The sequence below is a fragment of the Streptomyces sp. NPDC048718 genome, assembly GCF_043198875.1.
Taxonomy (GTDB): Bacteria; Actinomycetota; Actinomycetes; order Streptomycetales; family Streptomycetaceae; genus Streptomyces.
Map to the genome: position 1 here is coordinate 41,628 of NZ_JBICVG010000003.1, position 57,671 is coordinate 99,298.

A 57,671-nucleotide genomic window follows, 5' to 3' on the forward strand; every position below is an offset into this window, starting at 1 on the left:
TACCTCTCCTTCCCCCACCACCACCCCCCTCTCGCCGGGGGGGGCCCCCGCGCGCCCGGGGGGGGGGGGGCGCCGCGGCCCCTCGTACGTACGCGTGGGTGCGCGTACGTACGAGGGGGGTCGGCCGTACGGGGGAGCGCACCGCAGATCCCGGTGAGCGTGGTCACACCCGCCTCGCCCTTGAGCCCCGCAGCCCGCAGCCCGCAGCCGGCCGGCCCACCCCGGCCCCACCCCGGCCCCGCCCCAGCCCTCGCCCCGGCCTAAGGACCCCCGCCCCCAGCCCCGGTCCCACCCCCCTCTCCCGCCTCACGACTCCCGGTGTGCGGGCCCGGTGCGCGACAATGGGCGGATGACCGTGTTCTCCCCCCTCGCCATCGGCCCGCACATCGTGCAGCCGCCGGTGGTGCTCGCGCCGATGGCCGGCATCACCAACGCCCCCTTCCGCACCCTCTGCCGCGAGTTCAGCGGCGGCAAGGGGTTGTACGTCAGCGAGATGATCACGACGCGGGCGCTGGTCGAGCGCAACGAGAAGACGATGCAGCTGATCCACTTCGACGCGAGCGAGAAGCCGCGGTCGATCCAGCTGTACGGCGTGGACCCGGTGACCGTCGGCAAGGCGGTCCGGATGATCGTCGACGAGGACCTGGCCGATCACATCGATTTGAACTTCGGCTGCCCGGTGCCGAAGGTGACCCGCAAGGGCGGCGGCTCCGCGCTGCCGTACAAGCGGCCGCTGCTGCGGGCGATCCTGCGCGAGGCCGTGGGCAACGCGGGCGCGCTGCCCGTCACCATCAAGATGCGCAAGGGCATCGACGACGACCACCTCACGTATCTGGACGCGGGCCGGATCGCCGTCGAGGAGGGCGTCACCGCGGTTGCTCTGCACGGCCGCACCACCGCCCAGCACTACGGCGGCACGGCCGACTGGGACGCCATCGCGCGCCTGAAGGAGCACGTGCCGGAGATCCCGGTGCTCGGCAACGGCGACATCTGGTCGGCGGACGACGCGCTGCGGATGATGCGCGAGACCGGCTGTGACGGCGTGGTCGTGGGCCGGGGCTGCCTGGGCCGGCCGTGGCTCTTCGGGGACCTGGTGGCGGCCTTCGAGGGCACCGACGACTACACGCGGCCGGGGTTGCGCGTGGTCGCGGACACGATGGTGCGGCACGCACGGCTGCTCGGTGAGTGGATCGGCGACGAAGCGCGGGGTGTCATCGACTTCCGCAAGCACGTGGCCTGGTACCTCAAGGGCTTCTCGGTCGGTTCGGAGATGCGCAAGAAGCTGGCTGTCACCTCGTCCCTGGACGAGCTGGCCGCTCAGTTGAGCGAGCTGGACCTGGACCAGCCGTGGCCGGAGGGCGCGGACGGCCCCCGGGGCCGTACGTCCGGAAATAACCGAGTTGTCCTGCCGGATGGCTGGCTGAAGGACCCCTACGACTGCGCCGGCGTGAGCGAAGAGGCCGAGCTGGACACGTCCGGAGGGTGAGACCAAGGGTCCTTCGGGGCCTCTCTCGGGCGTTTTTGGCGAGTGATTCTCGCCACCCTTGATAGGGGTAGCGCTCAGATGAGCGGTCTGATCGACCCTCTCCGGCTTGAAGGGTGGCACTGCGTGCCACCCTTCTTGCATTCAAGGCTTGAACTCAAGTGCCGGAATGTGCGCTCATGTGAGCGCTGGAGTGCTGGTTTGGGTCAAGGCGGCTTCGGGCGCCGAACGCGCAAGCTACTGGCCAGTTACTTTCGATGTGCTGGCGGACGGGTGGTTAAGACCGGGTGACCGGTAGGCGTACCTCCCCAGAAGCCTTCGATCTGGGTATGTTCCTCGCCGTCAGGGCAGCCAACCGAGTCGTCGAGGAGTCGTGGCCCGTGTCGGAATTCAATGATCAGAAGTTCGTGTACGACTTCACCGAGGGCAACAAGGACCTCAAGGACCTTCTCGGTGGCAAGGGGGCCAACCTCGCCGAGATGACCAATCTCGGCCTCCCGGTTCCCCCCGGCTTCACGATCACGACCGAGGCCTGCAAGGTCTACCTGGACAGCGGCTCCGAGCCGGCCGCGCTCCGCGACGAGGTCAGCGCGCACCTCGACGCCCTGGAGCGCACCATGGGCAAGAAGCTCGGCCAGGCCGACGACCCGCTGCTGGTGTCGGTCCGCTCCGGCGCCAAGTTCTCGATGCCCGGCATGATGGACACCGTCCTCAACATCGGCCTCTCCGACGCCTCCGTCGAGGGCCTCGCCGCCCAGGCCGACAACGCGCGCTTCGCCTGGGACTCGTACCGCCGCCTCATCCAGATGTTCGGCAAGACCGTCCTCGGTGTCGACGGCGAGCTCTTCGAGGACGCCCTCGACGAGGCCAAGGCCGCCAAGAACGCCGCCAGCGACACCGACCTGGACGCCGCCGACCTGAAGGCGCTCGTCGAGCACTTCAAGGGCATCGTCAAGACCGCGACCGGCCGCGACTTCCCGCAGGACCCCCGCGAGCAGATGGACCTGGCCATCGAGGCGGTCTTCAACTCCTGGAACACCGACCGGGCCAAGCTGTACCGCCGCCAGGAGCGCATCCCGCACGACCTCGGCACCGCCGTCAACGTCTGCTCGATGGTCTTCGGCAACCTCGGCCCCGACTCCGGCACCGGCGTCGCCTTCACCCGCGACCCCGCCTCCGGCCACCAGGGCGTCTACGGCGACTACCTCACCAACGCCCAGGGTGAGGACGTCGTCGCCGGCATCCGCAACACCGTGCCGCTCGCCGAGCTGGAGTCGATCGACAAGAAGTCGTACGACCAGCTCATGCAGATCATGGACACGCTCGAAACGCACTACAAGGACCTGTGCGACATCGAGTTCACCATCGAGCGCGGTCAGCTGTGGATGCTCCAGACCCGCGTCGGCAAGCGCACCGCCGGTGCCGCCTTCCGGATCGCCACCCAGCTCGTGGACCAGGGCCTGATCGACGAGGCCGAGGCGCTCCAGCGCGTCAACGGCGCCCAGCTGGCGCAGCTGATGTTCCCGAAGTTCGATGATGATTACGCTCGCGGCGGGGAAGGGGTGGAGCAGATCGGGCGCGGCATCGCCGCCTCCCCGGGTGCCGCCGTCGGCAAGGCCGTCTTCGACTCGTACACCGCGGTCAAGTGGTCCCGCTCCGGCGAGAAGGTCATCCTGATCCGCCGCGAGACCAACCCCGACGACCTGGACGGCATGATCGCCGCCGAGGGCATCCTCACCTCCCGCGGCGGCAAGACCTCGCACGCCGCCGTCGTCGCCCGCGGCATGGGCAAGACCTGTGTCTGCGGCGCCGAGGAGCTGGAGGTCGACACCAAGCGCCGCCGGATGACCACCGCCGCCGGCGTGGTGATCGAGGAGGGCGACGTCGTCTCCATCGACGGCTCCACCGGCAAGGTCTACCTCGGCGAGGTACCCGTCGTACCGTCGCCGGTCGTCGAGTACTTCGAGGGCCGGATGCACGCCGGCGCCGACGACGCCGACGAGCTCGTCCAGGCCGTGCACCGGATCATGGCCTACGCCGACCGCGTCCGCCGGCTGCGCGTGCGCGCCAACGCCGACAACGCCGAGGACGCCGCCCGCGCCCGCCGCTTCGGCGCCCAGGGCATCGGCCTGTGCCGTACCGAGCACATGTTCCTCGGCGAGCGCCGCCAGTACGTCGAGCGGCTGATCCTCGCCGACACGGACGAGGAGCGCGAGGAGTCCCTGAAGGCGCTGCTGCCGCTGCAGAAGGGCGACTTCGTCGAGCTGTTCGAGGCGATGGACGGCCTGCCCGTCACCGTCCGGCTGCTCGACCCGCCGCTGCACGAGTTCCTGCCCGACATCACCGAGCTGTCGGTGCGCGTCGCCCTCGCCGAGGCCCGCAAGGAGCCGCACGAGAACGAGCTGCGCCTGCTCCAGGCCGTCCACCGGCTGCACGAGCAGAACCCGATGCTCGGTCTGCGCGGCGTCCGGCTCGGCCTGGTCATCCCCGGCCTGTTCACCATGCAGGTCCGCGCCATCGCCGAGGCCGCGGCCGAGCGCATCGAGGCCAAGGGCGACCCGCGCGCCGAGATCATGATCCCGCTCGTCGGCACCGTGCAGGAGCTGGAGCTGGTCCGCGAGGAGGCCGAGACGGTCATCGCCGAGGTCGTGGCGCGCACCGGCGTCGACCTGAAGCTGGCTCTCGGCACCATGATCGAGCTGCCGCGCGCCGCCGTGACCGCCGGCCAGATCGCCGAGGCCGCCGAGTTCTTCTCCTTCGGCACGAACGACCTCACCCAGACGGTCTGGGGCTTCTCCCGCGACGACGTGGAGGCCAGCTTCTTCACCGCGTACCTGGAGAAGGGCATCTTCGGCGTCAGCCCCTTCGAGACCATCGACAAGGACGGCGTCGGCGCCCTGATCCGCCAGGCGGTCGAGTCCGGCCGGGCCACCCGCCCCGACATCAAGCTCGGCGTCTGCGGCGAGCACGGCGGCGACCCGGAGTCGGTGCACTTCTTCCACGAGGTCGGTCTCGACTACGTCTCCTGCTCGCCGTTCCGGATCCCGGTGGCGCGCCTGGAGGCCGGCCGCGCGGCGGCCGAGGCGAAGGGCAGCGACAGCCGCTGATCTCACGGGCCCCGCCGGACACGCGCGGAAGGGGCCGTGAACCGCCGGAGCCGCCGCTCGTCCCCGACCCTCGAAAACCGATGGGCGGCGGTTTCCGGTTTCCGCAAGGAGACGGGGCGGACACCTTTGTGCGGAGGTGTCCGCCCCGTCGCGTTTCACCGGCCTTTCCCGCACTTCTGCCGATTTCGCATTTCACCCCCGAGAGTGTTTCCGTAAAACCATTCGGTTTTGCTGGAGCGGGTGGGGGTGGCGATGTGCCGGAAGTGCCCGATGAGGGCCGGGGGAGTGTAGGGATTTCTGGGATTCCGAGGGGTCCGGGGTGGGGAAAGGTGGCTTCCTGTGCGCGGGCCGGCCCCGTCGGAAATTCGGATTTGAACTTTCGCAAACAAAAGGATGGGCGCGGCCCCCGGATCCCCACCCGGAGGCCGCGCCCATTCCCGTAGCCGGGCGGATGAGCCGCAACCCCGCCGACCGCCGCCGGACGCGCCGAAGCCCCCCACGGTCTTCGTCGCGTCACCTCGGTCCTCGAAGGTTCGCCGTCCGGCCGATCACAGCTTTTCGGTTTCCGGCCGTTCATCGCGAGGCTTTTCAAGTCTGGCTGAAACACCCTGGTAACGTGCAGTGATGCTGTGCATACTCGTCGTCGGGGGTGGTTGCGAGTGCACAGGTGGGGGTTCCATGCTGCGGATTCATTTCACCGGGGCCGATCTGGCCGGGGTGCGGATGGCCGCCCAGCCGGACGTGTTGTGGGAAACGATTCTGAGCTTTCACCGGATACGGGACCGGCGCGGCCCGGTCGTGTTCCGGGAATGGCGGTCGGAAGCACGCGCACGGCTGGGTAGCGAGACGCGGCAGCTCGCCGCACTGGTCCCGGCACACGGCTATTTCCCCGACTTCCTCAACCCGCCGGAGGGCATCCTCGGACTCGACGAGGGACTTGAGGCGATCCGCGCCACCCCGGCCTTCCGGCTGCGCGCCGAACTCGCCAGGATCGGCGCCGCGCATTCCGGCCGTCCCGCCGTCCCGGCCGCGCTGCGCGCGCTCGCCGAGGGCGGCGCCGAGCCGCTCGGCCGGCTGGCCGGGGCGCTGCGCGACTACCACCGGGCCGCCGTCGAGCCGTACTGGACCCACATCCAGGCCCGTGTCGAGGCGGACCGGGCCCGGCGCGGCCGGGCCCTGCTCGACGGGGGAGCGGACGAGCTGCTCGCCTCGCTGCCGCCGATGATCCGCTGGCACCGCCCCGTCCTGGAGGCGGACTACCCCGTCGACCGGGACCTGCGGCTCGACGGGCGCGGGCTGCTGCTCCAGCCCTCGTACTTCTGCCGGGGAACCCCGGTCGTCCTGCGCGATCCCGCGCTGCCGCCGGTCCTGGTCTACCCGATCACCCACGGCGAGTCCCCGACCGTCCGGCCGCCCGGTCTGCCCTCGCTCGCCAAACTGGTGGGCCACACCCGCTCGGCGGTCCTGCACGCCATCGGCGACGGCGGTACGACGAGCGAGCTGGCCCGCCGGGCCGGGGTGTCCCTCGCCTCCGCGAGCCAGCACGCCGGGGTGCTGCGCGAGGCCGGACTGATCGCCACGCTCCGCAACGGCAACGCGGTTCTGCACACCCTGACCCCGCTGGGCGCGGCCCTCCTCGGCGGCGGCCGGGGCACCCACGACGGGACCGTCCGCCGGACGGGCGGGGCGCGGCGGGAGGAGGGACCGGCAGGCGGTACGGGAAGCGGGGGCGGTGGTACGGGGACGGTCGCCGGTACGGGGAACGGCGGCGGTGGTGCGGGGACGGTCGGCGGTACGGGGAACGGCGGCGCGCGGGGCGGTCCGGGCGTGGGCCCCGGCGGCGCGGCGGGCGTCGGTCCCGGCGGCGCTCCGGGGGCCGTCACGGGGGCCGGTACGGGCGTGAGGCCCGGCGGCGGGGCCGGCGGGCGGGCCCCGGTGCAGGCCGGGGCCCGGTTGTTCGTACGGGGCGGGAGCGCCGCGCCGTGACCGGGACGGGCCGCCTGGCCCCCGTGGCGTAGCCAGGGCGGGCCCCTTGGTCCCGCTCTCGCGCCCGGACTGGGACCTTCGGCTCTGGCCGGGCCGGCGCCGGGCGCGGGACCCTGGATCCATGCGTGTCACCCGAGACGTCCACGACATCCGCGGCCGCGCCGACCTCGACGTCCTGCTGCGCCGCTTCTACACCGCGGCCTTCGCCGACCCGCTCATCGGCCGCTTCTTCACCGAGATCGCGGGCACGGACCTGGAGGTCCATCTGCCGAGGATCGGCGACTTCTGGGAGCGCGCGCTGTTTCGGACCGCCGCGTACCGGCACGACGCCTTCGCCCCGCACGCCGCCGTCCACTCCGTCGAGCCGCTGACCGCCGCCCACTTCGGCCGGTGGGTGCAGCTGTGGCACGCCACCGTCGACGGACTGCACGAGGGCCCGCTGGCCGACCGGGCCAAGGCGCAGGGCGAACGGATCGCGCTCGCCCTGCTCCGGCGGCTGGGCGGCCGTGACGTGTCCACCGACGCGCCCCGGGGCGAGACGGGCGGGTTCATCCCGCTCGCGGCACTCACCCTGCGGTCGGCCGGCTGAGGTCCGGCTGATGGGCGGAAAATCTCTTCGAAGAAAAGTGCGAAACAGCGATGAGTTCCGGTGAGCCCGGACGTCTTCCCTCTCGACAGCACCGCGATGGAAGAGAGAGTGACCTCATGGCCCCGCAGATGATCTTCGTGAACCTGCCGGTGAAGGACCTGGACGCGAGCAAGGCGTTCTTCGAGAAGCTCGGCTTCTTCGCCAACCCGCGGTTCACGGACGAGACCGCCGCGTGCGTCGTCATCAGCGACACGATCTTCGCGATGCTGCTGACCGAGGAGAAGTTCCGGGCCTTCGCCGCGCCCGGCAAGGAGATCGCCGACGCCACGAAGGTGACCGAGACGCTCGTGACGCTGAGCGCCGAGAGCCGGGAGAAGGCCGACGAGCTGGCCGACGCGGCGCTGGCGGCGGGTGGCGGACCGGCGAAGGAGCCGATGGACATGGGCTTCATGTACAGCCGTTCGTTCACCGACCTCGACGGCCACCACTGGGAGGTCTTCTGGATGGACCCGGCCATGGCGCAGGGCGGCGGCGAGGGCGCCGGCCAGGGCTGATCGGCAGCCCCCTGCCCCTTTTTTCCACTGGTCCGCCGCCCTTTGGGCCCGACCAGACCGGACCGTCAGGCCGAGGCTCCGCCGTCGATCACCAGATCCGTGCCGACGACGGAGCCGGCCTCGTCGGAGGCCAGATAGAGCACCGCCGCCGCCACCTCCCGGGCGGAGGAGATCCGCCCGAGCGGCGACTGCTCCTTCATGCGCACCTCCCGCTCGGCCTCCGTCTCGCCCGGGAGCAGCGACATCGTGGACTCGGCGGCGCCGGGGCTGACCGCGTTGATCCGGATCCCCTCGCCGATGTGGTCGAGGGCGGCGGACCGGGTGAGCGCGGAGACGGCCGCCTTGGACACCTGGTAGCCGGAGAGCCCGGGCCTGCGGACGTGGGCGCCCAGGTTGGCCGCGATGTTGACGATGGCGCCGCCGCCCTGGGCGCGCATCTGCGCTATCTCGGCCTGGAGCGAGTGCAGGACGCCGGTGACGTTGATGTCGAGCAGCGTCCGCCAGTCGTCCAGGGGGAAGTCGCCCGCGCTTTGGCCGCCCCGGAACACCCCGGCGTTGTTCACCGCCACGTCGAGCCCGCCGAAGGCGGCGACGGTCTCCCGTACGGCGCGGTGCATGTCCTCGGCGACGGCGACATCGGCCGTGACCGCGCGGGCGGTGCCGCCCTCGGCCTCGATCAGGGCCACCGTCTCGTCGAGGGCGGCGGTCCGGCGGCCGGACACGGCCACCTTCGCGCCCTCGGCGGCGAAGGCGAGCGCGATGGCCCGGCCCAGACCGCCTCCGGCGCCGGTGACGAGGACGGTGCGGCCGGTGAAGCGGGACGACGACATGTTCACTCCTGTGCGGGTTCCGCGAGCGGATGAATTTTGACCGTACGTTCTTGAATGAGGGGAACAGAAAGGGCGCCCGCGGGCGCCCGCGACCGGCACCGGGGCTGACGGGCGGGGTCGGGGCCGGGGCCGTGGCGCCGGCGGGAGCGGGTCAGTCGAGCAGGGTCAGCGCCTGCTCCGCGGCGTCGCGCACCCGGGCGGGATCGTCCGAGGCCTTGCCGACCACCCGCAGGCCCTGGAGCAGCACGAGCAGCATCCGGGCCAGCGCGCGCGGGTCGCGGTCCGGCGGCAGTTCGCCCTGGGCCCGGGCCCGGCTGAGCGCGCTGTGCAGCAGCGTCTCCAAGTGTTCCCAGCTCCGGGCGACCCGCCGCTCAACGGCCGGATCGCGCGAGGCCAGTTCCGCCGCCGAGTTGGTGACGAAACAGCCGGTCAGACGCCGCTCGTCGGCCGTCGCCTCGGCGGCGAACCGGAGGACGAGCGCGCGGACCCCCGGCAGCGCGGGCCCCGGCGCGGACAGTTCGTCCAGGATCTTCGGATCCATGGTCTCCGCGTAGCGCTCCAGGGCCTTCAGAAACAGCTCGTGCTTGCTGCCGAAGGTCGCGTAGACACTGGCCCGGCCGATGCCGAGCCGCGCCACGAGGTCCGCCATGGTGGTCGCCTCGTACCCGCGCTCCCAGAACAGCTCAAGGGCTGCCTGAAGAGCGGCGTCCGGATCGAATTCCTTGGTCCTGGCCATGAGATGACGGTACGTTTACCTGGAACGATCGGTCAAGATTGTTAAAGGGCGGAGTGCGGTCGCCGTACCGGCGCCCCGGGCGGCAAGCTCTGGCGTTGCTCAAGACTGGTCAAGATCGATGGACGCCACACCTATCCGTTCCTAGGCTCGCGCCATGCCTGACATATCCATGACCACCCTTGCCCTGCTCTGCGTCGCCGCCTTCGCGGCCGGCTGGATCGACGCCGTGGTCGGGGGTGGCGGGCTGCTGATGCTGCCCACGCTGCTGCTCGGGCTGCCGCACCTGCCGGCCGCCCAGATCCTCGGTACGAACAAGGCCATGTCCATCGTCGGTACGTCCGGCGCGGCCGTCACCTATCTGCGCAAGGCCCCGATGAAACTGGGCACCGCGCTGCGCGTCGGCCTCGCCGCGCTCGCCGGGTCGATGGCCGGCGCCTTCTTCGCGGCCGGGATCAGCAGCGAGGTGCTGCGCCCGGTGATCATGGTGGTGCTGCTCGCCGTGGCCGTGTTCGTCCTGCTCCGGCCGAAGTTCGGCGTACAGGCCGACGGCGCCGAGCGGCCGGAGCTCACCCGCGCCCGGATCGTCACCGCGATCGTCGTGGTCGGCGGCGGCATCGGCTTCTACGACGGTCTGTTCGGGCCCGGCACCGGCACCTTCCTCGTCCTCGCCCTGACGGCCGTGCTCCACCTCGACCTGGTGACGGCCTCCGCCACCGCGAAGATCGTCAATGTCTGCACCAACGCGGGCGCGCTCGTCATGTTCGCCTCCCAGGGCAATGTCATCTGGCAGCTGGCGGGCCTGCTCGCCGTCTTCAACCTCGTGGGCGGTACGACCGGCGCGCGGATGGCCCTGAGCAAGGGCTCGGAGTTCGTCCGCGGGGTGCTGCTCGTGGTCGTCCTCTCGCTGGTCGCGAAGCTCGCCTTCGACCAGTGGGCATGACCGACAGCGGCGGTGGCGGCGGGGCGATGACCGTGTGGCGGCGGCCGGGATCCGGCGAGGTCAGGCCGTGGGTGTGGGCGTGGCGGCGGCCGGCCGTACGCCGATGAGGTGGCCGAACGCGACGACGTTGCCCTGGTAGCCGCCGGACTTCCGGGAGAAGCCGCCCCCGCAGGTGATCACCCGGATCTCGGCCCGGTCCGCCTGCCCGTACACCTTCGCGTCGGGGAAGACGTCGTTGTCGTAGACCTCGACCGCGTCGATGGTGAACACCGCGGTCCGGCCGTCCTTGCGGTCCACCTCGATCCGGTGCCCCTTCTTCAGCGCGCCGAGTGCGTAGAAGACCGCCGGCCCGTCCGCGTTGTCGACATGGCCGGCCACGATCGCGGTGCCCTTGGCGCCGGGCCTGGTGCCGTCCTCGTACCAGCCCGCGAGATTGCGGTCGGTGGCCGGCGGTACGTCGAGCGAGCCGTCCTTGCCGACCCCGAGGCCCGTCAGGGGCGTGTCCACGTCGATCTCGGGGATGCGCAGCCGTACCGGATCGGACGGCGGGAGGGGGTCGGCGGCGGCGTCCGTGTGGACGCTCGGCCCGGCCGCGAACGCCTGCGCCGCCGACGGGACGGGAGGGGTGACCACTGTCGAGCCGTGGTGGATCATCCACAGGCCCAGGCAGGCGCCCGCGGCGATGAGCCAGCCCTTGCCCCGCGTACTCACCGCTCGCTCACCCGTCGCTCACCCTGTCGTCCACCTGCCGCTCGCCCGATGTCCCCCGTGCCTGTCCGTCGTACGCCGTCCCGGTGGCGGGGGATGGAGATGGCCCTGCCCCCGCCGGGCCGTCAGCGGGCACGCGGCGGAGGCAGGGCGTGAGGCGGAACGGGTCAGCCGTCCTGCGCGGCGCCGCTCGCCCGGCGGCGCAGGAGCCACGTCCCGCCCACGGCGGCCGCGGCCAGCACCGCCACGCCCGCCGCGATCTGGGTGGTGTCGGGGCCCACACTGCCGCCGACACCGGTGTGCACATGGCCGCTGGGGCCTCCCCTGCGCTCGACGATCAGTTCGCCCCGGGCGGACTTGCCGTTGTCGCACTCGACGCGGATCTCGTACGAGCCGCCCCGAGTGTGGTGGGGGATCGTGAACTGCCCGACCACGACGTTCTTGTGGGTGCTCGGGTTGAGGTGGAACTCGCCCGCGCCGACCGAATTCGCGTCGCCCCTGCCGTGACCGTGCTCGCCGCACGCGGCGGTGTTCACGGTGACGGTGGTGCCGGGCTCGGCGGGGGAGGGGAAGATCTCAAGCCGTCGGTCCCGGTCCCGGTCCCGGTCCCGATCGCGGTCCCAGTCGCGGCCGTAGCCCCCGTCGCCGCCCCGGTCGTGGTCCCGCTCCCCGCCGTCGTTCGCGAAGGCCAGGGGAGCCGCGGCGAAGGTGGTGAGGGCGACGATCGTCAGCGCGCTCCCGGTGAGAAAACGGACAGGGGTGCGGCGCATGGGGGTCCTCCGGGGCACACGAACGGCTTGCGGAAAAGGTCTTCCGTAGCACCGAGACAAGACGCTGCCCGGACTCCCCGCCTGGTGAGCGCGCGTCAGAACTGCTCCGTCCGAGGGACCGCGCAGGTAGGTGGATCCGGGCGTTCGCGCAGGTCGGGGGCGGGTCGGAGGGGGGCTCCCGAGGGCCGGCGGCGGCTCGCGCCGAACGGGTGAGCGGGACCACGGGCGATCCGCGCTTGACCTCGACCAAGCTTGAGGTACCACGCTTCTCGGCATGGACACCAAGGCCAACGCCACCCACGTCACCCCTGCCCCCGACAACGCCGACAACGCCGGCGCCGCGCGCCCGCTCCGGCTCGTCGTCATCGTCGCCAGCAACCGCGAGGGCCGCTTCGGCCCGGTCGTGGCGAACTGGTTCGCCGGACACACCGCGACCCGCGAGGACTTCGATACCCGCGTCGTCGACCTCGCCGACGTCGATCTGCCCACCGCCCTCTCCCACGACCCCGCCCCCGCCGTACGGGCCGAACTCGCCAAGGTCACCCCGGCGCTGGCCGAGGCCGACGCCTTCGTGGTGATCACCCCCGAGTACAACCACTCCTTCCCCGCCTCCCTGAAGGCCCTGATCGACTGGCACTTCACCGAGTGGCAGGCCAAGCCCGTCGCCTTCGTGTCGTACGGCGGCATCTCCGGCGGTCTGCGCGCCGTCGAGCAACTGCGCCAGGTCTACGCCGAGATGCACACCGTCACCCTGCGGGACACCGTCTCCTTCGCGGGGGTGCACGGCAGCTTCACCGAGGACGGCACGCTCAAGGACCCGGAGATCCCCGACGCCGCCGCCACCGGGCTGCTCGACCGGCTCGCCTGGTGGGGCGAGGCGCTGCGGGAGGCCAAGGCGGTCCGCCCGTACACGGTGTGAGGGCACGAGGGGTACCGGTCTGGCGGGCCGGGGTCAGGTGCGGGGGCGCGGTACTGGCCGGGTCCGGCGGGGCCGGCGGCGGACTACCCGGCCGGGCGCGCCGGGGCGGCGGTCAGCGCCTTCGCGACCCCGTCCTCCCGGTCGCCGAGGAAGTGCGGGTCGGGCCGCAGGGCCGCCTCGGCGGCGGCCTTCCCGGCGGCGGCGATCTCTCGGGTGGTGCCGTAGTACCAGGTGGCGTCGTGGGGTTCGCCGACCCCGACGCCGTACGACTCCACGCCCGCCGCCGCGCACAGCGCGAGGGCCCGCTTGATGTGGAAGTCCTGGGTGACGAGGACGGCCCGGTCCACGCCGAAGATCTTCTTGGCGCGGACGCAGGAGTCCCAGGTGTCGAAGCCGGCGTAGTCGCTGACCACCTTGTCGTCCGGCACCCCGCGCGCCGCCAGATACGCGCGCATGGCGCTCGGCTCGTCGTACTCGGTGCGGCTGTTGTCGCCGGTGACGAGGAGGACCTTGACCTTGCCGGAGCGGTACAGCTCGGCGGCGGCGTCGAGACGGTGCGCGAGATACGGGGTGGGGCGGCCCTTCCAGAGCCCGGCGCCGAAGACCACGCCCACGTCCTCGGCGGGCACGTCGGCGGTCGTCCGCAGCCGGTCGCCGGCGGTGGTGTGCATCCAGGTGACCGGCGCGAGCGCGAGACAGGCCCCGATCATGACGGCCTGGACGGCGCGGCGGCGGCCCCGGGTGGTGCGGGGGAGTCGGGGCAGTCGGACGCCGCGCATGCGGGGGACCTCCGGAGTGGTCGTCGGCTGTCGGGAGCGGAAGGGGCCGGGGGACAGGGATACGGGGGAGGAGTCGAACAGATGTCACCCAGTCCGACGTGATTCGGCCGGTTCCGGTTCACTCCTGGCGCGATCCCGGCCCCGGGCGTTCCTCCCGTCTCCCCGCGGCTTCCTCCCGCGGTCTGCCTCCGCGTCCCGGAACTCCGTTCTCCCACAAGGACGTTATGTCGGAATCGGCCGACAATAAATCAGAGGAGGGGGACGGCGGGGAGCCGTACCATCCGCGAGTGATCAACGAAGCCGTCCTCGCCGACGCCATCCACAACAACATCCAGTGGTGCAGGACGATGTGCCGCGCACACGGTCTGCCCGAAGGCGCCCTCGGCCCGCGCGCCTGGACCAGCCCGCGCCGGACCCCGCTCTACTACCCCGACGCGGTCACCCTCGCCGGGGACGCCGGGCCCGGGGACGTCCTGGACGGCATCGACCGCACCGCCCCCGGCGCCTCCGTGAAGGACAGTCACGCCCGGCTCGACCTCGCGCCCGAGGGCTTCCGGCTGCTCTTCGAGGCCCAGTGGATCCACCGCCCGGCCGGTCTGCCGGCCGGTTCGCCGGACGGCGTCGCCTCCGAGGGTTCCGCCGCCGCGTACCGTGCCGTCCGCACCCCCGGCGGACTCGCCGCCTGGGCGCTCGCCTGGAGCGGCGGCGACGCCGACGAGGCCGCCCTCTTCCGCGCGGAACTCCTCGACGACCCCGCCACCACGATCGTCGCGGGCCATGCCCCCGACGGCCGGATCCTCGGCGGCGCCGTCCTCACCGCGAGCGACCGGGTCACCGGGGTCTCCAATCTCTTCACCGCCGACGGCGTCCCCGCCTCCGCCGCCTGGTCCGGGGTCCTCGCCGTCGCCGACCCGGCCCTGCCGCTCGTCGGCTACGAGTCGGGCGACGACCTCGACGCGGCGCTGGCGGCGGGCTGCGAGGCGATCGGCCCGCTGCGGATCTGGCTCGACGCCTGAGGCCGGGCGCCCAAAGCCCGGCGCCCGGCGTCTGACGTCCAGCGTCCGCCCCGGCCACGAGCCGGGCAGCCGGGAGCCGGGCAGCCGCGAGCCGGGCAGCCGGGAGCCGGGCCGCCGTCGCACCGCCACCGGCGCCCCGGCTCGGCCCCGTAAGGACACTGAGCCGATGTCAGACCGATACCTGAATCTGCCCATCTGTCCGTCCCGCCGGTTACCGTCGAGGACATGGAAGGCTTCCCCGAGACACCGCAGACCCCCGGCACCCCCGGCTACGACGCCGCCGACACCGAACGCTGGGCCGCCGAGCCCGACAAGCGCCCCGGGCGCACCGCCTTCCAGCGCGACCGCGCCCGGGTGCTGCACTCCGGCGCGCTGCGCCGCCTCTCCGGCAAGACCCAGGTCGTCACCCCCGGCTCGTACACCCACGCCTGGGACACCAGCCCCCGCACCCGGCTGACCCACTCCCTGGAGTGCGCCCAGGTCGGCCGGGAACTCGGGGCGGCCCTCGGCTGCGACCCCGACCTCGTCGAGGCCGCCTGCCTCGCCCACGACCTCGGCCACCCGCCCTTCGGGCACAACGGCGAGCAGGCCCTCAACGAGGCCGCCGAGGACTGCGGCGGTTTCGAGGGCAACGCCCAGTCGCTGCGGCTGCTCGCCCGGATCGAGCCGAAACGGTTCATCGCCGACCCCGTCACCGGCGCCCCGCTCAGCGTCGGCCTCAACCTCACCCGCGCCGCCCTCGACGCCGCCACCAAGTACCCCTGGCCGCGCGGCGGTCACCCCACCGACCCGGCCTCGCCCAAGTTCGGCGTGTACGAGGACGACCTCCCCGTCTTCGAGTGGGCCCGGCAGGGCGCGCCCGCCGGCCGTGCCTGCTTCGAGGCGCAGGTCATGGACTGGTCCGACGACGTCGCCTACTCCGTCCACGACTTCGAGGACGGTCTGCACGCCGGGCACATCGACCCGAACCTCCTGCTCGCCGAGCCCGAGCGGGCCGGCATCTGGGAGGTCGCCCGCGGCCGGTACGTCCCTAAGGACACCGAACCCGCCGAGCTGGCCGCCGCCCTCGACCGGCTGATGGACCAGGAGTGGTGGCCGCACGGCTACGACGGCTCGGCCGTCGCCCAGGCCCGCCTCAAGGACGCCACCAGCCAGCTCATCGGCCGGTTCTGCCTCGCCGCCGAGACCGCCACTCGCCGCGCCTACGGCCCCGGCCGGCTCACCCGTTACGGCGCCACGCTCGTCGTGCCCCGCGAGGCCCGCCTCGAATGTGCCGTGCTCAAGGCCATCGCCGTCCGGTACGTGATGCAGCGGGCCGACCAGGAGGCGCTCCGCGCCGACCAGCGGATCGTCGTCACCGAACTCGCCGAGGCCCTCGCCGCCCGCGCCCCCGAGGGGCTCGACCCGCAGTTCCGCGCCCTGTTCGCCGCCGCACCCGACGACCGGGCCCGCAAGCGGGTGATCGTCGACCAGATCGCCTCCCTCACCGACGCCTCCGCCCGCGCCCTGCACGCCCGCCTGCGCACCCCGCACCGCCAGTAAGCATCCATCAGCGTCCACAAGCGTCCACTTGATAACCATTTGGGGTGTTTCGGGTGATTTCGAGTGGCGGTTCGGGGTGTCCTCGGGTAAGGCGTGCGGGGACCCCGTAGGAGAGGGGGTGTGAGACTTCCTACGTATGCGATGAGACCGAGACCGGGCGGGATCGGCCGGGCGCGGGCCGCCGTGCGGACGCTGGTGGCGACCCTGACCGCGGCCACCGCGTTCGGCCTGGCCGGACTCGCCGCGCCGCCCGGGAGCGCGGCGCAGGCGCCGCCCACCGACGACGTCCTGGCCTGGGGGCAGAACACCTACGGGCAGCTGGGCGACGGCACCACCACCCGGCGCCTCACGCCGGTCGCGGTGGATCTGCCCGCCGGCGTGCGGCTCACCGAGGTCTCCGGCGCCGCCGGCGGCGGCTGGTACAGCCTGGGGCTGACCTCCGACCACCGCGTCCTGGCCTGGGGCCGGGGCGATTCGGGGCAGTTGGGCGACGGCGCGAACACCAACAGCAGCACCCCCGTCGAGGTCGACATCCCCGACGGGGTCGAGATCACCGACATCGACGCGGGCTTCGACTTCGGCTACGCGCTGACGTCCGAGGGCCGGGTGCTGGCCTGGGGGGCCAACTACTACGGGCAGCTGGGCGACGGCACCACCACCAGCCGTCCGACCCCCGTCTACACCGACCTGCCCGCCGGCACGCGGATCACGGACATCTCCGGCGGAGGCAACCAGACCCTCGCGGTCACCTCCGACCACCGCCTCCTCGTCTGGGGCTACAACAACCGGGGGCAGCTCGGCGACGGCACCACGACCACCCGGACCCGGCCGGTCGAACTGACCCTTCCCGGCGGTGCCGAGGCCGAGTCCGTCACCGCGGGCCCGTACCACAGCCTGGTCCTGACGACCGACGGCCGCGTCTACGGCTGGGGCTACAACGCCTACGGGCAGCTGGGCGACGGCACCGAAACCAACAGCCTCGTCCCGGTCCAGGCGCTCGTCCCCGACGGCGTCCGCTTCACCGCCCTGTCCAACCGGGGCCACTACTTCAGCCTGGGGCTCACGACCGACGGCCGCGTCTACGCCTGGGGCTTCAACACCTCCTCCGGCTTCCTGGGTGACGGCACCAGCACCAACCGCAGCACCCCGGTCCGGACCCTCATCCCCGACGACGTCAAGATCACCCAGATCGACGCCGGCAGCGGACACAGCCTGGCCCTGACCTCCGAGGGGCGGATCTACGCCTGGGGTTACAACGGCGACGGGCCGATCGGTGACGGCACCACCACCAGCCGCCCCATCCCCGTCCTGACGCACCTGCCCGCCCACACCCGGGCCACCGCCGTCTCCGCGGGCGGATTCCACAGCCTGGCCCTGGCCGAGCGGGCGACGAGCCAGACCACGCTCACCGCGGTCCCGACCACCGCCGCGCCCGGCGCGCCGGTCACCCTCACCGCGCGCGTGCTGTGCAGCGAGGGCACCCCGACCGGGAACGTCACGTTCTACGACGGCGGGACCGCGCTCGGCACCGTCGCCCTGGACGCGAGCGGCGACGCGACCCTCACCACCTCGGAACTGTCCCTGGGCGCGCACACGATCACCGCGCGGTACGAGGGCGACGACAACTGCCCCGCCTCGACCTCCACCGGTGTCGTGGTGGTGGTCGAGGAGCCGCCGGTGGCGTCCCTCGGTCTGACCAAGCAGGTGGAGTCCGCCGGTCCGTTCCAGGTCGGTGACACCGTGAACTACACCTACACGGTGACCAACACCGGCACCACGCCCCTGTACGGCGTGAGCGTGACCGACAACCGGACGGTCGGCGTGGTCTGCGACGCGACGACCCTCGCCGCCGGTATGACCACCACCTGCCGCGGCGGCCACACGATCACCACCGCCGACATCACGCCGTGCGAGCCGGCGGACGGGGGCTGCGCGCTGACCAACCTGGCGCAGGCCACCGCGTATCAGCTGAGCGGCACCGAGGTCGCCAGCGAGCAGGCCACGGCCACGATCACCGTCCAGCGGCAGGGGGTCTCCGGTCTGACGCTGGCCAAGCGGGCGGACTCGGCCGGGCCGTTCCAGGCCGGCGACACCGTCGACTACACGTACACGGTCACCAACACCGGCGACTCCGCCGTGCACGGGCTGACCGTGACGGACGACCGGGTCGCGGACGTCGACTGCGGTACGACCACCCTCGCCGCCGGGGCGAGCACCACCTGCCACGGCACCTACACCGTCACCGAGGCCGATGCCACCTGCACGCGTGGTGGCGCGGACGGCGGCTACGGCGGCCACGGCACGACCTGCCCCGTCACCAACACCGCCCACGCCACGGCGACCGACACCGCCGGCGACACGGTCACCAGCGACACCGCCACCGCCACCATCCGGGTGAGCGGCGGCGGCCACGACGGCTACGGCGACGCGAACGGCTCCGACTACGGCGACCGCCACGGCGCCCGGAAGGAGAAGACGGCGTGAGGCCCTGACCTTTGCCGCGAACTCCACCGCCGATCCGCGCGTCCCGCCCCGACCCCCGGGCCGGGACGCGCGGGCCGTCCGGCGGGCACGGCCCGTGTCCGTCCATGTCAGGGGAACCGTCCGGTGACCAAGGTCCCCTCGCGGGGCCCGGGTCCGGGGCCGTTCGCCCCCTTCCGTCCGTACGGCCGGTGCGGGACCCTGCGCAGGCACGTCCCGAGGCGGTACGGTCCGGGCCGGGTCCAGGGGCGTAGCGTAGGGAACCGGTCGCAACGAGGAGGAATCAACGTGGTCGACGCAGATCAGACCTTTGTCATCGTCGGCGGGGGCCTGGCCGGCGCCAAGGCGGCGGAGACGCTGCGCTCGGAGGGATTCAACGGGCGGGTCATCCTCGTCTGCGACGAACACGAACGCCCTTACGAACGGCCTCCCCTCTCCAAGGACTTCCTGCTGGGCAAGGCCGAGCGCGACTCCGTCTTCGTGCACGAGCCCTCCTGGTACGCGAGCAACGACGTCGAACTCCACCTCGGCCAGACCGTCACCGCCATCGACCGCGAGGGCCGCACCGTCCGGCTCGGCGACGGCACCGTGATCCGCTACGACAAGCTGCTCCTCGCCACCGGCGCCGAGCCGCGCCGCCTCGACATCCCCGGCACCGGCCTGGCGGGCGTGCACCACCTGCGCCGCCTCGCCCACTGCGAGCGGCTGCGCGACGAGCTGAAGGCGCTCGGCCGCGACAACGGCCACCTGGTCATCGCGGGCGCGGGCTGGATCGGCCTGGAGGTCGCCGCCGCGGCCCGCACGTACGGCGCCGAGGTCACCATCGTCGAGGCCGACCCCACCCCGCTGTACCGGGTGCTCGGCCCCGAGCTGGGCCAGGTCTTCGCCGACCTGCACGCCGCGCACGGCGTCCGCTTCCACTTCGGCGCCAGGCTCACCGAGATCACCGGCCAGGACGGCATGGTCCTCGCCGCCCGCAGCGACGACGGCGAGGAGCACCCCGCGCACGCCGTCCTCGTCGCCATCGGCGCCGCCCCGCGCACCGCCCTCGCCGAGAACTCCGGGCTCGCCCTCGTCGACCGCGCCGACGGCGGAGGTGTCGCCGTCGACGAATCGCTGCGCACCTCCGACCCGGAGATCTTCGCCGCGGGCGACGTCGCCGCCGCGCACCACCCGACGCTGCACACCCGACTGCGCGTCGAGCACTGGGCCAACGCGCTGAACGGCGGCCCGGCCGCCGCCCGCGCGATGCTCGGCAAGACCGTGTCGTACGACCGGGTCCCGTACTTCTTCTCCGACCAGTACGACCTCGGCATGGAGTACTCGGGCTGGGCCCCGCCCGGCTCGTACGACCAGATCGTGACGCGCGGTGACGTCGGAAAGCGCGAGTTCATCGCCTTCTGGCTGAAGGACGGCCGGATCCTCGCGGGCATGAACGTGAATGTGTGGGACGTCACAGAGACCATCCAGGAGCTCATCCGCTCCCGCGCCCAGGTGGACACCGAACGCCTGGCCGACCCCGCGATCCCGCTGGAGAGCCTCACCGCGTAGCCGCGCCGCCGGGCCGGTCCGGACCGCGCGCTCGCCCCGCGCGGCACCTCGCGGGCCGGGCCGCCTTCCCGCTCCCCGTAGAATTCATACGTGGCAGGCAGGATCAACGATGACGACGTGAAGGCGGTACGGGACGCCGTCCCGATCGACGCCGTCGTGTCCGAGTACCTCCAGCTCCGCAACGCCGGCGGCGGGAACCTCAAGGGGCTGTGCCCCTTCCACGACGAGAAGTCGCCCTCCTTCCAGGTCAGCCCGAGCAAGGGTCTTTTCCACTGCTTCGGCTGCCAGGAAGGCGGCGACACGATCGCCTTCGTGATGAAGATCGACCATCTCACCTTCTCCGAGACGGTCGAGCGGCTCGCCGCCCGCGCGGGCATCACCCTGCGCTACGAGGAGGGCGGCTACAACCCCGGCCACCAGCGCGGTGAACGCACCCGCCTGGTCGAGGCCCACCAAGCCGCCGCCCAGTACTACGCCGACCAACTCGGCTCCGCCGAGGCCGAGATCGGCCGCAAGTTCCTCGCCGAGCGCGGCTTCGACCAGGCCGCCGCCGAGCACTTCGGCGTCGGCTACTCCCCGGCCGGCTGGGACCACCTCACCCGCTTCCTGCGCGGCAAGGGCTTCACCGACCGCGAGCTGATCGTCTCCGGCCTCTCCCAGGACGGCCGCCGCGGCCCCATCGACCGCTTCCGCGGCCGGCTGATGTGGCCGATCAAGGACGTCGGCGGCGACGTCGTCGGCTTCGGCGCCCGCAAGCTGCGCGACGACGACAACGGGCCCAAGTACCTCAACACGCCCGAGACCCCGATCTACAAGAAGTCCCAGGTCCTCTACGGCATCGACCTGGCCAAGAAGGACATCGCCAAGGTCAGCCGCGCCGTCGTCGTCGAGGGCTACACCGACGTCATGGCCTGCCACATGGCCGGCGTCCCCACCGCCATCGCCACCTGCGGCACCGCCTTCGGCGGCGAGCACATCAAGATCCTGCGCCGCCTCCTCATGGACAACGGCACCGCCCGCGTCATCTTCACCTTCGACGGCGACGCCGCCGGCCAGAAGGCCGCCCTGCGCGCCTTCGAGGACGACCAGAAGTTCGCCGCCGAGACGTACATCGCCATCGCCCCCGACGGCATGGACCCCTGCGAGCTGCGCCTCGCCAAGGGCGACGAGGCCGTCGCCGACCTGGTCGAGCCGCGTGTCCCGCTGTTCGAGTTCGCGCTGCGCCAGATCACCGCCCGCTACGACCTGGAGATCCCCTCCGGCCGCGCCGCCGCCCTCGACGAGGCCGCGCCCATCGTCGCCCGCATCAAGAACATCGCCTCCCAGCACGAGGTCGCCGTCCAGCTCGCGGGCATGCTCGGCATCCTCGACACCCAGTTCGTGGTGCGCCGGGTCGCCCAGATCGCCCGCTGGCAGCGCCAGGGCGGCCAGGGCGGCGGGCCGGACCAGCGGGACTCCGGCCGGGGCCGGCAGCGCCGGACGTACGACATCCAGGCACCCGTCGCCCCCGCCGGGCCCGCGCTCAACCTGCGCAGCCCCGCCCACCGCACCGAGCGCGAGCTGCTCAAGCTCGCCCTCCAGTACCCGGACCTGGTCTCCCCGGCCTTCGACGCGTACGGCATCGACGAGTTCACCGCCGCGCCCTACGCCGCCGTCCGGCAGTGCGTCCAGGACGCGGGCGGCGCCACCGGCGCGCCCGCCGACTACCTCGACGCGGTCCGCGAGGCCGCCCCCGACGACACGGTCCGCGCGCTCGTGACCGAACTCGCCGTCGAGACGATCTTCGCGAAGGTCGTCGACGAGGCGTACGCGGGCGACCAGCTGGTGACCGTACGGCTGCGGGCCGTCGACCGCCGTATCCGCGACGTCCAGAGCACCCTGGCCCGGCTCGGGCCGCACGGCGACCCCGGGCAGGTCGCCGCCGTCCAGAACGAACTGTGGGTGCTCACCCAGTACGGGCAGTCGCTGCGCAACCACGGCGCCGCCGCGCTCTGACCGGCCGCCACCGGCTCGTTTTTCCCGCCCCGGCGTGCGGTCGGTCACCTTCCGGACCCAAAAAGTCACCGCACGCCCCTCGTGGCCGGGACACGGCGTACCCCACACTGGGTGACGGTGCCGCCCCGCTGCCCGTACGCCCCCTCCCGTGTGCCCCCGCATGCGATCCCCCCTCCGCACCGGCAGCGATCACCCGCCCTGGAGGTCGCTCCCGTGCAGACCCAGACCGTCGCCGCGTCCCAGGAACCGTCCTCCCAGGAACCGTCCTCTCAGGAACCGTCCTCCCGGGAATCCATCTCCCGGGAATCCGCCTCCCGGGAATCGTCCTGGGAGTCCGCGTCCCGGGAATCAGGCGTCCGCCCCGTTCCCCGCGTGTCGGCGGCCGGCGGGGCCTCGTCGGCCGATCTGTTCCGTCTCTACCTGCGCGAGATCGGCCGGATCCCGCTGCTGAGCGCGGAGGACGAGGTCGAGCTGGCACGCCGGATCGAGGCCGGGCTGTTCGCCGAGGAGAAGCTGCTCCGTGTCCCCGGCCTCGACCGGGACCTCGCGCTCGACCTCGACCGGCTCGTGGTCCGCGGCCGGATCGCCAAGCGCCGGCTCATCGAGGCCAATCTGCGGCTCGTCGTCTCCGTCGCGAAGCGGTACGTCGGCCGGGGTCTGACCATGCTCGATCTGGTCCAGGAAGGGAACCTGGGGCTCATCCGGGCGGTCGAGAAGTTCGACTACGCGCGCGGCTACAAGTTCTCGACGTACGCCACCTGGTGGATCCGGCAGGCGATGTCCCGGGCCCTGGCCGACCAGGCCCGCACCATCCGGGTCCCGGTGCACGTGGTCGAGCTGATCAACCGGGTCATCCGGGTCCAGCGCGGCATCCTCCAGGAGTACGGCCGCGAGCCCACCGCCCAGGAGGTCGCCGACCGTCTCGATCTGCCGCCCGAGCGGATCGGCGAGGTGCTGTGGCTCGCGCAGGAGCCGGTGTCGCTGCACGCGCCGGTCGGCGAGGAGGACGATGTCGCGCTCGGCGACCTCATCGAGGACGGGGACGCGGTGTCGCCCGTCGAGTCGGCCGCCTTCCTGCTGCTGCGCGAGCACCTGGAGGCGGTGCTGTCCACGCTCGGTGAGCGCGAACGCCAGGTCGTCCAGTTGCGGTACGGCCTCGGCGACGGCCGGCCCCGGACCCTGGAGGAGATCGGGCAGCTCTTCGGCGTGACACGGGAGCGGATCCGCCAGATCGAGTCCAAGACGCTGGGCAAGCTGCGGTCCCACGCCTATGCCGACCAGTTGCGCGGGTACCTCGACTGACGATCCGGCAGGGCAGCGCGGAGCGGTGAGGGGCAACACAGGAACAGGACACGCCTGACACCCCGTCGCTCATTGGAGGTAACTTCACGCTCGTTAATACTATTTTGAGATAATTAGTAACTGTCTGTGCGCATAGACGTCACATGACGAGAAGAGACTGCGGGCCCCCTCGGCTTCGTGCCCGAGTGGCCCGCTTCGTATCGACGGCGGCCACGCTCGGCCTGCTGACCACCGGTCTGGCGGCCACGTTCGCCCAGGCCGACGCCCCCGACCCGACGGCGGCGGCGACGGCCGCCGGGAAGCCGGCGGCGGGGAAGCCGGGGAAGTCGACGGCCGTCACGCAGCCGGCCGCCGCGAAGCCCGCGACCCCCGCGTCCGCCGTCCCCACCCAGCCGGCCGCCCCCGCTGCGAAGCCCGCGGGGGCCCCGAGGCCCCGCCTGGGCAGCGAACTCCTCAACGAGACCTTCACCGGTGCCACCGCCGACGACCGGTTCACCGCCGTCGGCTCCGCCTGTCTGACCGGTGCGCCCTCGGCCCCGGCGCAGTCCGGCAGCCACCCGCTCACCGGCTGCCCGCCCCTCGAGCTCGGGCCGATGCCCCCGCTCGACGCCGCGCCGCACGGCTACCTCCGGCTCACCGACGCCGGGAACGACGAGAGCGGCGCCGTCCTGTTCGACCAGGCCCTGCCGGCCGGCGCCGGTCTGGACGTGACCTTCGACCAGTGGCAGTACGGCAGCACCACGCCGAACACCCCGGCCGACGGCATCTCCTTCTTCCTCGTCAACGGCGACACCTCGCTCGCCCACCCCGGAGCCTTCGGCGGCAGCCTCGGCTACGCGCAGAAGCTCCCCGACGACAATCCGGGCCTGGAGATGCTGCCCGGCGTCGACCGCGGCTACCTCGGCGTCGGACTCGACGTCCTCGGCAACTACTTCGGGGACTGGGAGCACCGCGGCAATGGCTGCGCCACCCGCTCCCCGGCCGGCACCGGGATCCGGGTGCCCGCCCCCGGACCGAACACGATCACCGTCCGCGGCCCCGGCGACGGGACCGTGGGCTACTGCTTCATGACGTCGACGGTCAGCAACTTCGGCCCCAACCCGCCGTGGCCCTCCACCCTGCCGGGTAAGCTGCAGGGCCCGCTCACCGTGATGCCGCCCGGAGTGACCCCGCAGCAGGCGGAGACCCTCCTGGAGCCGTCCCGCCGCCGGGTGCACGTCCACCTGACCCCGGCCCCGGCGCCGGTCCTGACCATCGACGTGGACTTCAACGACGGCACCGGCTTCCACCAGGCGCTCCAGACGCCCGCTCCGCTGCCGGTCCCGTCCACCTTCAAGTTCGGCTTCGCGGGCTCGACCGGCCTGTGGACCGACGTCCACCTCATCCGCAACGTCGTCGTCACCACCGACCAGCCGCTGCCCGAACTCAACCTGGTCAAGCAGGTGCACGAGCCCCGGCCCGGCGAGCTGACGCCCGGCACCCCGGTCGACTACGACTTCGTCGTCACCAACTCGGGCAACACCCCGATCAACGACCTCGGTGTCGTCGACCCGAAGGTGGGGACGATCACCTGCCCCGTCACCGTGCTCCAACCGGGCGATACCGTCACCTGTACGGGCACCTATGTGATCACCGCCGCGGATGTCGCGGCGGGCCATGTCACCAATACCGCGCGGGCCACCGGCACCTCGGACGGCGATCCGGTCGAATCGCCGGACTCCACCGTCACGGTGCCGATCGACGCGCCGCCGGGCCTCGTCATCGAGAAGGAGGCCCAGGGCCTCGGCCCGTTCAACGTCGGTGACACGGTGACGTACGAGTACGTCGTCACCAACACCGGCGGCACCGAGATCACCGGCCTCTCCGTCGTGGACGACAAGGTCACCGGCATCACCTGCGCCGCGACGACCCTCGCCCCGGCGGGCCAGCCCGGCGACACCACCACCTGTACGGGGACGTACGTGGTGACCGCCGCCGACGGCACGGCAGGCTCGGTCACCAACCACGCCCACGCCGCCGGCAGCTCGAACGGCACCCCGATCGAGTCGCCGCCGACCGACGCGACGATCCAGGTCGTCGGCACGTCCTCGCTCGCCCTCGACAAGGAGGCGAACACGGCAGGACCGGTCCACATCGGGGACACGATCACCTACCGGTACACGCTGCTCAACACCGGTGAGACGACCCTGACCGAGATCGCCGTCTTCGACGACCATGTGAACCCCGTCAATTGCCCAGTGACGACACTCGCGCCCGGCGCGGGCACCGTCTGCACGGGCTCGTACACGGTGACCGCCGCCGACGGGGGCCTCGGACACGTCCGCAACCGCGCCCAGGCCCGGGGGACCAACCCGCAGGGCGGGGCCGTCCTGAGCCCGGAGGACGAGGTCACCGTGCCCGTCATCGGCACCTCGGGGCTGACGATCGAGAAGGCGGCGAACACGCCCGGTCCGGTCCAGATCGGCGAGACCGTCCAGTACACCTACACCGTGACCAACTCGGGTCAGACGGCACTGACGAACATCGCCGTCCAGGACGACCATGTCGCGACCGTCACCTGTCAGGCGACCTCCCTGGCGGTGGGCGCGAGCACCACGTGCGCGGGGACGTACGTGGTGGCCCAGGCCGACGCCCCGGGCCCGCTGCGCAACATCGCCCGGGCCACCGGCACCGACCCGGAGAACAACCCCGTCACGAGCCCGCCGGCCGAGGTCACCCTGGAGGTGGTCGCCGTCTCCTCGATGACCATCGACAAGACGACCGCCTCCACCGGCCCGGTCCATGTCGGTGACACCGTCACCTACGCCTACACCGTGACCAACACGGGCACGGTGACCCTGCACAGCGTCGGCGTGACCGACGACCACGTCACAGGCGTCAACTGCGACCGGACCACCCTCGCCCCCGGCGAGAGCGCCACCTGCACGGGTACGTACGTGGTGACCGCCGCCGACGGCACCGCCGGCAGCCTCACCAACACGGCGCACGCCACCGGCGTCAACCCCGGCGGCGACACCGTGACGAGCCCCGAGGACTCGGTCACCGTGCCCGTCATCGGCACCTCCTCGATGACGGTCCACAAGACGGCCAACCCGCCCGGGCCGGTGCATGTGGGTGACACGGTCACCTACACCTACACCGTCACCAACACGGGTCAGACGGCGCTGACCGGCGTCGCCGTGACCGACGACAAGGTCACCGGCGTCACCTGCCAGGCGACCTCGCTGGCACCCGGTGCGAGCACGACCTGCACGGGGACGTACACGGTGACCGCGGCCGACGGCGCGGCCGGCCAGGTCACCAACACGGCGCGCGCCACGGGCACCGACCCGGAGGGCGGCACGGTGACGAGCCCGCCCGACGAGGTCACCGTGCCCGTCGCCGGAGCCTCGCGGCTGACCGTCGCCAAGACGGCCGACACGCACGGCCCGGTCAAGCCCGGTGACACGATCACGTACACCTACACCGTGACCAACGGCGGCCAGACGGCGCTGCACGACCTCGCCGTGACCGACGACAAGGTCACCGCCGTCACCTGCGAGGACACGACCCTGGCCCCCGGCGCGCACACCACGTGCACGGGGACGTACACGGTGACCGTCGCCGACGCCAAGGCCGGCCATGTCACCAACACGGCCCACGCCACCGGGACCGACCCGGAGGGCCACCCGGTGACCAGCCCGGACGTCCGGCTCAGGATCTCCGCCGTCTGCCCGCCGAAGGAGTACGGCGAGTACGGCGAGAACGTCTGCGAGGACCACGGACACGAGTACGGCGACGGCTACGACCAGTCCGCCTGAGACGCCGTGTGAACGGCTTCCCGAGCACAAGGAGGAACCGCCCCTGACCCACGGCCGACCGCACGGCCCGCGCTGACCGCACCGACCGCACGGCCCGCGCTGACCGCACCGACAGTGCGACCGCGCCGACCGCACGAAAACAGGGCGCCCCGAGGAGTGGCATATGCCTCCCCTCGGGGCGCCCCGCGCTCGCGCCGCGCTCGTGCCGCTCGCGTCCGTCAGTCGACCTCGGCGACCGCCTGCGCGAACTGCGCCGCGTACAGCCGGGCATATGCCCCACCGGACGTCAGCAGCTCCTCGTGCGTGCCCTGTTCGACGATCGAGCCGTTCTCCATCACCAGGATCACGTCCGCGTCCCGGATCGTGGAGAGCCGGTGCGCGATCACGAACGACGTCCGCCCGTGCGCGAGCCGCGCCATCGCCTTCTGGATCAGCACCTCGGTACGGGTGTCCACCGAGCTCGTCGCCTCGTCGAGGACCAGGATCACGGGGTCGGACAGGAACGCCCGCGCGATGGTGATCAGCTGCTTCTCACCGGCGCTGACCCCGGTGCCCTCGTCGTCGATGACGGTGTCGTAGCCCTCCGGCAGGGTCCGGATGAATCGGTCGGCGTGCGCCGCCCTCGCGGCCTCCTCGATCTCCGCCCGGCTCACCTCGCGCGCAGCGCCGTACGCGATGTTCTCGGCGATCGTGCCGCCGAACAGCCAGGTGTCCTGGAGCACCATGCCGATGCCCGCGCGCAGGTCCTCGCGCCGCATCCGCGACACGTCCACGCCGTCGAGGGTGATCCGGCCGCCCGTCACCTCGTAGAACCGCATCAGCAGGTTCACCAGCGTCGTCTTGCCGGCGCCCGTCGGACCGACGATCGCGACCGTCTGCCCCGGCTCCACCGTCAGCGACAGATCCTCGATGAGCGGCTTGTCCGTCTCGTAACGGAAGGCGACCTTCTCCAGCGCCACCTTGCCCTTGAGCTCCACCGGCCGCTCGCTCGCCGACGCGTCCGGCGCCTGCTCCTCCGCGTCGAGCAGCTCGAAGATCCGCTCGGCGGAGGCCACGCCCGACTGCACCAGGTTCGCCATCGAGGCGACCTGCGTCAGCGGCATCGAGAACTGCCGCGAGTACTGGATGAACGCCTGCACGTCACCGATCGACAGATTGCCGCTCGCGACCCGCAGACCGCCGACCACCGCCACGAGGACGTAGTTCAGGTTCGACACGAACATCATGACCGGCTGCATCACGCCGCTGTTGAACTGGGCCTTGAACCCGGCCTCGTACAGCGCCTCGTTCTGCTCGCGGAAATCCTTCGCGGACTCCTCCTGCCGGCCGAAGACCTTCACCAGCGTGTGGCCGGTGTACATCTCCTCGATGTGCGCGTTGAGCGTGCCCGTCGTCTTCCACTGCTGCACGAAGTGCGGCTGCGAACGTTTGCCTATCTTCGTCGCCACGACCACCGACACCGGCACCGTGATCAGCGCCACCACCGCGAGCAGCGGCGAGATCCAGAACATCAGCACCAGCACGCCGACGATGGTCAGCAGCGAGTTGATCAGCTGGCCCATCGACTGCTGGAGGGTCTGCGAGATGTTGTCGATGTCGTTCGTCGCCCGCGAAAGCACCTCGCCGCGCTGGGCCTTGTCGAAGTACGACAGCGGCAGCCGCGCCAGCTTCGCCTGGACGTCCTCGCGCATCCGGAAGACCGTACGGTTGATGATCTTGATCGACATCCGGCTGGAGACCAGCATCAGCAGGCCCGCCAGGATGTACACGACCAGTGCCAGACCCAGGACCTCGCCGACGGCCGAGAAGTCGATGCCCTTCCCGGGTGTGAACGACACCCCGGACAGCATGTCCGCCATCCCCGAGTCGCCCTTGGCGCGCAGCCCCTCGATCGCCTGGTCCTTGCTGACCCCGCCCGGCAGCTGCCGCCCGACGATGCCCGCGAAGATCAGGTCGGTGGCCCGGCCGAGGATCTTCGGCCCGAACACCGAGGCCGCCACCGACAGCACACCGGTGATCAGCATCACCCACAGCGCGCGGCGCTCCGGCGCGAGCCGCTTCAGCAGCCGCTTGCCCGACCCCTTGAAGTCCATCGACTTCGAGTCCGGGCTGCCGGCGCCGGCCATCATTCGTCCGCCAGGACCGGCCATCAGGCTGCCTCCGCCTCGGTCAGCTGGGAGAGCACGATCTCCCGGTACGTCTCGTTGTCCGCCATCAGTTCGTGGTGCCGGCCGCTGCCGACGACCCGGCCCTCGTCGAGCACCAGGATCCGGTCGGCGTCGCGGATCGTCGCCACCCGCTGGGCGACGATGACCACGGTCGCGTCGGAGGTCTCCTCGGCGAGCGCGGCCCGCAGCAGCGCGTCCGTCTCGTAGTCGAGGGCCGAGAAGGAGTCGTCGAAGAGATAGATCTCCGGCCGCTGCACCAGCGTGCGGGCGATCGCGAGCCGCTGCCGCTGACCGCCGGAGACATTCGTGCCGCCCTGCGCGATCGCCGCGTCGAGCCCGCCCTCCAGCTTCGACACGAAGTCCTTGGCCTGCGCCACCTCCAGCGCGCGCCACAGCTCCTCGTCGGTCGCGTCCGGATTGCCGTACCGCAGATTGGTCGCCACCGTCCCGGAGAACAGATACGGCTTCTGCGGCACCATCCCGACCGTCCGCGCCATCAGCGCGGGATCCAGCGACCGTACGTCCACCCCGTCGACGAGCACCTCGCCGCCGGTCACGTCGAACAGCCGCGGCACCAGGCCGAGCAGCGTCGACTTGCCGCTGCCCGTCGACCCGATGATCGCGGTCGTCTCACCCGGCCGGGCCACCAGCTCGACGTCCCGCAGGACCGATTCCTCGGCGCCCGGATACCGGAAGTCCGCGTTCCTGACCTCCAGATGCCCGCGCCGCTTCAGCTCCCGCACCGGCTCGGCCGGCGGGACGACGCTGGACTCGGTCTCCAGGACCTCCTCGATGCGCTCCGCGCACACCTCGGCGCGCGGCACCATCATGAACATGAAGGTGGCCATCATGACCGCCATCACGATCTGCATCAGATACGCGAGGAACGCGGTCAGCGCGCCGATCTGCATGTCGCCGCTGTCGATCCGGTGCGCGCCGAACCACACGACGGCGATCGACGAGATGTTCACGACCGTCATCACGATCGGGAACATCAGCGCCATCAGCCGGCCGGTGGCCACCGACACCTCGGTCAGCTCGGTGTTCGACCCCTTGAACCGGCCGCGCTCGTAGTCGTCGCGGACGAAGGCGCGGATGACCCGGTTGCCGGTGATCTGCTCGCGCAGCACCCGGTTCACCGTGTCCAGGCGCGTCTGCATGGTCCTGAACAGCGGCCGCATCTTCCGGACGATCAGCGACACCGAGATGCCGAGCACCGGCACCACCGCGACGAGCACACCCGACAGCGGCACGTCCTGGCCGAGGGCCAGGATGATGCCGCCGACGCACATGATCGGCGCGGAGACCATCAGGGTGAACGCCATCAGGACCAGCATCTGGACCTGCTGGACGTCGTTGGTGGTCCGGGTGATCAGCGACGGCGCGCCGAACTGGCCGACCTCGCGGGACGAGAAGGACTGCACCCGCTCGAACACCCCGGCCCGGACGTCCCGCCCGAGCGCGGAGGCGGTGCGCGCACCGAAGTACACGGCCCCGATGTTGCACAGCACCTGGGCCACGGACACGCCGATCATCAGCGCGCCGAACCGCAGGATGTAGCCGGTGTCCCCGCGGACGACGCCCTGGTCGATGATGTCGGCGTTCAGGGTCGGCAGATAGAGGCTGGCACTGGTCTGCAGCAACTGGAGCAGCACCAGCAAGCCGATGGATTTCCGGTACGGCCGAAGGTGGGTTCGGAGAAGTCTTATGAGCACGGGTTCTACTATCGCCCGCGCCGACGGGCCGTTACGAGGGAATATCGCGCGTCGCGTAAAGCCCTGGCCAAGACTTGGCGGAGGGGCGCGCTGCCGGAGAGCGGGGGCGGGAGCGGGTCGGGAGTGGGGGCGGCCGGAGGCCGCTTTGGGCGCGGGGCGGGGGCGGGTACGGCGGTGCCTCGGGCACGGCCTCGGGGCTGACCTGGGAGAAGGCCCCGGAGGGCTGGGGAGATCGGCAGGGGACGGCAGGGGGCGCGCGGGGGATCGGTGGGAGGCCTGGCGGGGGCGGGCCGGGGCCGGGGCGGTGTCGGCCGGGCCGCGCCGGGCCGCTCGGGGCACGCCGCAGCACGGCGGGGCAGGGCGAAGCGGGCGGAGCACGGCGGGGCGCGCGGAGGCACGCCGGACGGGCCGGGCGGGCCCGGTGGGGCGTACGGGTCGGGGCGTGCGGACCGGGTGCATGGCCCGGGCAGAGCACGGGCCGGGCCCGGGGCGGCTCAGCCGGTGAACGCCCCGGGGTGAATCTGCTCCCGGGTCGCCGCGTACTGCTGCCGCACGGCCTGACCCACCGCCAGCTCGTCGCCGGCCTCGAAGACCTGCGCGGCGGCACCCTGCCAGGCCGGGGGAGCGGACGGGGAGAGCGTCCCCTGGGACACCCCGAGCGCCCAGGCCGCCTGCCGCGCGGCGCCGAGGGCCGCGTACTCGGCGGGCTGGGGGACGACGACCTGCGCGCCGAACAGCGCGGGCGCCAGCGCCTGCACCGCGGGCAGCCCGGCCCTCGCGCCGAGCAGGAACACCCGCCGTACCTCCACACCCCGTCCGCGCAGGACGTCCATCGCGTCGGCGAGCGAGCAGAGCATGCCCTCGAAGGCCGCGCGGGCCAGGTGCTCGGGCTTCATCGACTCACGGCGCAGCCCGCTCAGCGTGCCCGCGGTGTGCGGCAGGTTCGGGGTCCGCTCGCCCTCCAGGTAGGGCAGCAGGACGAGGCCGGAGGCGCCGGGCGTCGAGGTGAGCGCGAGCGCGGACAGCTCCTCCAGGGACTGCGCGCCCAGCATCTCGGCGGTGCCGCGCAGCGCCCGTACCGCGTTGGACGTGTGCACGACCGGCAGATGCATCCCGGCGGCGTCGGCGTAGCCGGTGATCATGCCGTTCGGGTCGGAGAGGGCCTCGTGGTGCACGGCCATGACCGAACCGGAGGCGCCGAGGGAGACCACCGCGTCGCCGGTGCCGAGACCGAGGCCGAGCGCGGCGGCCATGGTCTCGCCGGTGCCGGCGGAGATCAGCAGGCCCTCGGGAGTGGTGCCGGCGGCCTCGGCGGGGCCGAGTACCTCGGGCAGCATGGCCTGGTGGCCGAGGGCGAGTTCGACGAGGTCGGGGCGGTAGCCGCCGCCGCGGGCCGACCAGTAGCCGGTCGCGGAGGCCGCGCCGCGGTCGGTGGTGCGGCGCGCGGGCCGGCCGAGCAGCTGCCAGACCAGCCAGTCGTGCGGCTGGAGGACCATCCCGACGCGCTGGGCGTGCTCGGGCTCGGTGCGGGCGAGCCAGCGCAGCTTGGCGATCGGCATCTGCGCCTGCGGCACGGTGCCGACGGCGTCGGCCCATGCCTGGCGCCCGCCGAACGACTCGACGAGATCGGCGGCGGCGACCTGCGCCCGCTTGTCGTTGCCGGCCAGCGCGGGCCGGACGGGGTTGCCCTGCGGGTCGAGCGGGACGAGCGCGTTCTGCTGCGCGGCGACCCCGATCGCCTGCACCCCTTCGAGCAGCCCGCCGCCGGCGGCCTCCCCGAGGGACAGCAGCCAGGCCTGCGGATCGACGTCGGTGGCCTTGGGCTCGATCGCGTGCGGGGCATGGCCCTGCCGCAGCACGGCACCCGTGTCGGCGTCACAGACGACGATGCGCGTGGAGTCGGAAGAGCTGTCCAGACCGGCGACTATCCCCATGACGGAAGATTCTGCCGTACGCGGGACCGTGGATACGCCGGGATACCCCGCTATGCGCGGCGATACGGGGCGATGCGAGGTACGCCGCGACGAGTCGGGGCGTACGGGGGCGGGGCCGGAGCCGGGCGGCCGGGTGCCGTGGGCGGTCGCGTGCGTACGTGTGCGTGTACGCGTATGCGTACGGGTGCACGGGCCTGCGGGCCCGCGGGGGCGTCGTGGAACGGGGGCGCCGCGCGGGTCCGGTCCGGTCCGGCCTGGTCCGCAGACCGTCAGGTGTTGCTGGTGCCCCAGTCGTCGTCGTACGAGCCCTCGGTCCCGTACTCCCCGTCCTTCCCGCACCGCTCCTTGATCCGCTTCGCCTGCTCGCCGGCGGCCCGCACGGCCTTCCTGGCGGTGTGGCGGCCGGTCTGGGCGGCGGTTTCGGCCGCGTTGCGCACGACGGGGTTCCGCGCGACCTGCCGCGCGCACTTCCTCATCCGCTCGTACTGCTCCCGTCCTGCCCGTGTCCCGGCGACGAAACCGAGGGCCAGACCGGCGACGAAGATCAGCTTGTACCGCACCTGTGAGCCTTCCCTGGAGCGTCCTGGGGACACCGATTGGCGGAGCACCCCCCTACTTGCGCTAATGTATGTGTCGCAGCGAGCGAACGCCGCCCGGGGAAGCCCGAGGTGGGTCCGTTCGATGCAACGCAGCAATCCCCTGTAGCTCAATTGGCAGAGCAGCCGGCTGTTAACCGGCAGGTTACTGGTTCGAGTCCAGTCGGGGGAGCGCGATCCCCTGTAGCTCAATTGGCAGAGCATTCGGCTGTTAACCGGAGGGTTACTGGTTCGAGTCCAGTCGGGGGAGCGAGCGAAAGAGGACCCTTCGGGGTCCTTTTTCCGTTCCTGGGGAACCGTACGGCGCTGCCGTGAGTCCTCAGGATCGGGTGTGGCCGACCATTCGGAGCAGGAGATCGTATGAGCGGCTATGCTGCGGCAGACGGCGCGCACACTTGTACGCGCCGTGGTGTTCGGGGCGGTAGCTCAGCCGGTTAGAGCAGCGGACTCATAATCCGTCGGCCGTGGGTTCGAGTCCCACCCGCCCCACCACAGAAGGAACGTTGTGACCAGCGAAAACGCCCCTGGAGGGGTGTTTCCGCCGGCAGCGTTCGCCTCGCGTCGGTGCGGCGAATCGGGTGTCCAGGGCTGCCTCGGCGGGGTCCTGATCTGCTTGATCTGGGGTTTTGGGTAGAACGCGAGCGGGGGAGCGATAGCGATGATCCCACGGCGATCCCACGGCTCCTGTGTGTGACACGCCGCACACGGTGTCGATTTCGCCAGTCTGGCTCTCGCTGACCGGCCGGTCGTTCTTTCGGCCGCCTTTGCGATCGAGGTGCCGTGACGGCCTGCTGACTGCACCCGATCTGTGTCGTTCCGCCGGCCTGGGTACACAAAAGAGTGCCGGACGGAGGGGCTCGTCCATCAGCCCGTCCATCAGCCCCTCCCTCCGGCACTGCGGAAACGCCGCCGCTTGCCCACGGGCTGCGGCCCCATGCCGAGTTCGTGGGTGAGCGGTCCCGGGCGCCAGGTGGCGGCGGTTGTCAGGACTGCTGGGCGGCTAGCCGCTTGGCCGATGCGTGCGGCCATCTCGTCGGCCATGCGGCAACTCCCGTCCGTCGCGGCAGAGGCATGTCACGGCATGGCAATAGGACCTCCATGACCGCAATGCCCCCGGCATTGGCCGGCGTCTGCTCCGGCCCCTGGGCCGGGACAGCGTCGCTTTTGGTCAACCTAAGGTCCGTGGTGTGCGAATGGCGGATCGAGGAGCAACTGGCAGGGAAGTTGGCCCGAAAGAGCCGGTTGACAGCAGAGAACGCAGCCGTCAGCAGGCCTGGCCGGGTGCACACTCCATCGCGAACTCCCAGAAGAGCAGCGCGAGGGCGCACACAACGAGGGATACCGCACCCATGATCGCGAAGCGCCGACGGGCCGGCCGCTGCCGTAGGCGGAAGGCGATCAGAAGCCCTACGGCGGGGGCGACCACCACGCCGCCGATGCCCGACCACAGCAGCACGGCGGAGGCGACTTCCCAGAACGGACCGCGATCGCGCGAGCTGAGGCCGACAACCGTGGAAAGGACGAAGGCGAGGGGCGATGCCGGCCACCACAGGGACAACCCTGCGATCGTCCGCTTGGCGGAGGCGGAGAGGGCGCCTGGGCTGCCGGCCGGGACGCCGCGGACTGGAGCGGAACTGTAGGGCGGCATGCGTGCACCGTATGTCCTCCCTCCACCCGAGGGGTCCCGTGTGATCGCGGACAGCGCGGTCGTCGGCGGTGTCACCGAAGGGCGACCCGGCGGGCCATCGAGGCGAGGCCGTCGACGTAGCGGCCGCGCTCGCTCACCCCGGCCGAGGCGATGCGCTTCGCGCGGACCAAGGAGTCCGTGCTCCTGGACGACACCGTGCTGCCGATCGACCGGATCGCCGCTCACGCCTCACGGCATCGTCGACGCACTCGCCGACGCCGACCTCAAGTGCTCGGCCTCCATGGCGTCCCGGGACGCCGGCTGCTCCGTCCGGGCGCCCTTCCGCAGCCGTCGCCTCAAGCGGCGACAGCGCCGAGGGCGTCTCCTGCGGAGACTACGCCGCAGCTTCGACCGCACCACAGGGGTCGTCCGGACAAGGCGGGCCGTCGTCAGGGCGCGGGTGTCGCGTTCGGCCCGGGCGATCAGGATGGCGCCCTCCAAGGCGCTGACCATCAGGGTCGCCAGCGCGTTCGTCCATCGCGGCGACGAAGCGGGTGACGGCTGTCGGGGGCAGGGCCCGGGTGCCGCGCGGGGATCGTCGTGGTGCGCGCCCCCCACCGTACGAAAAAGCCTGTGGCCGCAGCGAAGAACTCGTCTGCGGCCACAGGCCCGTTCCCTCTCCGGTGGGGTCCGGGGGAAGTCAGTGGGTCACGCCGTCCGCTCCTCTCCGGTGCCGTACTCGTGGCCGGTGCCGTGGCCGTATCCGTTGTCGCCGTAGCCGTGCTCGTGGTCGCAGGGCTCGCCCGTGTTCACCTCGATGGTGGCGGTGGCCGGGTCGCTGGTGACCGTGTCGCCCTGCGGGTCGGTCCCGTGCGCGCGGGCGGTGTTGGTGACCGCGCAGGTCGTGCCCCCGCCGCGGGTCGCCGGAGCGTGGACCGGCTCGCACGGGGTGATGTCGGCGTCCGTGATCGTGTGGCTGCCGGAACAGGTCGTGCTCTGGCCGGCGGCCAGCGTGGTCGCCTCACAGGTGACCGTCGCGACCTTGTCGTCGGTGACCGTCACATCGCTGAGGGCGGTGTTGCCGGTGTTGGTGACCGTGTACGCGTACTCGACCGTGTCGCCCACCTCGAACGGCCCGGCGGAGACCACCCGCTTGTTGAGCGTCAGGTGCGAGAAGGCCGAGGGCTCCCACACCGCGTAGAGGGTGGTGTTCTCGGTGATGGTGAAGGTGTCGCCCGGCTGGTACTGGGCGGTGGTGGCGGCGGGGTCGGTGGACCAGCCGAGGAAGGTGTAGCCGGTCTTGGTCAGGCCGCCCGGTCCGAGGACGGTGACGGTGTCGCCGGGGTGGTAGGTGTTGGAGTCGACCGGAGGGGTGCCGGACGTCTCGCCGTTGCCGTTGTACGTCACCGTGAGGGTGGCGGGTTCCTGCTGCCACACCGCGTACAGGGTGGTGTCGCCGGTGATGGTGAAGGTGTCACCCGGCTGGTACTCGGGAGTGGCGGCCGCGGGGCTCGTGGCCCAGCCGAGGAAGACGTACCCGGTCTTGGTCAGGTCGCCCGGTCCGAGGACGGTGACGGTGTCGCCGGGGTGGTAGGTGTTGGGGTCGACCGGAGGAGTGCCGGAGGTGTTGCCGTTGCCGTCGTAGGTGACGGTCAGGGTGGCGGGTTCCTGCTGCCACACCGCGTAGAGGGTGGTGTTGTCGAAGATGGTGAAGGTGTCGCCCGGCTGGTACTGGGCGGTGGTGGCGGCGGGATCGGTGGACCAGCCCAGGAAGGTGTAGCCGGTCTTGGTCAGGTCGCCCGATCCGAGGACGGTGACGGTGTCGCCGGGGCGGTAGGTGTTGGGGTCGACCGGAGGAGTGCCGGACGTCTCGCCGTTGCCGTCGTAGGTGACGGTGAGGGTGGCGGGCTCCTGCTCCCACACCGCGTACAGGGTGGTGTCGCCGGTGATGGTGAAGGTGTCACCCGGCTGGTACTCGGGGGAGGCGGCCGAAGGGGTCGTGGCCCAGCCCACGAACCGGTACCCGGCTCGGGTCAGATCCCCCGGCCCGAGGACGGTCACCGTGTCGCCGGGGCGGTAGGTGTCGGGGTCCACCGGGGCGGCGCCGGACCCGCCGTTGGGGTCGTAGGTGACGGTGAGGGTGGCCGGTTCCTGCTGCCACACCGCGTAGAGGGCGGTGTCCTCGAAGATGGTGAAGGTGTCGCCGGGGTGGTACTGGGGAGAGCCGCCGGAGCCCACGGACCAGCCGATGAACACATACCCGGCCCTGGTCATGTCGCCCGGCCCGAGGACGGTGACGGTGTCACCGGGGTGGTAGACGTTGGGGTCCACCGGAGGGGTGCCGGATGTCTCGCCGTTGCCGTTGTACGTCACCGTGAGGGTGGCGGGCTCCTGCTGCCACACCGCGTACAGGGTGGTGTCGCTGGTGATGGTGAAGGTGTCGCCCGGCTGGTAGTCGGGGGAGACGGCCGCGGGGTTCGTGGACCAGCCGAGGAAGGTGTAGCCCGCCTTGTTCAGGTCCCCCGGCCCGAGGACGGTGACCGGGTCGCCGTAGTGGTGGACGGTGGGGTCGACCGGAGGAGTACCTGACCCACCGTTGGCGTCGTACGTCACCATGAAGGGCTCGGCCGCCCAGACCGCGTAGAGGGTGGTGTCGCCGGTGATGAAGAAGACTTCGCCCGGCTGGTACTGGGCGCCGCCGAAGGGGTCGGTGGACCAGCCCAGGAAGGTGTAGCCGGCCCTGGTCAGGCCGCCCGGCCCGAGGACGGTGACCGCCTGGCCGGGGGAGTAGAGGTTCGGGTCCACCGGAGGGGAGCCGAACCCGCCGTTGGCGTCGTAGGTGACCGTGAGGGTGGCGGGTTCCTGCTCCCACACCGCGTACAGGGTGATGTCGCCGGTGATGACGAAGGTGTTGCCGGGGTGGTACTCGGGGAACCCGGTGGGGGACGTCGACCAGCCCGCGAACAGATACCCGTTCCTGGTCAGGTCGCCCGGTCCGAGGACCGTGACGATGTCGTCCTGCTGGTAGGCGTTGGGGTCCACCGGAGGGGTGCCGGACGTGGCGCCGTTGCCGTCGTAGATCACCGTGAAAGGCGCGAGTCTGCCGAGGCGGCGCTGATCGGAGCCGTTTTTGCCCGAGGTGATGCCGGACTTATTCGGTGACAGCTTGCCGAGCGGCAGGGTGGTCACCGAACCGCCGAAGTCGAGGAATCCGCGACCGTTATCGCCTGCGGCGTTTTCCCTGGAAATCCCGCCGCTCCGCGGGGCATACGGGGCATGGGCACGCGGGGCGGCGGCCGGTGCGAAGTCGTGAACGCCGGAACCATGGCCGGCACGCGACGCCGAATCCCCCGGGAGTGCGACGCCGGAGCCCGTGACCCGTCCGCCGCCCGAGGAGACCGCGGACGCCGGGGCGACCGCGTGCGAGGCAGCCGCCTGGACCCGGGGGCCCGTGCTCGCGCTCCAGGCGGACGCCGGGAACGCGAAGACCGTCGCGATCACCGCGATGAGGACCACTGGCAAGGACGCCAGTCTTTTACGAATCACAGGCACTCCCACTCGGGAAATCGGATGATCCGGCCATTTTCTCCGTCATATACGGATCGATCGCCCACCTTACGGAGGGACGCGCTCCCTCGTGGGCGGCTCGCGTGGCATCGCGCCCGGAATTCACCGGGGTCGGCCTTTCGGGTTCCGGGGGAGAGGGATGCGGCGGAGAATAGGGAATGCCGGGAAACGCATTCGGGTGAGGGACTCGCCCGCACTCGCACCCGTACCCGCACTCGCACCCGTACCCGTACCCGTACCCGTACCCGTACGTGCCGACCGGGTCCGTACGGACAAGGAGAGGAACCCGTGGCCACCCCCGACCCCACCGCCATGACCGGTCTGGAACTGATGCGCCGGGTGCGGACCGAGCACCCCGACGGCATCCCCTCCATCGGCCGGCTGATCGGCATGCGCTTCGACGAGGTCGAGCCCGGCCGTGTCGTCGTCTCCCTCGACACCCGTCCGGACTTCGCCAACCCCCTCGGCACCGTCCACGGCGGCATCGCGGCCACCCTGCTCGACTCGGCCATGGGCTGCGCGGTCCACACCACGCTCCCGGCCGGCACCTCGTACACGACCCTCGAACTCAAGGTGAACTACATCCGGGCCGCCCGTACCGACGGGCAGAAGCTCACCGCCGAGGGCACCGTCATCCATGCCGGGCGCCGCACCGCCACGGCCGAGGGCAGGGTGCGGGACGAGCAGGGCAAACTGATCGCCCACGCCACCACCACCTGCATGATCCTCTGACCGGGCGGGCGGCCCCACCGGCAGGTTCTAGCCGGCCAGGGTGTCGCAGAGGTTCTCGCTGGTTCCCTTCAGAGAGGTCAGCTCGGCCCCGACACCCGGGTGGAGCTCCAGATCGATGCGTCCGTTCAGGATGTACTCGCCGGGTGCGTGGTAAGGGTTGCCGGAATGGAAGGCCACTGCCATGTGGCCGCTGCCGGCCCAGGTCTGGCTGCCGTCCGGGTGGTACTGGATGGTGGCGATTCCCGGCACGGCGCGTACGACGGACGCGCCGGTGGACTCGTTGGTGAAACGGATCGTCAGCGGGCCCGTGACCTGCTGCACGGTGGGCCGGCCCGCCGTGTCCCAGGCCAGCGTACGGATCCGCTCGCCGTCCTGAACGATGTCGCCCTTGAGCGCGAACGAGCAGACGTCACCGGCCTTCTGCTCGAACGGCGCCGTGTGGAGCGGCTGCCAGCCGCTCGGTTCCTGCCCCGGCGCCTGCCCTCCCGCCCGCACCTGATTCTGCGTTCGCTCGTTCGGGCCTGCCGCCGCGGGCCCCGCGCCCGCCGCGCAGAGCATCGCCGCCAACGCCGTCACCGCCGCACCCCACCTGGCCGGCCGTCCCACGCGTATCAGCATGTTCTTCCCCTTCCGTTGTGTGCGAGCACGATGCTGCACCCGTTGGCCGTCGGCCCGCCACGTTTTCCGGCTCAGGCCGCCGATGGCCGCCGCCCTCCCGTCGCGGCGGCTGCCGTTGCGCCGTACGGGGTAAGCCACGGCGACGTTGTGGTGACCTGCGGCGGGTCGGGGACTGCGCGCGACGCGACGGGGGTAGTCCGGTCTTGGTGTTCGGCGTCCCGTCGAGCGGGGGCGGCCTGTCGGCGTCCCAGTCATCGGAGCATCCGTATGCGGCCCCCAAGCGCCCTGAACCCGTTGGCCTCGTCCCGGGGATCGGGAGAGCGGCCTGCGTTCACCCATTCGAGCAGGACGGCCGCCGCCGATGCCGGACTGCTGCTGCTCCGGCTCACCTTCGGCCTGCTGATGGCCGGGCACGGGGCGCAGAAACTCTTCGGGCTCTTCGGCGGCCCGGGCCTTGCGAAGACCGGCAAGGAGTTCGACGCCATGGGGTACCACCCGGGCGAGGTCTACGGCCTGGCGGCGGGCCTGTCCGAGCTGCTCGGCGGACTCGGGTTCGCCCTCGGGCTGCTGACACCGCTGGCCGCCGCCGCCCTGATCGGCGTGATGATCAACGCGATGGTCATGGTCACCGGCGCGCATGGACTGTGGATGTCGGACAACGGCGTGGAGTACAACGTGGCCATCGCCGTCGTCGCCCTGGCCGTCGCCGCCATCGGCCCCGGCCGGCTGGCCGCCGACCGGCCCTTCCGCTGGGGCAAGGGCGGCTGGATGGAGGCGGCGGTCGCCCTGGGGCTCGCGGGCGTGGGTGCGGCGATCGTGCTCAGCCTGTAGGCGGCGAGCCACCCTCGCGTCGGGCGGGGAACAGCACCCGCCCGGACCCTCGGCCGCTCAGGTGGAACGTCGTCATGGCGGGCGCCGGCGTGTTCGGCGGGCTACGCGGGTACGGCGGGCTACGCGGGTACGGCGGTCAGGTGGTACGTCGTGTCGACGTGGAAGCCGCCCGTCGACGCCGCGTCGACCTCCAGGACGTACTGCCCCGGGAGGAGCGGCGTGACGGCGGCCCAGATGCCCCACGACAGATACATGCGGTCGCCCATGCGGAACGGTCGGGTGGTCAGCCGGCGGAAGGGGATCGGGGCGCCGTTGAGATACGCCCGCGCGTGGGCGAGGTCCAGACCCAGCGGCGTGCGCGAATGCGCCTTCGTGTGCACGCGGTTGAGGACCGGCAGGAACAGCGGGCGGCCCGCCGGGATTTCGCAGCGGCGCACCACCCGGCCGCCGTAGGTGCCGGCGAGGAACCACACGTCGTCCGGCTGCCCCCAGCCCGCGTGCTCCCCGGTCGTGTCCGCGACCGGGTTGCGTTCCTCCGGTGCCGACTGCGCCCACTGCCACCAACGGGCGGCGAGCCGGCCGCCCTCCTCGTCGGATATCTGCCATTCGCTCATGAGGCCCCACCTTAGGTGGCCCCCGCTCCCGTCTTGCGGCACCCGCGGAAGCGGTCGAAATGTAAGGATCTTCCCTGGTAGTCACTCCTATACTCGAACCATGTCCGACATCACTCTCCGGCGCGCCACCGCCGACGACTCCCGACGGCTCGCCAAGCTCGTCCGCACCTCCGGCGCCTACGCCGGCGAGTACGCCTCGATGGTCGACGGCTACCAGGTCGGCGGCTCGTACATCGAGCATCACCTCGTCTACGTCGCCGTCGACACCCAGGGCCGGGTCCTCGGCTTCTACGCGCTGCTCCTCGACGAGGCCGAGCTGGACCTCGCCTTCGTCGCCGACGACGCCCAGGGGCGCGGCATCGGGCGGCTGCTCATGGAGCACATGATCGAGCAGGGGCGGGCCGCCGGGCTCACCTCCATACGCGTCGTGGCCCATCCGCCCGCCGAGGAGTTCTACCTGCGCACCGGCGCCCGCCGCACCGGCACCGTCCGCCGCACCGGACACATCCACTGGGACCGCCCCGAGCTGCGCTACGACCTCACGGCCGACGCCGCGTGAGCGCCACCCAGAAGGGCCCGGGCCCGGGGGCGGGGACGGGCGCGGGCGCGGGGGAGAAGCCCGCCTGGACGTCCGACAGCGGCCCGATATCCGACAGCGGCGGCCCGATATCCGAGGGCGGGGCGACGAGGACCGAGAGCCCCGGGGGCCGGGAGCGCCGGCTGTTCGCCGATCTCACCCCGCTGCGCACCTCGCCCGACTTCCGCCGGCTCTGGTTCGGCACCAGCGTCACCTGGGTCGGCCAGGGCATGACCGCCCTGGCCATCTCGCTCCAGGTGTACGACCTGACCCGGTCCTCGTTCTCCGTCGGCCTCGTCGGACTCTGCGCACTCGTCCCGCTCGTCGTGTTCGGGCTGTACGGCGGCGCCATCGCCGACACCGTCGACCGCCGCAAGCTGGGCCTCGTCAGCTCCAGCGGTCTCGCCGTGCTCTCCGCGGGGCTCGCCGTCGCCGCGTTCGCCGGTTTCCACCGGGTCTGGTTCCTGTACGGGATCGTCGCCCTCCAGGCCGTGTGCGTGGCCCTCAGCTCACCGGCCCGAAGTTCGATGATCCCCCGGTTGCTGCCGGCCGGGCAGCTGCGCGCCGCCAACGCGCTCAACTCGATGACCATGACCTTCGGCACGCTCGTCGGGCCCAGCCTCGGCGGCCTCGTCGTCGGCGTGTCCGGCTACCAGACCGCGTACCTCATCGACGCCATCGCCTTCTCCGCCTCCCTCTACGCGATGTGGCGGCTGCCCTCCATGCCGCCCGAGCGGGCCGCCGGCGCGGACGCCGGACGCGCCTCCGTCCTCGACGGGCTGCGTTTCCTCGGCACCCGGCCCAATCTGCGCATGACGTTCTTCTCGGACTTCTGCGCGATGATCCTCGCCCACCCCCGCGCGCTGTTCCCCGCGATCGCGGTCCTCTGGTACGGCGGGGACGCCCGGACCACCGGACTCCTCGTCGCCGCACCGGCGTTCGGCGCGCTGCTCGGCGGAGTGCTGTCCGGCTGGCAGGGCCGGATCCACCACCACGGCCAGGCGGTCCTGCTCGCGGTCGCCTCGTGGGGCACGGCCATCGCGGCCTTCGGGCTCACGCGCAATCTGTGGCTCGGACTGCTGCTGCTCGCCGTCGCGGGTTACTCGGACACCGTCTCGATGATCTTCCGGAACACGATGCTCCAGGTCGCCGCCCCGGACGAGATGCGCGGCCGGCTCCAGGGCGTGTTCATCGTGGTCGTCGCGGGCGGCCCGCGGCTCGGCGACTTCCTCGCGGGATCCGTCGCCGACCTCGCGGGACCGGGCGTGGCGATCACCGGCGGCGGTCTCGCCTGTGTCCTCGCCATCGGACTGCTCGCCCTGTACGGAAAGGGGTTTCGGCGGTACGACGGGCGCGACCCGGTCGCCTGAGCCCCGGCGCCCCGGACCCGCCCGACATCCGGGCGGGCTGAGGCGGTCACGGGCGTACGGTCACGGGAGGTCGTACGAGGAGGCCGGGCGCCCCGGTTCGCCCGGGTTCGCCGTACGGGACCACGCATCCTCCGAACCGGACTGCCCTTTGCACCCCTCTCCGCGCAACCCCCTGGCGTGATCTGGCGGTTGGCCGCCACGGCACATTGCCGCCAGCCGTGACACGAGTCAACTCCCGTTCCACGGCCCAGACTCATCGCGACGCCCGGAACCCCCCTTCCCCCGGGTGTCCGAGGAGTCGTCGTGATCAGACCTTCCGCGGCCGGAAGGGCCGGTCTGCTCGCCGCCGGGCTTTCCCTGGCGCTGCTCACGGCGGGCCAGACGCCCGCCGGAGCGGTGTCGCCCGCCGTGCCGGACACGTTCCGGAGCGCCGCCGCGCCGGCCTCCACCACCGTCACCCTGGTGACCGGCGACCGGGTCACCGTCACCGACCTGGGCGGCGGCCGGCAGACGGTCACCGTCGACCGCGCCCCGGGCGCCACCGGGATCGTCCGCACCGAGACGGTGGACGGCCGGACCAGCGTCATCCCCGACGAAGCCCTGCCCTATCTGACGTCCGGCGCTCTCGACCGCCGTCTCTTCGACGTCACCGGCCTGATCGAGCAGGGTCTGACCGGCGATCTGCCGCTGATCGTCACCCAGAACCCCGGCTCCGGCTCCGGATCCGACAGTGGCAAGGGCAACGGCGGCGCGCGGAAGACGGCCCCCGCCCCGCGCGGCACCAAGACGGTCCGCGCGCTGCCCAGCGTCGGCGGCAGCGCCGTCACGGTCACCGAACCCGCCGCGTTCTGGCGCGCGTTCACCGCCCAGGCCGACCAGGCCGCTGTTCAGCGGACCACGACCGCGACCGCGACCGCGACCGCGACCGCGTCCACGGCCACGCCCGGCACCAAGGTCTGGCTCGACGCCCGCGTGAAGGCCGCCATGGCCGACTCCAACGCCCAGATCGGCACCCCCAAGGCCTGGGAGGCCGGACTCACCGGCAAGGGAGTCAAGGTCGCCGTCCTCGACACCGGCGTGGACACCACCCACCCCGACCTGGCCGGCCGCGTCGCCGAGTCCAAGTCCTTCATCGCCGGCCAGCAGGTCGCCGACCGCAACGGCCACGGCACCCACGTCAGTTCCACCGTCGGCGGCAGCGGCGCCGGATCCGACGGCAAGGAGAAGGGCGTCGCCCCCGGCGCCACCCTCGCCGTCGGCAAGGTCCTCAGCGACGAGGGCTACGGCAGCGAGTCCGAGATCATCGCCGGCATGGAGTGGGCCGCCCGCGACATCGACGCGAAGATCGTGTCGATGAGCCTCGGCTCCCAGGAGCCCAGCGACGGCACCGACCCGATGGCCCAGGCCGTGAACAGCCTCTCCGCCGAGACCGGCGCGCTGTTCGTCATCGCCGCCGGCAACACCGGCAGCCCCGGCTCCATCGGCTCGCCCGGCGCCGCCGACTCCGCGCTCACCATCGGCGCCGTCGACTTTGCCGATCAGGCCGCCTACTTCACCTCCAAGGGCCCCCGCTACGTCGACCAGGCCCTCAAGCCCGATCTCTCCGCGCCGGGCGTCGGCATCCTCGCCGCCCGCTCCCAACTCCTGCCCGGCAGCGGCCTGTACACCGCCATGAGTGGGACGTCGATGGCGACCCCGCATGTCGCCGGCGTCGCCGCGCTGCTCGCCGAACGGCACCCCGACTGGACCGGCGCCCAGCTCAAGGACGCCCTCATGTCCAGCTCCAAGACGCTGGACGCGTCCGCCTACGACCTCGGCGCGGGCCGCGTCGACGTGGCCGCCGCCATCAACACCACGGTGTCCGCGACCGGTTCGGCCGACCTCGGCTTCTACGCCTGGCCGTACGAGGGAAACAAGCCGGTCACCAAGACCGTCACCTACAGCAACTCCACCGACGCACCCGTCCAGTTGAACCTGGCCGTCGAGGGCATGCCGGCCGGCACCGCGACCCTCGCCGACAGCACCCTCACCGTCCCGGCGCACGGCACCGCGCGCACCACCGTCACCGGCGACGGCACCAAGGCCCCGGTCGGCACGAGCTCCGGCCGCGTCACCGCGTCGAGCGGCGGCACTGTCCTCGCCCACACCGCGCTCGGCCTGGTCAAGGAAGAGGAGCGCTACTCCCTCACCGTCCACGTCAAGGACCGGGACGGAGCCCCGGCCACGGCGAGTCTCGCCGTACGCCAACTGGCCAAGGGCGTCGACCCGTTCCCGGCCGGCGTCGGCGAGTCCGGCACCCTGAGGCTGCGCCTGACGCCCGGCACGTACAGCATCGACGGCGTCCTCGACGTCCGAGGCGCGCACGGCAAGGACTCCCTCGGTCTCGGCCTCCTCATCGACCCCGAGATCGTCCTCGACCGCGACCGCGAGATCACCCTCGACGGAACGAAGCTCCGCGAGGTCCGCGCCGACGTCGACCAGCGCACCGAGACCCGCCAGCTCCTGATGGAGTTCGACCGCAAGGGCGGCGGCGCCTCGCACTTCGGCGCGGTCCAGGTCCCGCTCACCTACGACTCGGTCTTCACCGCGCCGACGGCCAAGCCCACCGAGGGCACCTTCGAGTACCGCACCGTCTGGCGGCTCGGCAAGCCGCTCCTGGAGGGCACCGCCTCCAGCGCCGCGCTCACCGACCTCGCGACGCAGCCCGGCACCGCGCTCCTCGAAGGCCGCCGGCGGCTCACGGTCGTCGACGCGGGCACCGGCACCGCCGCCGAGTACGCCGGCAAGAACATCACCGGCAAGGCCGTCCTGATCCGCCTCGCCGACGGCGCCGACCCGGTGCAGGCGGCACAGACCGCCCAGGACGCGGGCGCCAAGGCTCTGTTCGTCACCGACGACCGGCCGGGCCGCCTGATGACCTGGTTCGGCACCGCCGACTACCAGGAGCGGCCGCTCGCCGTCGCCACCGTGAACCAGGCCGACGCCGTGCGCCTGGCCACCCTCGCCGCCCGAGGTCAGCGCGTCGACGTGACCGGCACCCGCTTCACCCCGTACGTCTACGACCTCTCCCAGGGGCACCCCGGCGCCATCGGCACCGACCTCGTCTACCGGCCCGGCCGAGGCGAACTCGCCACGCTCCGCGCCAAGTACCACATGCCGACCGGCAAGAAGGAACTCGGCGGCGAGTTCCGCTACTCCCTCACCGACACCTTCAAGATCGGCATCGGCTTCAAGGAGTGGATCTCCTACCCGGTCGAGCGCACCGAGTACGTCTCCACCGGCACGGGCCAGGGCTGGCACGAGTCCGTCGACCTCGGCGGCGACAGTACCGCCCTGGAACAGCGCGGCGGCATATCCACCTACAAGGGCGGCAGCGAGGTCGCGAAGGACTGGTTCAAGCCGGTCTGGCACCCCTGGCTCGGCACCGGCCTCGGCTGGGGCCAGGAGCGCACCGGCGACACCATCCGCGTCAACACCCCCGGCTGGGGCGACTCCGGCCCCGACCACACCGGCTTCGGCGACGTGTGGGGCGACGAGACGATGACCCAGTTCACCGAGGTGTACGTGAACGGCGAGCGAGCCGACCGCAAGACCGGCTCCGGCGCCTACGTCTGGTCCGCGCCCGCCGAGGAGGCCGACTACAAGGTCGTCACCGACACCACCCTCGACCAGGACCGCTGGCGCCTGGGCACGAAGGGCCACGCCGAGTGGGCCTTCCGCTCCGCCCGCACCCCGGCCGACCGGATCACCTACCTCCCGCTGATCAACCTCGGCTTCGACCTCGCCACCGACCTCGCGGGCGACGTCCCGGCGGGCAAGAAGCTGCCGGTGCGGATGTACGCCGAGTATGTGAAGGACGCGACCGGCACCGGCACGCTGGGCGGCCGGTGGCTGGAGGCCTCGTACGACGAGGGCGCGACCTGGACGAAGGTCGCGCTGAACGCCGACGGCCGGGGCGAACTGGCGGTCCCGGGCCAGGCGGCGTCCGTCTCGCTGCGGGCGGGCGCGAGCGACGACCGGGGCGGCTCCGTGAAGCAGGAGCTGATCCGCGCGGCCGGCGTGCGCTGACCCCGACCCCGGGCCGGGCCGTACCGCACGGCACCTGACACCGGCCCGGCCCGGGGGCCGCTCAGCGGGAGACGGGGTCCACCCCCACCACCCCGCGCGCCACACCGAGTTCGACCAGGTCCTGAGGACGCAGCCGGAGCTGTCCGGCGGTCAAGGGGACCTGGTCGTCCGCGCGTTTGAGGATCCGGGCGGCCAACTCCGGGGCGATGACCGAGAAATAGCCGTCCGGGGTCACCCAGGTGGCGCCGGGCGCGGCGAGCGCGAGCGCCCCGCCCGAACCGCCCTCCCCGACCACCAGCGACGTCACCGGCACCCGGGCCCCGGCGATCGCCGCGAACACCTCCGCGATCGCCGGCCCCGCCCCCGCCCGCTCGGCGTCGGCGTCATTGGCCGCGCCGGGGGTGTCGATCAGCGTGAGCACCGGGATCCCCAGCCGGTCCGCGAGCCCCAACAGCCGGGCCACGGTGCGGAATCCGGCGGGCCGGGTCGCCCCGCCGTCCTGCGCCGCGTACGCCACGACCCGGCCCTCGCGCAGCCCGAAGCCGCACTCCACCCGGTCGTCCGCACCGCCCGCCCGGTCCCCGCGGATCGCCGCCCGCACCTCGAAGTACGCGTCGAGATACGCCCCGGCCCGCGGCCGGTCCGCCGCCCGCGCCCGCCGTACGGCCTCCCAGCCGGTGGCGGGCGGTGGCAGATCACGCAGCGCGTACGGCGGGGGAGCGGGCTCCGTGCCCCGGGCGGCGTCCGGCGCCAGCAGGCGCAGCCACAGCGCCAGCGTGTCGCGCAGCCGGGCCGGTGTGACGAGCGCGTCCACATGACCGTGCGCGTACTGTTCCTCCGCCGTGTACGCGGCGGGGTCGGCGTCCGGCGGGCGGACCCGGGACCCGGCGAACGCGACCTGCGCGCCGGGCAGCGCCAGGACGACGTCCGCGCCCGCGCCGAGGGTGGCCCAGCCGCCGCCGGTGGCCGGGTCGCGCAGCACGGCGACCTGGGGGACGCCCGCGGCGCGCAGCCGTACGGACGCGGCGGCGACCCGCTGGAGCTGGCCGAGCGCGATCATCCCTTCCTGCATCCGGCTGCCGCCCGTGGCGACCAACGACACGAGGGGGATGCGGAGTTCGGCCGCTGCAGCGTACGCGGCGACGAGCCGGTCGCCCGCCGCGCGGCCGAGCGAACCCCCGAGGAAACCGAACTCGAAGACGGCCAGGACGCAGGGCCGGCCGCCGACCTCCGCCGTCCCGCACAGGACCGACTCCTCCTCGCCGGTCCGCACGGCCGCGCGGGCGCGGGAGTCGCCGTAACCGGCCCAGGCGAGCGGCCCGTCGGCCGGGACCGCCTGCCCGGTCGGGCCCGCGCCCTCGTTTCCGGCGGCGGGCGGGGCGAGCGGGGTGAAGCCGTCCGCGACCAGGGCGATCACCTCCCGGGCCGTCATCCGCTCAGTCATGAAGCGACTCCTGGGCCTTGGGTGTATCGGGTGTATCGGGTGCCTTGGGCGTCTCGGGGGCGCCGGGGCGGCGGGTGCCGTGATGGTCGTTCGCCGGCGGCCCGGCCAGGGCCTTCTTCAGGATCTTGCCCATGTCGTTGCGCGGCAGCGCCGCCAGGAAACGGACCTCGCGCGGCCGTTTGTGCGGGGCGAGGAGCGCGGCGACATGCGCCGCGAGCGCGTCCGGGGCCGGCGGCCGGTCCGGGTCGGCCGGTACCACCCAGGCCACGATCCGCTCGCCCAGATCCGCGTCCGGCGCGCCGGTGACGGCGGCCTCGCGGACCTCCGGATGGTCGAGCAGCGCGTTCTCGATCTCGCCCGCGCCGATCTTGTAACCGCCGCTCTTGATGAGATCGGTGGCCCGGCGGCCGACCAGCCGCACGAACCCGTCGGGCTCGCGCACCGCCATGTCCCCGGTGCGGAACCAGCCGTCGCCCGTGAACGCCGCCGCCGTCGCGTCCGGGCGGTTCAGATACGCGCTGAACAGGTTCGGCCCGCGCACCTGTACCTCGCCGATCGTCTCCCCGTCGCAGCCGTCGAGGACCGTGCCGTCGTCCTCCGCCAGCCGCAGCCCGACCCCGCGCAGCGGCAGCCCCACCGACCCGGGGCGGGGGTCCGAACCCACCGGGACGGAGGTGTTCATGAGGGTCTCGGTCATGCCGTACCGCTCGATCACCGTCCGCCCCGTCGCCGCCGTGATCCGCTCGTGGTCGGGTACGGGCAGCGCGGCCGAGCCGGACACGAGCAGCCGCGCCCCGGCGAGCGCCCGGACCAGCGCCGGGTCGTGGGGGAGGGCCTCGGCGATCCGGTGGTACATGGTCGGCACGCCGAACAGCATCGTCCCGCCGCCGTCGCCCAGTTCCCGCACGACACCCTCGACGGAGAAGGCACCCAGGTGCCGCAGCCCGCCGCCGCGCCGCAGCGGGCCGAGGACGCCGAGGACCAGGCCGTGCACATGGAACAGCGGCAGCCCGTGCACCAGCACGTCGTCGCCGGTCCAGGCCCAGGCCTCGGCGAGCGCGTCGAGCGAGGCGGCGACGGCCCGGCGGGAGAGCACGACACCCTTGGGCGGGCCGGTGGTGCCGGAGGTGTAGACGACGAGGGCGGGGGCCTCGGCATCGGGCTCGACGCGCTCGGCGCGGGCCGGGCCCATCGGGACCTCCCTGGACTCCCCGGGCCCGGCGGAGGCCGCGCCCCCCGAGCCGCTCCCCGGTTCGACATCGATCCGGGGCACCCGCGCGAGCCCGTCCGGCAGCGCGTCCCCCGGCCCCGCGAGCACCGCGCCGGGCGTGCTGTCGCCGAGGATGTGCGCCAACTCCCGTTCTCCGGTACGAGGATTGAGCGGCACCACCGGTACCCCGGCGAGCAGCGCGGCCACCACCGCGACCGCCGTCGCGGGGGTCGGCGTCGCCCAGACGGCGACGCGCCCGGTGCCGGTGAGCCGAGCCGCCAAGGCATCCGCCGCCCGGGCCAGTTCCGCGTACGTCATCGTCGGCCCCGCGCCGAAGCGCAGGGCGGGCCGGCCGGCCGAGGCCGGGTCCGTCAGGGCCGGGAAGAGGGCGCTCATGACGCGCATTCTGCCCGCTCGCCGGGGCCCACGGCAGACCCCACCCGCTCAGGCGCGGGCCGCCGCGCCCCCGCCCTTACGTCCCCCGCCCCCTGTGCTTTTGCCGCCCCCACCTCCGGCCGTCGGCTCGCCCTCGGGCCGCAGGGTGCGCATCCGCCCGTACGCGTACACGCAGCCGGCCAGCGCCAGATCGGACAGGAGCATGAAGCCGATCGAGTACGAGCCCTTCGCGCTGTAGATCGCGCCCATCACCAGCGGCGGCACGAAGCCGCCGAGGCCGCCCATCGCGCCGACGATGCCGGTGACGCTGCCGACCTGGGCCTGTGGGGTGACCTGGGAGACCAGGGCGAAGACCGAGCCGCTGGTGGTGCCGAGCCCGGCGGCCATGATCAGCAGGGCGATCGTGCCGCCCGGATTCAGCGGCGGGTCGAAGGCCTGGACGATGGCGAGCAGAGCCACCGTCCCGAGCGCCAGGGCCGTCACGATCGCCGGGTGGATCCGGTCCGAGAACCAGCCGCCCAGCGGCCGGAAGACGACCGTGACCAGGGCGAACCCGGCGGCCTTCGTGCCCGCGTCGGTCTGGTCCAGCTCGTACCAGGTCTTCAGATACGTCGGCAGGTAGACGCCGAACGCGACGATGCCGCCGAACCCGATCGCGTACAGCGCCGACAGCTCCCAGGTGACCCGCAGCCGCCCGGCCCGCCCGAGCCGGGCGGCCAGGGACGCGGCGGGGACCGGCCGGTCGGGACGGTCGCTGATCAGCAGGACGGCGAGCAGGGCGTACGCGGCGAGCGCGCAGGCCACCACGATGAACGGCAGGTTCTCGCTGTGCTTGGCCATCCGGGGCGTGAAGTAGCCGGACAGTGCCACACCGCCCATGCCCATGCCGAAGACGCCGAGCGCGAGACCGCGTTTGGCGGGCGGGAACCAGGAGTTGACGAGCGGGATGCCGATGGCGAACGTGGTGCCGCCGAGGCCCAGCAGGAACGCCACGGCCAGCATAAGGCCGTAACTGTCCTTGACGAGGATCAGCAGCAGGACCGGGATGATCGTCAGTGCCGACACCAGCGGGAACATCAGCTTCGCGCCGTACCGGTCGGTGAGCGCCCCGACCGGGATCCGGCCGAGCGAGCCGACCAGCACCGGGATCGCGACGAGCAGTGACTGCTGGAACGAACTCAGCTTCAGCGTCTCGCCGAAGTGGGGGCCGAGCGGGGCGATCAGGGACCACGCCCAGAAGGTGAGCCCGAAGCCGATCGTGGCCATGACGAGGTTGCGATAGGCGGCGGCCGGGATCTGGGGTGCGGCGGCGGGCTTCGCCGGGGTGTCCGTGTCCACCTCACCAGTCAAGGCGGAGCGCCCGGCCGCGGCGCGTGGGACTGCTCCGTACGGGGGGCCACAGGCCCCTGCCCCGTACGCCCCTACGGGACCGCCCCGTCGTCACCCCTCCACCGGCGGCCAGGTCACCACGGCCGGCGGAACCCCGTCGTCCGTCACCCGCAGCCGCGGACCGCCCGCCCCCGGGCGGGCACTCACCTCGACCGTCACCGCGCCGACCCCGGGCCGCCGGTGTGCCGCGGCGAGCGCGCCCCGGAGCGCGGCGAGCAGCCGGTCGGCCGAGGCGTCGTCGGCGAGCGCGTCGACGGCGCCGGAGAAGTGCACGGACGGCTGGAAGCCGAGCAGCGCCGCCGCGCCGCCGGTCTCGCGCAGCACCCGGCCTCGGAAGGAGGCCGGGGCGTCGGCGGGCGGCTGCTGGAGCGCGAAGATCGTGGTGCGGACCTCCTGGACCGTCGAGTCCAACTCGTCGAGGGCCCGTTCGATCAGCGCGTGGTCGCCGGAGGCGGGAGTGGACCGGCGCTGGGTGGACTCCAGCATCATCACGGTGGCGAACAGCCGCTGGACGACCAGGTCGTGCAGATCGCGGGCGATCCGGTCGCGGTCCTGGTAGACGGCGAGCCGCTCGCGGTCGTGCTGGGCGTCGGCGAGCACCAGGGCGAGCGCGGCCTGGGAGGCGAACTGCGAGGCGAGCAGCCGGTCCGCCGCGGTGTACGGGCGCTCGCCGCGCCGCCGGGGCAGCGCGAGGGTGCCGATGAGCCGCCCGCCGCTGCGCAGCGGCAGCATCATCGACGGCCCGAACCGGCTCCGTACGGGAGTCGTCATCCGGGGATCGGTGGCCGAGTCGTCGATAAACACCGGTTTGCCGCCGAGGAGTTGGGCGAGTACGGCGGAGCCGGGCGCGATGGTGACACCGACCAGGTCGCCGGGGTCCCCGGCGGTGGAGGCGGCGACGATCTCCATGCCGCCCTCCTCGGTGGGCTGGAGCACCGCCCCGGCGGCGGCGTCGGCGAGCAGCCGGGCCTGTTCCGCGACGGCCCCCAGGGAGTCCTCGGCGGGGCGGCCGGAGAGCAGCGCGTTGGTCACGGCGGCGGCGCCCTCGATCCAGCGCTCGCGCTGCCGGGCGGTCTCGTAGCGGCGGGCGTTGGCGACGGCGGTGCCGGCCTGGGCGGCGAGGACCCGCAGCAGGGCAAGATCCCGCGGGGTGAAGGGGCCGGTGCGCTTGCCGGCGAGATGGAGATTGCCGAATGCCTCGGCGCCGACGCGAACGGGCACGCCCAGAAAGGAACCCGTCGCGGCGGTGTGGCCGGTCTCGGTGGCGGGGTCGGGGTCGGGGGTGGGATCGGGGGTGTCGGCGGTGGGATCGGGGGTCTCGGCGCCGGGTGCGGCGGCCGAACGGGTGCCGTCTCTTGGGGAGTCGGGCGGCGGTGGCCACTCCGAGTCGCCGAGGAGGGCGTCGAGCAGTCCGGTGCGATCACCGGGGACCCGGCCGACGCGCCGGCGCTGCTCCTCGGTGAGTCCACAGGTGAACAGGTCGGTGATATCCCGGCGTTCGGAACCGAGGACTCCAAGAGCTCCGTAACGGGCGCCGGTCAGCGCGGTCGCGGTGTCCACGATGTGCTGGAGGGTGGCGGACAGGCCGAGGTCGCTGCCGATGCCGAGGACGGCTTCGAGCAGCATCGGCAGCCGGGAGGCCTCGGGGGCGGGTTCGGGGCCGGGGTCGCATGCGGGTGGGGAGCCGGGGCCGTATCCCGTGTCGTGACCGGTTCCGAAAAGGGGATCGGGGCCGCGCGGGGGATCGGTGTCGCCGGAGCCTCCTCCCCGATCCCCGCCCGCATGTCCGTTCGCTCCCTTGTCCGTGATCGGCATGGGGCTCATTGTCGTACAAAATGCCGACACCCGAGCGGGGTATCGCACCCCGGGCGCGTCACTCCGTCGCGGTGGGCCGGTCGCCGGCCGACAGGTCCTCGGCGGCCCGGTCCAGGGCGTCGGGTTCGGCCGGCGGGCGGTCGTCCACGGCGAGACCGCGCAGCGGACGCCCCTCGGACAGCGGGGCGAGGGCCAGCGGCTGGACCCGCCCCTCCAGCATCGCGCCGAGACCGAGCACGGAGCACACGTCGGGCCGCTCCGCGATCTGCACCGGCATCCCGGTCGCCTCGCGCAGCATCTGATCGAGACCGGGCAGCAGGGCACTGCCGCCGACCATCATGATCCCCCGGTCGGCGAGGTCGGCGACCAGGTCGGGCGGGCAGTCCCGGAGCACCTTGCCGATGCCGTCGAGGACGGCGGTGAGCGGCGTCTGGATGGCCTGGCGGACGGCGGCGGTGTCCACGGTCACCGAGCGGGCCAGACCGGTCGCCACGTCACGGCCATGGATCTCGGTGTACGTCGGACCCTGGACGGTCAGGCCGTTGCCGTGCAGGGCCACCTGAAGCGGGCGGACCGACTGGCTCGGCAGCATCAGCTCGTGCTGATGGCGCAGATGCTGGATGACGGCATGGTCGATGGCGTCGCCACCGACCGGCATGCGTTCGGCCGTGACGATCGAGCCCAGCGACAGCACCGCGACCTGGGTGGTGGCCGCCCCGCACACCAGGATCATGGTCGCGGTGGGCTGCTCGACCGGCAGACCGCAGCCCACGGCCGCCGCGATCAGGGTGTCGACCAGCTCCACCCGGCGGGCGCCGAGGCCCACCAGGGTCTCCACGGCCGCGCGCTGGGCGAGCGGATCGCTGTCGTGCGGGGTGCACGCGGCGGCCCGCAGCCGGGGCTTGCGGCGCAGCTGGCGGCGGAGTTTGTCGCCGAGGAGATGCCGGAGCATGCGCTGGGCCATCTCGATGTCGACGACCGTGCCGCCGGAGACCGGGCGGACCACCCGGATGTAGTCGGGGGTGCGGCCGGTCATCTTCTCCGCCAGGGCGCCGACGGCGATCAGCGCGCCGGTACGGGTGTTCACGGCGGCGACGGACGGCTCGTCGACGACGAGCCCGGAGCCCTTCACGTAGACCCGGGTCCGGGCGGCGCCCAGGTCGACCGCGACATGGCAGCGGCGCAGTTGCTCGAGGCTGACGGTCACGGTGATCCTCCGGGGTGCGGGTGCGGGTGCGGGTGCGGGTGCGGGTGCGGGTGCGGGCGAGCGAGGGGGACGAGGGGGTGAGGGGTGCGGTCGCGGGCGGGGCGGACAAGGTGGGTGGGGGTGGGGAGACGCCGCGTACGGGGCGTGCCTCTCCTGGCATCGTCCTGCCGCTCCGGGCCCCGCGCGCGCCGGGCTGGGCCGCCCGGGGGTGCGGACGCACTGACGTCTCGTCAGGCCCGGAGGCGGGCTCCGGGGGCGGTGATCCACCCGGATCCGAGGGCCGAGTTCGCCTTCTGGCCTGCGAACCCGCACACTGGGGGAGGGCCGCACTCTGACCGACCAGGGTGCGGCCCTCTTTCCGGCCATGCCCTCGAATGGCCCTAGGGTGTGCGCCATGCGCGATATCGGGGCGGGATTCGGTTATCTCCTTCAGGGCCAGAAATGGGTGGCGGGCCACGGACGGTGGTTCGGCATCGGTCTGCTGCCCGGACTCGTCACCTTTGTTCTGTACGTCGGCGCGCTCGTCGGCCTCTTCTACGGCGCCGACGACCTGACGGCCTGGGCCACCCCCTTCGCCGACGGCTGGGGCTCGCCCTGGCAGGGGCTGCTGCGGGGCACGCTGACCTTCTTGGTGTTCGCGCTCGGCCTGTTCCTCGCCGTGATCACCTTCACCGCCGTGACGCTGCTGGTCGGCCAGCCCTTCTACGAGTCGCTGTCCGAGGCGGTGGACCGCGCCGAGGGCGGCGAGGCGCCCGAGTCCGGGCGGTCGCTGACGCGGGAGCTGTGGATCTCGGCCCGGGACAGCGTGCGCGTGCTCGTCCGGGTGGTGCTGTACGGCGTCCTGCTCTTCGCCGCCGGGTTCCTCCCGGTCGTCGGGCAGACCGTGGTCCCCGCGATCGGCTTCTGCGTCTCCGGCTTCTTCCTCACCGAGGAACTGACGGCGGTCGCGCTCCAGCGCCGGGACATCGACTTCAAGGAGCGCCTCGGCCTGCTGCGGGGCCGCCGGTCCCTCGCCCTCGGCTTCGGCGTCCCCCTCACCCTTCTCTTCCTCGTCCCCTTCGTCGCCGTCCTGCTGATGCCGGGCGCGGTCGCCGGCGCCACCCTGATGGCCCGGGACCTCAACGGCGAGAACGCGGCGGAGCGGGAGCGGGAGCAGGGGCAGGGACAGGGGCAGGCCGGGACTCAGGCCGGGGGCGGGGAGGGGTACGGGGGCGCCGTGGGGCACCCCGTACACCAGCAGCCGCAGCCGTACCCGCCGCACCAGCCGTCGCAGGTGCCGCCACAGCCGCAGGCGCAGCAGCAGATGTACCGGCAGCCCGGCCCGTACTCCTCCTGACCCCGGCCCCGGCCCCGGCCCTGATCCTGGCCCTGGCCCCGGCCGCGCCCCCCGCTCACAGACCGATGACGATGAGCGCCGTGTCGTCCGTCGCCCCGCCCACCGGCAGCATGTCGAGCAGCAGCGCGTCGGCGAGCGTCTCGGGGGCGGAGGTGCGGTGGCGGCGCAGGGCCTCGGCGAGCCGGTCGAGGCCGGCGTCGATGTCCTCGTGGCGCCGCTCGATCAGCCCGTCCGTGTAGAGCACCAGCGTGCCGCCCGGGGTGAACGCTGCCTCCGCCTGCGGCCGGGTGCCGTGCCGCAGATACGCGCCGAGCGGCGGGTCCGTGGCCCGGTCCAGGAACTCCACCGTCCCGTCCGTGTGCACCAGGACCGGCGGCGGATGCCCGGCGCTGCTGTACGTGATGACCTTGCGCTCGAAGTCGATCCAGGTCTCGACGGCCGTGGAGTTCTCCGCGCCCTCGACGGACCGGGCGTACAGGTCGAGCACGTCCAGGGCCTTCGCGGGCCCGGACGCCACCCGGGAGGCGGCGCTGAGCGCGCTGCGCAACTGCCCCATCACCCCGGCCGCCGCCAGCCCGTGCCCGACGACGTCGCCGACGGCCACCCCGATCCGGTCGCCGCGCCCGCTGCCCGGGCCCGTGCCCGCGCCGCTTCCGTCGGCCGTCCGCTTGCTCCCCTGGCCCCCGGCGTTGCCCGTGTCCGCCGTACCGATCCCGTCGCCGCCCCCGCCGCCGTCGAGGGTGACCAGGTCGTACCAGTCGCCGCACACGTTCAGCGCGCCGATCGCCGGCCGGTAGCGCACCGCCGCCCGGTGCGGCCCGATCGGGCCCGGCGCGGGCAGCATCGCCTCCTGGAGCGCGATCGCCACCTCCCGCTCGCGGGCGTGCGCCGCCCGTAGCTGCTCGTTGACCTCTTGCAGCTCGCGCGCCCGGGCGTACAGCTCGGCCTCCAGGACCCGGGTGCGGCCCCGGACCGGCCCGCCCCGGGCGCGGATCAGCTCGGTGATCTCCTCCGCCCGCAGCACCACCAGCTCGACGGTGCCGTCCGGGCCGAACACCGGGGCGTTGACGGGACTCCAGTAACGCTCCTCCCACTCCCCGGGCCGCTCGGCCGACTCGACGTCGTAACGCTGCGGCGCCATGATGTCGCGCTCACCGGTCTCCACGACCCGGCGGAGGGAGGAAGCCAGCGTCCGCACGCCGTTCTGATGCGGATCGTTCGGGCTGACGGGGAACGAGTCGTACAGGCTGCGGCCGATCGTCCGCTCCCGGTCGCGGCCCGCGATCCGCAGGAACTCGTCGTTGGCGTCGACGTACACGAGATCCGGGGTGAGTACCGCGACCATGCCGGGCAGCGCCCGGAACACGCT

37 protein-coding genes, 3 tRNA genes and 3 pseudogenes (1 of these 43 only partly in view) are annotated in these 57,671 nt (G+C 72.5%); 23 read left to right on the forward strand and 20 right to left on the reverse strand.

Features of this window, described 5'->3' with window-relative positions:
• The first annotated feature begins 349 nt into the window (after positions 1 to 349).
• The 5 genes and pseudogenes from dusB to ACGFRB_RS05900 all read left to right on the forward strand — a co-directional run bounded on the left by dusB (position 350) and on the right by ACGFRB_RS05900 (position 7,719).
• Entirely contained in the window at positions 350 to 1,486 is a 1,137-nt protein-coding gene (gene dusB / locus ACGFRB_RS05880) for a tRNA dihydrouridine synthase DusB (RefSeq protein ID WP_363006299.1), read from the forward strand.
• A 377-nt stretch (positions 1,487 to 1,863) separates the two neighbouring features.
• The gene (gene ppdK, locus ACGFRB_RS05885) at positions 1,864 to 4,590 is read left to right on the forward strand and encodes a pyruvate, phosphate dikinase (protein ID WP_393239596.1); all 2,727 of its coding nucleotides are present in this window, start codon (positions 1,864 to 1,866) and stop codon (positions 4,588 to 4,590) included.
• A 678-nt stretch (positions 4,591 to 5,268) separates the two neighbouring features.
• Positions 5,269 to 6,237: pseudogene (locus ACGFRB_RS05890) on the forward strand (ArsR/SmtB family transcription factor); the annotation flags it as partial.
• 460 nt (positions 6,238 to 6,697) lie between these two features.
• Positions 6,698 to 7,165 carry a group III truncated hemoglobin gene (locus tag ACGFRB_RS05895; protein WP_393239599.1) on the forward strand — a complete coding sequence of 156 codons (468 nt, stop codon included), beginning with the start codon at positions 6,698 to 6,700 and terminating at the stop codon, positions 7,163 to 7,165.
• A 116-nt stretch (positions 7,166 to 7,281) separates the two neighbouring features.
• Entirely contained in the window at positions 7,282 to 7,719 is a 438-nt protein-coding gene (locus ACGFRB_RS05900) for a VOC family protein (protein WP_363006293.1), read from the forward strand.
• 65 nt (positions 7,720 to 7,784) lie between these two features.
• On the opposite strand, the gene ACGFRB_RS05905 is transcribed toward ACGFRB_RS05900, so the two are convergent.
• The gene (locus ACGFRB_RS05905; protein WP_393239602.1) at positions 7,785 to 8,549 is read right to left on the reverse strand and encodes an SDR family NAD(P)-dependent oxidoreductase; all 765 of its coding nucleotides are present in this window, start codon (positions 8,547 to 8,549) and stop codon (positions 7,785 to 7,787) included.
• A 151-nt stretch (positions 8,550 to 8,700) separates the two neighbouring features.
• Entirely contained in the window at positions 8,701 to 9,285 is a 585-nt protein-coding gene (locus tag ACGFRB_RS05910) for a TetR/AcrR family transcriptional regulator (RefSeq protein ID WP_393239605.1), read from the reverse strand.
• Between the two features lie 154 nt (positions 9,286 to 9,439).
• On the opposite strand from ACGFRB_RS05910, the gene ACGFRB_RS05915 reads away from it, so the two are divergent.
• Positions 9,440 to 10,225 (forward strand): TSUP family transporter, encoded by a 786-nt coding sequence (locus ACGFRB_RS05915; protein WP_363006287.1) that lies wholly within the window; start codon positions 9,440 to 9,442, stop codon positions 10,223 to 10,225.
• Between the two features lie 60 nt (positions 10,226 to 10,285).
• Here ACGFRB_RS05915 and ACGFRB_RS05920 read toward each other — a convergent pair whose 3' ends face one another.
• Positions 10,286 to 10,936: a class F sortase gene (locus ACGFRB_RS05920; protein WP_393239608.1), complete on the reverse strand. Its 651-nt coding sequence runs from the start codon at positions 10,934 to 10,936 to the stop codon at positions 10,286 to 10,288.
• A 164-nt stretch (positions 10,937 to 11,100) separates the two neighbouring features.
• Positions 11,101 to 11,703: a hypothetical protein gene (locus ACGFRB_RS05925; RefSeq protein WP_393239611.1), complete on the reverse strand. Its 603-nt coding sequence runs from the start codon at positions 11,701 to 11,703 to the stop codon at positions 11,101 to 11,103.
• Between the two features lie 274 nt (positions 11,704 to 11,977).
• Between ACGFRB_RS05925 and ACGFRB_RS05930 the strand changes: the two genes are divergently transcribed.
• Complete coding sequence (locus ACGFRB_RS05930; protein WP_393239614.1) at positions 11,978 to 12,622, forward strand: NADPH-dependent FMN reductase; 645 nt, start codon at positions 11,978 to 11,980, stop codon at positions 12,620 to 12,622.
• An 83-nt stretch (positions 12,623 to 12,705) separates the two neighbouring features.
• On the opposite strand, the gene ACGFRB_RS05935 is transcribed toward ACGFRB_RS05930, so the two are convergent.
• Positions 12,706 to 13,401, reverse strand: a complete 696-nt coding sequence (locus ACGFRB_RS05935; RefSeq protein WP_393239617.1) for a vancomycin high temperature exclusion protein — start codon at positions 13,399 to 13,401, stop codon at positions 12,706 to 12,708.
• A 347-nt stretch (positions 13,402 to 13,748) separates the two neighbouring features.
• Between ACGFRB_RS05935 and ACGFRB_RS05940 the strand changes: the two genes are divergently transcribed.
• The 7 genes and pseudogenes from ACGFRB_RS05940 to ACGFRB_RS05970 all read left to right on the forward strand — a co-directional run bounded on the left by ACGFRB_RS05940 (position 13,749) and on the right by ACGFRB_RS05970 (position 27,088).
• Positions 13,749 to 14,417 carry a hypothetical protein gene (locus ACGFRB_RS05940; protein WP_393240537.1) on the forward strand — a complete coding sequence of 223 codons (669 nt, stop codon included), beginning with the start codon at positions 13,749 to 13,751 and terminating at the stop codon, positions 14,415 to 14,417.
• 225 nt (positions 14,418 to 14,642) lie between these two features.
• Entirely contained in the window at positions 14,643 to 15,959 is a 1,317-nt protein-coding gene (locus ACGFRB_RS05945) for a deoxyguanosinetriphosphate triphosphohydrolase (RefSeq protein ID WP_393239620.1), read from the forward strand.
• Between the two features lie 141 nt (positions 15,960 to 16,100).
• On the forward strand, positions 16,101 to 18,443 hold the full coding sequence (locus tag ACGFRB_RS05950; protein WP_393239622.1) for an Ig-like domain repeat protein: 2,343 nt from the start codon (positions 16,101 to 16,103) through the stop codon (positions 18,441 to 18,443).
• A 285-nt stretch (positions 18,444 to 18,728) separates the two neighbouring features.
• Positions 18,729 to 19,991, forward strand: coding sequence for an FAD-dependent oxidoreductase (locus ACGFRB_RS05955; RefSeq protein WP_363006273.1), 1,263 nt, complete (start codon positions 18,729 to 18,731; stop codon positions 19,989 to 19,991).
• A gap of 90 nt (positions 19,992 to 20,081) precedes the next feature.
• Positions 20,082 to 21,986: a DNA primase gene (gene dnaG, locus ACGFRB_RS05960; protein ID WP_363006271.1), complete on the forward strand. Its 1,905-nt coding sequence runs from the start codon at positions 20,082 to 20,084 to the stop codon at positions 21,984 to 21,986.
• 393 nt (positions 21,987 to 22,379) lie between these two features.
• Positions 22,380 to 23,288 (forward strand): annotated as a pseudogene (locus tag ACGFRB_RS05965) (RNA polymerase sigma factor); the annotation flags it as partial.
• A gap of 185 nt (positions 23,289 to 23,473) precedes the next feature.
• A complete protein-coding gene (locus tag ACGFRB_RS05970; protein ID WP_393239627.1) occupies positions 23,474 to 27,088 on the forward strand; it encodes a hypothetical protein in 3,615 nt (1,204 codons plus the stop codon).
• Positions 27,089 to 27,306: 218 nt separating this feature from the next.
• Here the strand turns inward: ACGFRB_RS05970 and ACGFRB_RS05975 are convergent, their stop codons facing one another.
• The 4 genes from ACGFRB_RS05975 to ACGFRB_RS05990 form a co-directional block, all read right to left on the reverse strand.
• Positions 27,307 to 29,238 carry an ABC transporter ATP-binding protein gene (locus ACGFRB_RS05975; RefSeq protein WP_393239630.1) on the reverse strand — a complete coding sequence of 644 codons (1,932 nt, stop codon included), beginning with the start codon at positions 29,236 to 29,238 and terminating at the stop codon, positions 27,307 to 27,309.
• On the reverse strand, positions 29,238 to 30,971 hold the full coding sequence (locus tag ACGFRB_RS05980; protein ID WP_393239633.1) for an ABC transporter ATP-binding protein: 1,734 nt from the start codon (positions 30,969 to 30,971) through the stop codon (positions 29,238 to 29,240). Before ACGFRB_RS05980 ends, ACGFRB_RS05975 begins: the two co-directional genes overlap by 1 nt.
• Before the next feature lie 494 nt (positions 30,972 to 31,465).
• Positions 31,466 to 32,905 (reverse strand): FGGY family carbohydrate kinase, encoded by a 1,440-nt coding sequence (locus tag ACGFRB_RS05985; RefSeq protein WP_363006263.1) that lies wholly within the window; start codon positions 32,903 to 32,905, stop codon positions 31,466 to 31,468.
• A gap of 269 nt (positions 32,906 to 33,174) precedes the next feature.
• The gene (locus ACGFRB_RS05990) at positions 33,175 to 33,465 is read right to left on the reverse strand and encodes a YtxH domain-containing protein (RefSeq protein WP_363006261.1); all 291 of its coding nucleotides are present in this window, start codon (positions 33,463 to 33,465) and stop codon (positions 33,175 to 33,177) included.
• 135 nt (positions 33,466 to 33,600) lie between these two features.
• Here ACGFRB_RS05990 and ACGFRB_RS05995 point away from each other — a divergent pair.
• The 3 genes from ACGFRB_RS05995 (at position 33,601) to ACGFRB_RS06005 (ending at position 33,993) form a co-directional block, all read left to right on the forward strand.
• A tRNA-Asn gene (locus ACGFRB_RS05995) sits at positions 33,601 to 33,673 on the forward strand.
• A gap of 5 nt (positions 33,674 to 33,678) precedes the next feature.
• Positions 33,679 to 33,751, forward strand: a tRNA-Asn gene (locus ACGFRB_RS06000).
• A gap of 165 nt (positions 33,752 to 33,916) precedes the next feature.
• A tRNA-Ile gene (locus tag ACGFRB_RS06005) sits at positions 33,917 to 33,993 on the forward strand.
• A gap of 772 nt (positions 33,994 to 34,765) precedes the next feature.
• On the opposite strand, the gene ACGFRB_RS06010 is transcribed toward ACGFRB_RS06005, so the two are convergent.
• The 3 genes and pseudogenes from ACGFRB_RS06010 to ACGFRB_RS06020 form a co-directional block, all read right to left on the reverse strand.
• Positions 34,766 to 35,149 (reverse strand): hypothetical protein, encoded by a 384-nt coding sequence (locus ACGFRB_RS06010; RefSeq protein WP_393239637.1) that lies wholly within the window; start codon positions 35,147 to 35,149, stop codon positions 34,766 to 34,768.
• A gap of 423 nt (positions 35,150 to 35,572) precedes the next feature.
• Positions 35,573 to 35,656, reverse strand: a pseudogene (locus ACGFRB_RS06015) (TetR/AcrR family transcriptional regulator); the annotation flags it as partial.
• 180 nt (positions 35,657 to 35,836) lie between these two features.
• Positions 35,837 to 38,317: an InlB B-repeat-containing protein gene (locus ACGFRB_RS06020; protein ID WP_393239640.1), complete on the reverse strand. Its 2,481-nt coding sequence runs from the start codon at positions 38,315 to 38,317 to the stop codon at positions 35,837 to 35,839.
• Between the two features lie 690 nt (positions 38,318 to 39,007).
• Between ACGFRB_RS06020 and ACGFRB_RS06025 the strand changes: the two genes are divergently transcribed.
• A complete protein-coding gene (locus ACGFRB_RS06025; RefSeq protein WP_363006604.1) occupies positions 39,008 to 39,427 on the forward strand; it encodes a PaaI family thioesterase in 420 nt (139 codons plus the stop codon).
• 27 nt (positions 39,428 to 39,454) lie between these two features.
• Here the strand turns inward: ACGFRB_RS06025 and ACGFRB_RS06030 are convergent, their stop codons facing one another.
• Entirely contained in the window at positions 39,455 to 40,045 is a 591-nt protein-coding gene (locus ACGFRB_RS06030; RefSeq protein ID WP_393239643.1) for a hypothetical protein, read from the reverse strand.
• Between the two features lie 267 nt (positions 40,046 to 40,312).
• On the opposite strand from ACGFRB_RS06030, the gene ACGFRB_RS06035 reads away from it, so the two are divergent.
• Complete coding sequence (locus ACGFRB_RS06035; RefSeq protein ID WP_393239646.1) at positions 40,313 to 40,876, forward strand: DoxX family membrane protein; 564 nt, start codon at positions 40,313 to 40,315, stop codon at positions 40,874 to 40,876.
• A 119-nt stretch (positions 40,877 to 40,995) separates the two neighbouring features.
• Here ACGFRB_RS06035 and ACGFRB_RS06040 read toward each other — a convergent pair whose 3' ends face one another.
• Positions 40,996 to 41,490: a hypothetical protein gene (locus ACGFRB_RS06040; RefSeq protein ID WP_393239649.1), complete on the reverse strand. Its 495-nt coding sequence runs from the start codon at positions 41,488 to 41,490 to the stop codon at positions 40,996 to 40,998.
• A 100-nt stretch (positions 41,491 to 41,590) separates the two neighbouring features.
• Here ACGFRB_RS06040 and ACGFRB_RS06045 point away from each other — a divergent pair, with 100 nt between their 5' ends.
• The 3 genes from ACGFRB_RS06045 (at position 41,591) to ACGFRB_RS06055 (ending at position 47,505) form a co-directional block, all read left to right on the forward strand.
• Positions 41,591 to 42,049 (forward strand): GNAT family N-acetyltransferase, encoded by a 459-nt coding sequence (locus ACGFRB_RS06045; RefSeq protein WP_393239652.1) that lies wholly within the window; start codon positions 41,591 to 41,593, stop codon positions 42,047 to 42,049.
• A 107-nt stretch (positions 42,050 to 42,156) separates the two neighbouring features.
• Positions 42,157 to 43,437, forward strand: coding sequence for an MFS transporter (locus tag ACGFRB_RS06050; protein WP_393240540.1), 1,281 nt, complete (start codon positions 42,157 to 42,159; stop codon positions 43,435 to 43,437).
• 303 nt (positions 43,438 to 43,740) lie between these two features.
• Positions 43,741 to 47,505: a S8 family serine peptidase gene (locus ACGFRB_RS06055; protein ID WP_393239655.1), complete on the forward strand. Its 3,765-nt coding sequence runs from the start codon at positions 43,741 to 43,743 to the stop codon at positions 47,503 to 47,505.
• A gap of 61 nt (positions 47,506 to 47,566) precedes the next feature.
• Here the strand turns inward: ACGFRB_RS06055 and ACGFRB_RS06060 are convergent, their stop codons facing one another.
• The 5 genes from ACGFRB_RS06060 to ACGFRB_RS06080 all read right to left on the reverse strand — a co-directional run bounded on the left by ACGFRB_RS06060 (position 47,567) and on the right by ACGFRB_RS06080 (position 54,966).
• Positions 47,567 to 48,949: a carboxyl transferase domain-containing protein gene (locus ACGFRB_RS06060; RefSeq protein WP_393239658.1), complete on the reverse strand. Its 1,383-nt coding sequence runs from the start codon at positions 48,947 to 48,949 to the stop codon at positions 47,567 to 47,569.
• Positions 48,942 to 50,555 (reverse strand): AMP-binding protein, encoded by a 1,614-nt coding sequence (locus ACGFRB_RS06065; protein WP_393239661.1) that lies wholly within the window; start codon positions 50,553 to 50,555, stop codon positions 48,942 to 48,944. The genes ACGFRB_RS06060 and ACGFRB_RS06065 overlap by 8 nt, the downstream gene beginning before the upstream one ends.
• Before the next feature lie 48 nt (positions 50,556 to 50,603).
• Positions 50,604 to 51,821, reverse strand: coding sequence for an MFS transporter (locus ACGFRB_RS06070; protein ID WP_393240543.1), 1,218 nt, complete (start codon positions 51,819 to 51,821; stop codon positions 50,604 to 50,606).
• Positions 51,822 to 51,995: 174 nt separating this feature from the next.
• Positions 51,996 to 53,570, reverse strand: a complete 1,575-nt coding sequence (locus tag ACGFRB_RS06075; protein ID WP_393240546.1) for a GAF domain-containing protein — start codon at positions 53,568 to 53,570, stop codon at positions 51,996 to 51,998.
• 247 nt (positions 53,571 to 53,817) lie between these two features.
• Positions 53,818 to 54,966, reverse strand: coding sequence for a rod shape-determining protein (locus ACGFRB_RS06080; RefSeq protein WP_393239664.1), 1,149 nt, complete (start codon positions 54,964 to 54,966; stop codon positions 53,818 to 53,820).
• 394 nt (positions 54,967 to 55,360) lie between these two features.
• On the opposite strand from ACGFRB_RS06080, the gene ACGFRB_RS06085 reads away from it, so the two are divergent.
• Positions 55,361 to 56,302 (forward strand): EI24 domain-containing protein, encoded by a 942-nt coding sequence (locus ACGFRB_RS06085; protein ID WP_393239667.1) that lies wholly within the window; start codon positions 55,361 to 55,363, stop codon positions 56,300 to 56,302.
• 55 nt (positions 56,303 to 56,357) lie between these two features.
• Here ACGFRB_RS06085 and ACGFRB_RS06090 read toward each other — a convergent pair whose 3' ends face one another.
• Positions 56,358 to 57,671 carry the 3' portion of a PP2C family protein-serine/threonine phosphatase gene (locus tag ACGFRB_RS06090; RefSeq protein WP_393239670.1) on the reverse strand. Its footprint extends 27 nt past the window's final position, so the window shows 1,314 of its 1,341 coding nt (coding positions 28–1,341); the start codon falls outside the window, past its right edge — the gene reads right to left on this strand; its stop codon occupies positions 56,358 to 56,360.

Coding starts and splice junctions, on each gene's coding strand:
- dusB (WP_363006299.1), top strand. CDS start 350: ATGACCGTGTTCTCCCCCCTCGCCATCGGCCCGCACATCGTGCAGCCG.
- ACGFRB_RS05895 (WP_393239599.1), top strand. CDS start 6,698: ATGCGTGTCACCCGAGACGTCCACGACATCCGCGGCCGCGCCGACCTC.
- ACGFRB_RS05900 (WP_363006293.1), top strand. CDS start 7,282: ATGGCCCCGCAGATGATCTTCGTGAACCTGCCGGTGAAGGACCTGGAC.
- ACGFRB_RS05905 (WP_393239602.1), bottom strand. CDS start 8,549: ATGTCGTCGTCCCGCTTCACCGGCCGCACCGTCCTCGTCACCGGCGCC.
- ACGFRB_RS05910 (WP_393239605.1), bottom strand. CDS start 9,285: ATGGCCAGGACCAAGGAATTCGATCCGGACGCCGCTCTTCAGGCAGCC.
- ACGFRB_RS05915 (WP_363006287.1), top strand. CDS start 9,440: ATGCCTGACATATCCATGACCACCCTTGCCCTGCTCTGCGTCGCCGCC.
- ACGFRB_RS05925 (WP_393239611.1), bottom strand. CDS start 11,703: ATGCGCCGCACCCCTGTCCGTTTTCTCACCGGGAGCGCGCTGACGATC.
- ACGFRB_RS05930 (WP_393239614.1), top strand. CDS start 11,978: ATGGACACCAAGGCCAACGCCACCCACGTCACCCCTGCCCCCGACAAC.
- ACGFRB_RS05935 (WP_393239617.1), bottom strand. CDS start 13,401: ATGCGCGGCGTCCGACTGCCCCGACTCCCCCGCACCACCCGGGGCCGC.
- ACGFRB_RS05940 (WP_393240537.1), top strand. CDS start 13,749: ATGTGCCGCGCACACGGTCTGCCCGAAGGCGCCCTCGGCCCGCGCGCC.
- ACGFRB_RS05945 (WP_393239620.1), top strand. CDS start 14,643: ATGGAAGGCTTCCCCGAGACACCGCAGACCCCCGGCACCCCCGGCTAC.
- ACGFRB_RS05950 (WP_393239622.1), top strand. CDS start 16,101: ATGAGACCGAGACCGGGCGGGATCGGCCGGGCGCGGGCCGCCGTGCGG.
- ACGFRB_RS05975 (WP_393239630.1), bottom strand. CDS start 29,238: ATGGCCGGTCCTGGCGGACGAATGATGGCCGGCGCCGGCAGCCCGGAC.
- ACGFRB_RS05985 (WP_363006263.1), bottom strand. CDS start 32,905: ATGGGGATAGTCGCCGGTCTGGACAGCTCTTCCGACTCCACGCGCATC.
- ACGFRB_RS06010 (WP_393239637.1), bottom strand. CDS start 35,149: ATGCCGCCCTACAGTTCCGCTCCAGTCCGCGGCGTCCCGGCCGGCAGC.
- ACGFRB_RS06025 (WP_363006604.1), top strand. CDS start 39,008: ATGACCGGTCTGGAACTGATGCGCCGGGTGCGGACCGAGCACCCCGAC.
- ACGFRB_RS06030 (WP_393239643.1), bottom strand. CDS start 40,045: ATGCTGATACGCGTGGGACGGCCGGCCAGGTGGGGTGCGGCGGTGACG.
- ACGFRB_RS06035 (WP_393239646.1), top strand. CDS start 40,313: ATGCGGCCCCCAAGCGCCCTGAACCCGTTGGCCTCGTCCCGGGGATCG.
- ACGFRB_RS06040 (WP_393239649.1), bottom strand. CDS start 41,490: ATGAGCGAATGGCAGATATCCGACGAGGAGGGCGGCCGGCTCGCCGCC.
- ACGFRB_RS06045 (WP_393239652.1), top strand. CDS start 41,591: ATGTCCGACATCACTCTCCGGCGCGCCACCGCCGACGACTCCCGACGG.
- ACGFRB_RS06060 (WP_393239658.1), bottom strand. CDS start 48,949: ATGACTGAGCGGATGACGGCCCGGGAGGTGATCGCCCTGGTCGCGGAC.
- ACGFRB_RS06065 (WP_393239661.1), bottom strand. CDS start 50,555: ATGAGCGCCCTCTTCCCGGCCCTGACGGACCCGGCCTCGGCCGGCCGG.
- ACGFRB_RS06070 (WP_393240543.1), bottom strand. CDS start 51,821: ATGGCCACGATCGGCTTCGGGCTCACCTTCTGGGCGTGGTCCCTGATC.
- ACGFRB_RS06075 (WP_393240546.1), bottom strand. CDS start 53,570: ATGCTGCTCGAAGCCGTCCTCGGCATCGGCAGCGACCTCGGCCTGTCC.
- ACGFRB_RS06085 (WP_393239667.1), top strand. CDS start 55,361: ATGCGCGATATCGGGGCGGGATTCGGTTATCTCCTTCAGGGCCAGAAA.